Origin of the sequence: Pseudomonas sp. Irchel s3h9, from assembly GCF_900187475.1 — a bacterium.
GTDB classification, from domain to species: domain Bacteria; phylum Pseudomonadota; class Gammaproteobacteria; order Pseudomonadales; family Pseudomonadaceae; genus Aquipseudomonas; species Aquipseudomonas neuropathica.
The window spans coordinates 225,678-283,348 of sequence record NZ_FYDH01000008.1 but is presented as its reverse complement, the minus strand read 5'-3'; the positions used below and the strand labels follow the sequence as shown (position 1 = coordinate 283,348).

At 58.9% G+C, this 57,671-nt stretch carries 45 protein-coding genes (2 of these 45 cut by a window edge); 22 read left to right on the top strand and 23 right to left on the bottom strand.

The genetic code is table 11. The features are described 5' to 3' along the window. Positions 1 to 10,763: the 5' portion of a filamentous hemagglutinin N-terminal domain-containing protein gene (locus CKW26_RS15790; RefSeq protein ID WP_095049289.1), read on the bottom strand. 463 nt of this gene lie to the left of the window's left edge; only the first 10,763 of its 11,226 coding nucleotides appear in the window; the start codon lies at positions 10,761 to 10,763; the stop codon falls past the left edge of the window. Positions 10,764 to 11,208: 445 nt separating this feature from the next. Between CKW26_RS15790 and CKW26_RS15785 the strand changes: the two genes are divergently transcribed. The 3 genes from CKW26_RS15785 to CKW26_RS15775 all read left to right on the top strand — a co-directional run bounded on the left by CKW26_RS15785 (position 11,209) and on the right by CKW26_RS15775 (position 12,943). Next, entirely contained in the window at positions 11,209 to 11,484 is a 276-nt protein-coding gene (locus CKW26_RS15785) for a hypothetical protein (protein WP_038358513.1), read from the top strand. A 262-nt stretch (positions 11,485 to 11,746) separates the two neighbouring features. Next, positions 11,747 to 12,331 carry a papain-like cysteine protease family protein gene (locus CKW26_RS15780; protein WP_095049288.1) on the top strand — a complete coding sequence of 195 codons (585 nt, stop codon included), beginning with the start codon at positions 11,747 to 11,749 and terminating at the stop codon, positions 12,329 to 12,331. 12 nt (positions 12,332 to 12,343) lie between these two features. Next, complete coding sequence (locus CKW26_RS15775; RefSeq protein ID WP_095049287.1) at positions 12,344 to 12,943, top strand: hypothetical protein; 600 nt, start codon at positions 12,344 to 12,346, stop codon at positions 12,941 to 12,943. 54 nt (positions 12,944 to 12,997) lie between these two features. Here the strand turns inward: CKW26_RS15775 and CKW26_RS15770 are convergent, their stop codons facing one another. After that, complete coding sequence (locus tag CKW26_RS15770; RefSeq protein ID WP_038358505.1) at positions 12,998 to 14,338, bottom strand: DEAD/DEAH box helicase; 1,341 nt, start codon at positions 14,336 to 14,338, stop codon at positions 12,998 to 13,000. A 191-nt stretch (positions 14,339 to 14,529) separates the two neighbouring features. On the opposite strand from CKW26_RS15770, the gene CKW26_RS15765 reads away from it, so the two are divergent. Beyond that, positions 14,530 to 15,828 carry a mechanosensitive ion channel family protein gene (locus tag CKW26_RS15765; RefSeq protein ID WP_095049286.1) on the top strand — a complete coding sequence of 433 codons (1,299 nt, stop codon included), beginning with the start codon at positions 14,530 to 14,532 and terminating at the stop codon, positions 15,826 to 15,828. A 91-nt stretch (positions 15,829 to 15,919) separates the two neighbouring features. Here CKW26_RS15765 and CKW26_RS15760 read toward each other — a convergent pair whose 3' ends face one another. The 3 genes from CKW26_RS15760 to CKW26_RS15745 form a co-directional block, all read right to left on the bottom strand. Further along, positions 15,920 to 16,777, bottom strand: a complete 858-nt coding sequence (locus tag CKW26_RS15760) for a carboxylate/amino acid/amine transporter (RefSeq protein WP_095049285.1) — start codon at positions 16,775 to 16,777, stop codon at positions 15,920 to 15,922. 283 nt (positions 16,778 to 17,060) lie between these two features. Further along, a complete protein-coding gene (locus CKW26_RS15750; RefSeq protein ID WP_095049283.1) occupies positions 17,061 to 17,660 on the bottom strand; it encodes an FMN-dependent NADH-azoreductase in 600 nt (199 codons plus the stop codon). Between the two features lie 230 nt (positions 17,661 to 17,890). After that, on the bottom strand, positions 17,891 to 18,205 hold the full coding sequence (locus tag CKW26_RS15745) for a 3-phosphoglycerate kinase (protein ID WP_095049282.1): 315 nt from the start codon (positions 18,203 to 18,205) through the stop codon (positions 17,891 to 17,893). Between the two features lie 49 nt (positions 18,206 to 18,254). Between CKW26_RS15745 and CKW26_RS15740 the strand changes: the two genes are divergently transcribed. From CKW26_RS15740 to aqpZ, 5 genes are all read left to right on the top strand, one after another. Next, a complete protein-coding gene (locus CKW26_RS15740; RefSeq protein ID WP_007914443.1) occupies positions 18,255 to 19,178 on the top strand; it encodes a LysR family transcriptional regulator in 924 nt (307 codons plus the stop codon). Between the two features lie 14 nt (positions 19,179 to 19,192). Beyond that, positions 19,193 to 19,996, top strand: coding sequence for an alpha/beta fold hydrolase (locus tag CKW26_RS15735; protein WP_095049281.1), 804 nt, complete (start codon positions 19,193 to 19,195; stop codon positions 19,994 to 19,996). A gap of 3 nt (positions 19,997 to 19,999) precedes the next feature. After that, entirely contained in the window at positions 20,000 to 20,557 is a 558-nt protein-coding gene (locus CKW26_RS15730) for a peptidylprolyl isomerase (protein ID WP_095049280.1), read from the top strand. An 88-nt stretch (positions 20,558 to 20,645) separates the two neighbouring features. Next, a complete protein-coding gene (locus CKW26_RS15725; RefSeq protein ID WP_093438109.1) occupies positions 20,646 to 22,478 on the top strand; it encodes an ABC transporter ATP-binding protein in 1,833 nt (610 codons plus the stop codon). A gap of 279 nt (positions 22,479 to 22,757) precedes the next feature. After that, complete coding sequence (gene aqpZ / locus CKW26_RS15720) at positions 22,758 to 23,453, top strand: aquaporin Z (protein WP_095049279.1); 696 nt, start codon at positions 22,758 to 22,760, stop codon at positions 23,451 to 23,453. A 51-nt stretch (positions 23,454 to 23,504) separates the two neighbouring features. On the opposite strand, the gene CKW26_RS15715 is transcribed toward aqpZ, so the two are convergent. After that, positions 23,505 to 24,629: a GNAT family N-acetyltransferase gene (locus CKW26_RS15715; protein ID WP_095049278.1), complete on the bottom strand. Its 1,125-nt coding sequence runs from the start codon at positions 24,627 to 24,629 to the stop codon at positions 23,505 to 23,507. A gap of 282 nt (positions 24,630 to 24,911) precedes the next feature. Here CKW26_RS15715 and CKW26_RS15710 point away from each other — a divergent pair, with 282 nt between their 5' ends. Beyond that, the gene (locus CKW26_RS15710) at positions 24,912 to 26,234 is read left to right on the top strand and encodes a putative porin (protein WP_007914428.1); all 1,323 of its coding nucleotides are present in this window, start codon (positions 24,912 to 24,914) and stop codon (positions 26,232 to 26,234) included. Between the two features lie 191 nt (positions 26,235 to 26,425). Here the strand turns inward: CKW26_RS15710 and CKW26_RS15705 are convergent, their stop codons facing one another. The 5 genes from CKW26_RS15705 to aceK all read right to left on the bottom strand — a co-directional run bounded on the left by CKW26_RS15705 (position 26,426) and on the right by aceK (position 34,759). Further along, the gene (locus tag CKW26_RS15705) at positions 26,426 to 26,665 is read right to left on the bottom strand and encodes an anti-sigma factor (RefSeq protein WP_095049277.1); all 240 of its coding nucleotides are present in this window, start codon (positions 26,663 to 26,665) and stop codon (positions 26,426 to 26,428) included. Continuing rightward, the gene (locus CKW26_RS15700) at positions 26,659 to 27,270 is read right to left on the bottom strand and encodes an RNA polymerase sigma factor (protein ID WP_095049276.1); all 612 of its coding nucleotides are present in this window, start codon (positions 27,268 to 27,270) and stop codon (positions 26,659 to 26,661) included. The genes CKW26_RS15705 and CKW26_RS15700 overlap by 7 nt, the downstream gene beginning before the upstream one ends. A 137-nt stretch (positions 27,271 to 27,407) precedes the next feature. Further along, positions 27,408 to 28,529: a beta-ketoacyl-ACP synthase III gene (locus CKW26_RS15695; RefSeq protein WP_095049275.1), complete on the bottom strand. Its 1,122-nt coding sequence runs from the start codon at positions 28,527 to 28,529 to the stop codon at positions 27,408 to 27,410. A gap of 319 nt (positions 28,530 to 28,848) precedes the next feature. Then, positions 28,849 to 32,760 (bottom strand): ATP-dependent RNA helicase HrpA, encoded by a 3,912-nt coding sequence (hrpA, locus tag CKW26_RS15690; protein WP_095049274.1) that lies wholly within the window; start codon positions 32,758 to 32,760, stop codon positions 28,849 to 28,851. Positions 32,761 to 33,037: 277 nt separating this feature from the next. Beyond that, complete coding sequence (gene aceK, locus CKW26_RS15685; protein ID WP_007918081.1) at positions 33,038 to 34,759, bottom strand: bifunctional isocitrate dehydrogenase kinase/phosphatase; 1,722 nt, start codon at positions 34,757 to 34,759, stop codon at positions 33,038 to 33,040. A gap of 398 nt (positions 34,760 to 35,157) precedes the next feature. Here aceK and CKW26_RS15675 point away from each other — a divergent pair, with 398 nt between their 5' ends. Together CKW26_RS15675 and CKW26_RS15670 are read left to right on the top strand one after the other, a co-directional pair. After that, a complete protein-coding gene (locus CKW26_RS15675) occupies positions 35,158 to 36,783 on the top strand; it encodes a methyl-accepting chemotaxis protein (RefSeq protein ID WP_095049272.1) in 1,626 nt (541 codons plus the stop codon). Positions 36,784 to 36,868: 85 nt separating this feature from the next. After that, the gene (locus tag CKW26_RS15670; RefSeq protein ID WP_095049271.1) at positions 36,869 to 37,777 is read left to right on the top strand and encodes a DMT family transporter; all 909 of its coding nucleotides are present in this window, start codon (positions 36,869 to 36,871) and stop codon (positions 37,775 to 37,777) included. Between the two features lie 120 nt (positions 37,778 to 37,897). Here CKW26_RS15670 and CKW26_RS15665 read toward each other — a convergent pair whose 3' ends face one another. After that, positions 37,898 to 38,761: a DMT family transporter gene (locus tag CKW26_RS15665; RefSeq protein WP_095049270.1), complete on the bottom strand. Its 864-nt coding sequence runs from the start codon at positions 38,759 to 38,761 to the stop codon at positions 37,898 to 37,900. A gap of 449 nt (positions 38,762 to 39,210) precedes the next feature. Here CKW26_RS15665 and CKW26_RS15660 point away from each other — a divergent pair, with 449 nt between their 5' ends. Continuing rightward, on the top strand, positions 39,211 to 39,744 hold the full coding sequence (locus tag CKW26_RS15660) for a hypothetical protein (protein WP_095049269.1): 534 nt from the start codon (positions 39,211 to 39,213) through the stop codon (positions 39,742 to 39,744). Positions 39,745 to 40,016: 272 nt separating this feature from the next. On the opposite strand, the gene CKW26_RS15655 is transcribed toward CKW26_RS15660, so the two are convergent. Beyond that, positions 40,017 to 40,955 carry an aspartyl/asparaginyl beta-hydroxylase domain-containing protein gene (locus tag CKW26_RS15655; protein ID WP_095049268.1) on the bottom strand — a complete coding sequence of 313 codons (939 nt, stop codon included), beginning with the start codon at positions 40,953 to 40,955 and terminating at the stop codon, positions 40,017 to 40,019. A 184-nt stretch (positions 40,956 to 41,139) separates the two neighbouring features. Further along, positions 41,140 to 42,114: a cysteine synthase A gene (cysK, locus tag CKW26_RS15650; RefSeq protein WP_095049267.1), complete on the bottom strand. Its 975-nt coding sequence runs from the start codon at positions 42,112 to 42,114 to the stop codon at positions 41,140 to 41,142. 127 nt (positions 42,115 to 42,241) lie between these two features. Here cysK and CKW26_RS15645 point away from each other — a divergent pair, with 127 nt between their 5' ends. Further along, the gene (locus CKW26_RS15645) at positions 42,242 to 43,318 is read left to right on the top strand and encodes a DUF748 domain-containing protein (RefSeq protein WP_095049266.1); all 1,077 of its coding nucleotides are present in this window, start codon (positions 42,242 to 42,244) and stop codon (positions 43,316 to 43,318) included. Here the strand turns inward: CKW26_RS15645 and CKW26_RS15640 are convergent. Then, positions 43,299 to 43,574 carry a DUF2442 domain-containing protein gene (locus tag CKW26_RS15640; protein ID WP_245398029.1) on the bottom strand — a complete coding sequence of 92 codons (276 nt, stop codon included), beginning with the start codon at positions 43,572 to 43,574 and terminating at the stop codon, positions 43,299 to 43,301. The two genes, CKW26_RS15645 and CKW26_RS15640, sit on opposite strands and share 20 nt — an antisense overlap. A 288-nt stretch (positions 43,575 to 43,862) precedes the next feature. On the opposite strand from CKW26_RS15640, the gene CKW26_RS15635 reads away from it, so the two are divergent. Both CKW26_RS15635 and CKW26_RS15630 read left to right on the top strand, forming a co-directional pair. Further along, a complete protein-coding gene (locus CKW26_RS15635; RefSeq protein WP_095049264.1) occupies positions 43,863 to 44,708 on the top strand; it encodes a MoxR family ATPase in 846 nt (281 codons plus the stop codon). 25 nt (positions 44,709 to 44,733) lie between these two features. Continuing rightward, the gene (locus CKW26_RS15630) at positions 44,734 to 45,912 is read left to right on the top strand and encodes a VWA domain-containing protein (RefSeq protein ID WP_007911295.1); all 1,179 of its coding nucleotides are present in this window, start codon (positions 44,734 to 44,736) and stop codon (positions 45,910 to 45,912) included. A gap of 92 nt (positions 45,913 to 46,004) precedes the next feature. On the opposite strand, the gene CKW26_RS15625 is transcribed toward CKW26_RS15630, so the two are convergent. From CKW26_RS15625 to CKW26_RS15610, 4 genes are all read right to left on the bottom strand, one after another. After that, positions 46,005 to 46,928 carry a biotin-dependent carboxyltransferase family protein gene (locus CKW26_RS15625; protein ID WP_095049263.1) on the bottom strand — a complete coding sequence of 308 codons (924 nt, stop codon included), beginning with the start codon at positions 46,926 to 46,928 and terminating at the stop codon, positions 46,005 to 46,007. Continuing rightward, positions 46,925 to 47,629: an allophanate hydrolase subunit 1 gene (locus tag CKW26_RS15620; RefSeq protein WP_095049262.1), complete on the bottom strand. Its 705-nt coding sequence runs from the start codon at positions 47,627 to 47,629 to the stop codon at positions 46,925 to 46,927. Before CKW26_RS15620 ends, CKW26_RS15625 begins: the two co-directional genes overlap by 4 nt. Further along, complete coding sequence (locus CKW26_RS15615) at positions 47,626 to 48,378, bottom strand: 5-oxoprolinase subunit PxpA (protein WP_095049261.1); 753 nt, start codon at positions 48,376 to 48,378, stop codon at positions 47,626 to 47,628. Before CKW26_RS15615 ends, CKW26_RS15620 begins: the two co-directional genes overlap by 4 nt. A 62-nt stretch (positions 48,379 to 48,440) precedes the next feature. Further along, positions 48,441 to 49,727 carry an MFS transporter gene (locus tag CKW26_RS15610; RefSeq protein WP_034153180.1) on the bottom strand — a complete coding sequence of 429 codons (1,287 nt, stop codon included), beginning with the start codon at positions 49,725 to 49,727 and terminating at the stop codon, positions 48,441 to 48,443. Positions 49,728 to 49,886: 159 nt separating this feature from the next. On the opposite strand from CKW26_RS15610, the gene CKW26_RS15605 reads away from it, so the two are divergent. Then, positions 49,887 to 50,798: a LysR family transcriptional regulator gene (locus CKW26_RS15605; protein ID WP_095049260.1), complete on the top strand. Its 912-nt coding sequence runs from the start codon at positions 49,887 to 49,889 to the stop codon at positions 50,796 to 50,798. Positions 50,799 to 50,907: 109 nt separating this feature from the next. Here the strand turns inward: CKW26_RS15605 and CKW26_RS15600 are convergent, their stop codons facing one another. From CKW26_RS15600 to CKW26_RS15590, 3 genes are read right to left on the bottom strand one after another with little or no spacing between them, the layout of a single operon-like run. Beyond that, the gene (locus CKW26_RS15600) at positions 50,908 to 51,450 is read right to left on the bottom strand and encodes a DUF2937 family protein (RefSeq protein WP_095049259.1); all 543 of its coding nucleotides are present in this window, start codon (positions 51,448 to 51,450) and stop codon (positions 50,908 to 50,910) included. A 12-nt stretch (positions 51,451 to 51,462) separates the two neighbouring features. Further along, the gene (locus tag CKW26_RS15595; protein WP_007911322.1) at positions 51,463 to 52,239 is read right to left on the bottom strand and encodes a class II glutamine amidotransferase; all 777 of its coding nucleotides are present in this window, start codon (positions 52,237 to 52,239) and stop codon (positions 51,463 to 51,465) included. 15 nt (positions 52,240 to 52,254) lie between these two features. Further along, positions 52,255 to 52,752, bottom strand: a complete 498-nt coding sequence (locus CKW26_RS15590; protein ID WP_095049258.1) for an MFS transporter — start codon at positions 52,750 to 52,752, stop codon at positions 52,255 to 52,257. Between the two features lie 226 nt (positions 52,753 to 52,978). On the opposite strand from CKW26_RS15590, the gene CKW26_RS15585 reads away from it, so the two are divergent. Together CKW26_RS15585 and CKW26_RS15580 are read left to right on the top strand one after the other, a co-directional pair. Next, positions 52,979 to 55,033 carry a S9 family peptidase gene (locus CKW26_RS15585; protein WP_095049257.1) on the top strand — a complete coding sequence of 685 codons (2,055 nt, stop codon included), beginning with the start codon at positions 52,979 to 52,981 and terminating at the stop codon, positions 55,031 to 55,033. A gap of 200 nt (positions 55,034 to 55,233) precedes the next feature. After that, a complete protein-coding gene (locus CKW26_RS15580; RefSeq protein ID WP_034153174.1) occupies positions 55,234 to 55,707 on the top strand; it encodes a cyclic nucleotide-binding domain-containing protein in 474 nt (157 codons plus the stop codon). Here CKW26_RS15580 and CKW26_RS15575 read toward each other — a convergent pair. Further along, positions 55,704 to 55,988, bottom strand: coding sequence for a hypothetical protein (locus CKW26_RS15575; protein WP_095049256.1), 285 nt, complete (start codon positions 55,986 to 55,988; stop codon positions 55,704 to 55,706). The genes CKW26_RS15580 and CKW26_RS15575 overlap by 4 nt on opposite strands. A gap of 79 nt (positions 55,989 to 56,067) precedes the next feature. Here CKW26_RS15575 and CKW26_RS15570 point away from each other — a divergent pair, with 79 nt between their 5' ends. From CKW26_RS15570 to CKW26_RS15560, 3 genes are all read left to right on the top strand, one after another. Then, positions 56,068 to 56,754, top strand: a complete 687-nt coding sequence (locus CKW26_RS15570) for a spermidine synthase (RefSeq protein WP_095049255.1) — start codon at positions 56,068 to 56,070, stop codon at positions 56,752 to 56,754. Between the two features lie 48 nt (positions 56,755 to 56,802). Further along, on the top strand, positions 56,803 to 57,174 hold the full coding sequence (locus CKW26_RS15565) for a YajD family HNH nuclease (protein ID WP_095049254.1): 372 nt from the start codon (positions 56,803 to 56,805) through the stop codon (positions 57,172 to 57,174). A gap of 180 nt (positions 57,175 to 57,354) precedes the next feature. Continuing rightward, positions 57,355 to 57,671, top strand: the 5' portion of a protein-coding gene (locus CKW26_RS15560; protein WP_007911337.1) for an RNA methyltransferase. The gene runs 154 nt beyond the window's last position; only the first 317 of its 471 coding nucleotides appear in the window; it begins with the start codon at positions 57,355 to 57,357; its stop codon lies beyond the right edge, outside the window.

Sequence of the window (57,671 nt, the reverse complement as noted above, 5' to 3'; positions counted from 1 at the left end):
TGTTGCTCATACACATTGCTCGCACCGAAAAAGTTGGCTCGGTTATCGATCGTGTTCAGATAGGTCACCAGACGATCAGAAGCACCTTGGGTGTTGTAGAGATAGTCAAAGGTCGTTTGCGATGTACGTGCCACGTCTTTGTGCATGACATTCCACGCATCCTGCATGGCAATGTATTTGAGTGCCGAGTTGACCGCCGTGCGGCAGCCATCACTTTGGGGGGCCTTGTCACACATGCTGCGCATTTCCGAATCGAGAAATTCGCTCAGCTTTTCGGCCTTGGCGATGGCAGCGTCTTTCTGTTCCTTCGTCGTGCAGGTTTTGCCATTGAGACAGTTTTCGACTTCCTCGAAGGCTTGGTGAGACAGATAGTTGTAAAGCGTTCCATTGGCGGCCACCGAAGCGGCGATACCCACATCGCTACCGGAAGCGGCAGCGCCCAACACCCCCACTATTTGTGAGACGGCGAGCAGATTGGCCTGCGCCTGAATGTATTCAGGGGTTCCCGGAACATAGTTTTCCGGCAAGAGCTTATCGCCCAGCAAACCGACCAGAAACTCGTTGGCACCACCGGCAAGCGCTCCGGTGCCGAAATCTCCGCCCATGGCTTTGGACACCAGACCGCCGAGTCCGGCGTGCAGGAGAATTTTCTCCAGGCTGCCCTCGGGCAGTTTCAGGTCGCCAATTTCCCCAGCGCCCATGGCTGCGCCGATGCTGGCCAGCGTTCCGGCCGCAGAGCTGACCAGGTTGTCCTTGAAGCTGCCTCCGTAGACGACGGTTTTGATCAACGCATCGGCAGTCACTTTGGTCGCCACGGCCTTGAGCCCCTCCGGCGTCAGAGTGATATTGCCCACATCGAACTTCATTCCCTGAGTAACGCCTGCAGTTGCCGCCGCCACGACGTAGCTTTTCAAGGCATCTTCGGACGTAACGTCCTTGAGCACTTTTCCAAGGTTACCGCGGTTGTCGATCGTGCTGACCGTCGCTTTGGTTGCGGCGGTAATGGCGACTCCCTGCAACATTGCGTTCATGCCGGCCATCATCGGTCCGAGGATGGCCGCCATGGCGATGGCAATGATCAGTTGTGAAGCTGGCCCCAATCCGGAGTTCTGGTATTTGAAAGACTCATGAATCTCCTTGACCTGCCGCCAGTCCACATCGCCACGTTCTTCTGCCTGTTTAAGCCAGGCCATCTGCGGATCGGCCTTGACCATGGCATCAATGGACTCGCTGACCGTTTGCTGATTGACCTGCTTTACATCGATTTTCAGGCCATCGACCGCTTTGATGACGATGTCGCCCTTGGCAAACATCTGCGTCTGACGGAACGTTTCGTCGGTATTGCCCTTACCTTTGGAAGAGTTCCAGAACGCATTATTGTTGGTTTTCGTATGGCTCTCATCGTGCAGATCTTTCACGCCTTCAAAGACAATCTGCCCACCACTGTCCAACAGGATGTCGCCACCGCTGTTGAGTTTCGCGACCTGGAATCGTTGATCGCCGCCACTTACTACAGCCAGGTTTCCACCGGTCGTAATCTCACTGCCAACGTTCGTCACCTGCGTGACTTCGTCATGCTTCAATTTCTTTTTGCCAAAACTGCCTTTGTCTTTTTTGTCGTACAAAGAGTAGTCCGTGTCTTGTGCGGCAAGCACTTGAATATCGTTCTTCGCCACCAGATAGGCTTCATCGCCAGCGGTGATACGACTGGAGATCAGCGCCAAATCATTACCTGCCCGGATCGCGACATCACCACCGGCAGTGATCGTGCTGGCAATCTGTTTAACGTGATCTTCCTGAGTCGTGAGTTTTTTGGTTTTTGAATAGGAGTGACTTTCATCAGCGGCTGAAGCAATCGTCACATCACCCTCTGCAACGAGGGTGAAATTGCGCTTGGCATTCATGTCACTGCCCACGGCGGCAAAGTCACGGCCCGCACTCATCAGGATATCGCGTCCGGCATTGATGCTGGATCCGTACTGTGTGATGGAGCTGCGTTGTTCCTTGCCGCCACTGTCAACGCTCAGCTGTTGGGCCGAAGCGATGGCGATATCTCGACTGGCCTCGATCCGCGTGTCTCCCCCACTGGACATGGCCCCACCGATGCCAAGCACGTCCCGGCCCGAGAAGATGGTCAGATCATTGGCTGCTTCGATACGTGCAGCGCTATCAACGTAGTCACGTTGCTGGATTTGGCCCTTGTTGTTGAAGACCATACTGTTGACCGTGCGCTCGTTGATGACGTCTCCGGTCAGCGTCACCATAGTGACATCGCGTCCGGAAATGACACCGCCTGATTTATTGATGATGTCATGGGTGGCTAGCAGCCCCAGCCGATTCCCCGCCTCAATCAAGCCACTGTTGGTCAGGTCTTGCCCGGCACTGGCCGCCAGATTGTTGGTAGCACGCAACGTTCCTGCGTTGGTCAGGTTCTGGCCAGCGATCAGGTCAACATCATTGCCCTGGATCAGCGCACCGTTCGGCGCCAGGCGGTTATCGGCATGGGCTAGATACAAGACAGGCACGAGCACCTTCTCACCGTTCACTTCGTGCTCTTCGAGCCAGACGATGTCGTGGGTCAGTGCCGCCACTTGCTGGGCGGTCAAGGTCACGCCCATCGACAGGTTGAGTTCATTCTTGCTGGCGATGGCGTTGTTCATCAGGTACTTGAACATGGCTTCGTCGGAGGTCTGGCCGTCGATGAAACGCTGGCCGGTGCGGGCGACCACGGCTTGCTGCACCAGACGTTGTTCAAACAGACCATCGCCCAGACGCTTGGCGCTGTTGTCGGGGTCGTAGCCGAGTTTGTCGAGCAAGTAATCCGAACTCATGAACTGCTTGAGATCGGTCAGCGCCGGGTTGGTCTCGATCAGGTATTTATGTGGGTTGGAACGTACGCTGGTGTCAGGCAAGCCTTGAACACGCGGGACATTGAATGAAGAGTCCCCACGATTGGGCAGCATGACGCCAACGGGGCCATCGCCAGCGGCAGCGTTGACGTTTATGTCAGCAATTTTGTCGTTGAGGTTCAGCGATGGGCGATCGGCTAACGCCAGTTCACGGTTTTTAACCGAAACCGGATCGTTCTTGTCGATCTGGAAATCCGTTGCATGTTTGACTGGCATACCGCCCGCGTGGCCAGCGGGTGCGGCAGTGATGGTGCCAATGGTCCAGTCTTTACCCGCAACAATCGTCTGTTCGCTACCGTCCTTGCGGCTGAGTCGGAACAGGCCGTTATCACCGGTTGGCAAGGTGAAGCCCGGCAGGGCCAGCGGATTGACTTGCTGTTGAGCCAGATCCGGAGGCAGCTGCGGATTCAAGAAAACGACGGTGGGTTTGGCGGAGTTCTTTACCCCGGTGTCGGCCGTGTCTTTTACCGTGCCACCAAAATTGGTGTACGGGTTCAGGTTGCCGTTGTTGATCGTGGTTTTGGCGTTGATCTGGACCGCCTGGCCGGCCTGAACGATAGAGGAGACACTACTTCCGCCATTAGTGAACACTCGGTCGTCGCGCTGCTTGGTGCCCGCCAGAATCTGCGAAGGCACTGCGACTTCAGGTCCAATACCGAACTTGGTATTGACCCTGTTCATGAGTTGCTTGTCCAGCGATTGATAATCCCAGTGAGTCCCTCCCTTGTCGGGTTCGTGCCAGGTATCTATGTAGTCATATTGGTTTTTTGAGTTTCGGTCTGCATAGTTCTGCAGATCGACGCTGACCCAACTGGTTTGTTTATTCGGTAGCCCGCCTAGTTTATAAACGCGCATCCGTGTAAAGCTGCCCGACTGCAACCCGAAGTTATCGAAAGTATCGACGTCGAGTTTGATGTTCCTGCCTGCAGAAATCAGCGACGCAGTATTGGTGAAAGCCCCCACATTGGCAGTCAGATTTCCCGCCACCGAAAGCGATGCTTGCGGCCCTGTGATCGTCGAGGTGGATTCAAAGTTTTCATTGACGTAAAACGTAGTGCCGCTGAAGGTGATGTCGCCGGAGATAAACTTCTCCTCGCCAACTACCCCTTCCGTCTTGTTATTGAAGCTATTGGCCGACAGCGAAAAATCACCATCCACATTGATCGAAGCCGCGAGGTTATTGACACTGTTCGCCCGCCCGCCGTATTGCCCGCCAATCGTCAAATTGCCAATGCTGTAAACGTCACCGGTCTGGTTGGTGAAATCGTTAACCAGCAGACTCATATTGCCGCCGCTGAACACCAGGCCGCGGTTATTCACCAGATTTGCAGTGCTGATCGTCAGATCCTGCGCAGCCCCCAACGTACCGGTGTTGCTCACCGCACCGGCGTTGATCGTCATCGCATAGTTGGACGTCAGTCGTCCGCCGGAATTGTTCAGCAGGCCACCGACGTTAACGGTGGTCAGGCCACCACCTCCAATGCTTGAGGCGCTGGTCAGGCCCAGTTGCGCAGCATTGAGGGTCATATCGCCCAGACTGCTGACACGACCATTACCGCCGTAATTCCCGGACAGCTGGATATCCAGGCTGCCGTCACTGGCGATCAAGCCCTCGTTGCTCCAGTTACCACCACGCCCCACCAGTTGATTGGAAGCGAGCAACTGCCCACTCGCGGTCTGCACGAAATTGCCGACATTCACCGTCAACCGCCCCGCCTGAATCACGCTACTGTTGGTCCAGCTGTCCGCGTTGAGCGTCAGGCCGCCACGGGTCACCAGCGAGCCGCCGGCGTTCATCACGTTGGCGGTGGAGATGCCGAACTCGCCCAGACCGACATGCGTCACCGAACCGCCGGCATTTAGGAAGCTCGGAGCGGCCAGTGTGAAATCGGTGTTGGCGGTTTCCACCAGACCGTTGCGGTTGTCGAACTGGCTGCCGATCTGGAAATCGGTTTTGCCGCTGGTGCCGAGCGCGCGCAGCTTGCCGCCCTGGTTGTCGAGATTGGCCGCGCGAATCGCCAGTGTGCCGGCGCTTTCGATCAGGCCGCTGCGGTTACTCAGGTTGAGATCGGCACCCAGCTCGATGCGGCTGCCGCTGATCTGGCCGTTGTTGTTGCTCATCAAACCGGCGATGGTTTTCACCACGCCTTTGGCATAGATCCCGCCGCCGCTGTTGTCGAGGGTGTTGCCGCCAGCGTTGAGCAGGATGTTGCCGGTGTTGGCGGCGATTCGTCCGCCGTCGCTGTAGATGCCGCCCAGCGCTTGCAGGTCGAGGCGACTGCCTTCGATCTTGCCGCCCTGACCGTTGCGCAACACGCCGTTCAGGCGCGTTTGCAGCAGACCTTTGAGGCTTGAAAGCACCCCGCCACGGCTGTCGAGGCTGGCGGCGGTGAGGGTAAGGTCGCCGTTCTGGGCGATGATCTTGCCGCCCTGGTTGTCGATGGCGCCAGTGCCCGTGATCACGGTCAGCGCGGTCATGCTTTGCACCGCGCCTTTGCCGTTGTTCAGTGCGGCGGCGGTGAGGGTTACACCGGCATCGCGGCTGGAAATCAAGCCATCGTTTTCATTATGCAGCGTGCCGCCAGCGGCGATATCCAGTTGATCTTTGGCCGACAGGGTGCCGCGTTGGCTGTTGTTCAAATCGCCGCTGGTAAACAGGCTCAGCAGGGTCTGGCTAATCAATTGCCCGCCGCGGTTATCAATGCTGGTGGAGCGGTTGATCAAGAATGCGCCGGTACTGCCCAGAGTCCCATTGATATTGCTGAGAGCGCCGAGCAGGTCGAGGGTGACGCTGTCATCACCAACCAGACTGCCGCTGGTGTTGTTCAGTTGCGTGCCAGTGAAATTCAGGGCTTTGGTGGCGCTGATTCTGCCGGAGGTGTTGTCCAGCGTGGCGGCACGGATATCCAGTGCGTCGCCACTTTCGATCAAACCACCTGCGGCGTTGCTGATGTTGCCGCCGCTGATCGTCAACGTCTGCTTGCCGCCGCTCGTGACGATGCCGTTGCTGTTGTCCAGACTGGTAGCCTTGATGCTCACCTCGCCTTTGCCGCCCACGCCCCCATTGCTGTGGTTGATCAACGCGCCACTGAGGTCGATGCTGGTGTTGCCGAGCAGACTGGAGACGGTGCCTTCGCGACTGTTATCGAGCGTGCCGCCTGTAAGGGTGACACTCTTCCAGCCCGAAATCAGTCCACCCTGGTTATTCAGTTCGGCAGCCGTGAGGCTCAACTGATCGTTGCTGATCAGGTTGCCGCCGCGGTTATCGAAACGGTTGCCGGTGAGGCTGAAGCTGTTGACGCTGGAGATTTCGCCCTGCTGGTTATTCAGGTCACGCAGGGTAGCGATGCTCAGCACGCCTTTGCTGTTGATCACGCCGTTCTGGTTATTCAGGTCGCGCAGATGGGCAATGCTCAACACACCTTTGCTGCTGATCACACCGTCCTGGTTGTTCAGGTCCTGCGCGGTGGTGCCCAAGTCCATATTCAAGCCGGAAACGCCGACCAGCGTGCCGCCCTGATTGTTCAGACCGGTGCTGTTGAGGGTCAGTTGTTGCGCGGCGCGAATGCTGCCTTTGTTGGTGTTTTTCAGCAGGCCATCGACAGTCACCTCGATATCGCTGTCACTGAGCAACACGCCGCCATCGCTGTTATCCAGACTCGCCGCGCGAACCTGCAACGCCGCAGCGGCAATCGTGCCTTTGATCGAGGTCAGCGCCTTGTCGAGGGTCACGGTGAGTTTATGGTTGCTCAGCAGTTGGCCGCCGCTGTTGTCCAGCGATGTGGCGATCAGTTCAAAAGCCTTGTCGCTGGAAATCTCGCCGCCACGGTTGTTCACGTCGGAGAGGTTTTTCAGTAGTAACTGGTCCGGCGCGTTGATCACGCCGCCCTGGTTATTCAGCGCGCTGCCGTTCAGATCGACACTGACGGTGCCGCCGCTGAACAGTTTGCCGCCCTGCTGGTCGAGGCCTTGGATATTGGCGGTCAGCGTCTTGCCCGCGCCGAGGCTGCCTGCGGTGTTGGTCACCTGACCGGCATTGATCTCAACGTGGTCGGCCGCGTAAATATTCGCTTGGCTGTTGTTGAACTCGCCAGTGCTGATGTTGAGGTTGGCCTTGCTGCTGATCACCCCTTTTTGCTGGTTATCCAGCGCGCTGCTGTTGAGGGTCAGATCACCATCGGTCAGCAGGCTACCACCCTGATTGCTGACGGCGCCGCGCGTATCGACGGTGAGCGCTTTGGCGCTGGAGACCGTGCCGGCGTCGTTGTTGAGGCTAGCGGCGTTGATCGCCAAGGCGCCTTCGCTGACGACGCTGCCCTGTGCGTTGTTCAGCTCCCCGGAGAGGTTGATCACGAGGTCTTTCTGGCTGGTCAGGCGACCACTGTTTTCCAGTGTCTTACCGGTCAGTGTCAGCCCTGTGTCACCGGACAGCAGGCCTTTATTGCGGTTGATGACGTCGTTGACGGTCAGAGCCAGATTGCCTCCCGCGAGCATGTAGCCGCTGTCGCTGTTATCGAGCCAGGCGCCGATCAGACTGACATCGCTCTTGCTCGACAACTCGCCGCTGCGGTTGTCGACGCGAGCGACGTTGAGGTTCAGCGCTTTTGTTGAGCCGATCAGACCTTCCTGACGGTTATCCAGACTGGCGGCGGTAATCTTCAGGCCGTTGTCGGCGATGACCACGCCGTTCTGGTTATCGAACATGCCAGTCACGCTGAAATCGACATCACCGCGTACGCGAATGTCACCGCTGCTGTTGTTCAAACTGTCGCTGCGACTGTCGAGGTTGGCGGAAGCAATCAGACCTTTGACGTTGCTCAACGCGCGCTCGATGACCAGAGTGAGCTTTTCATTGCTCAGCAACTTGCCGCCGTCGTTGTTCAAGCTTTGCGCGTTAACGCTCCAGGCCTTGGCAGCTGAGATTTCACCGGCGCTGTTGTTGACGTCCTTGAGGTTTTTCAGCAGCAACTGGCCCGGCGTATGGATATTGCCGCGCTGGTTATTGAGCAGACCGTTGTTCATGTCCAGGGTCAGGTCGCCGTTGCTGAACAGCTCTCCGCCATCCTGCTCCAGCGAGGTCAGCGACGCCTCGAGTTTCTGCTGACTGCCGAGGCTGCCGCCGGAGTTGTCCAGGTGCGCGGCGGTCAATAATAGTGAGCCATCGGTGGCGATACTGCCGCCCTGGCGGTTCTTCAACTCACCGGTAGTCAGGGTCGAATCAGCCTTGGCGCTGATGATGCCGTTGTCGCTGTTATCCAGACTGCCACTTTTAAAGGTAAGGCCTTTCTGCGAAACGATCAGGCCGCCCTGACTCAGCACGGCACCGCTGGCGGTCAGTGCCATCGCTTCAAGGCTCGATAGTTTGCCCAGACGGTTGTCGAGGCTGCCGGCGCTGAGGGTCATCTGCCCTTCGCTACTGATCAGGCCTTGCTGGTTGTCCATGGTCTCGTCGAAGGTCAGCCCGAGCGTGTTCTGGCTGACGATGCGCCCGCCGACGTTGCTCAGGCCGATGCCGCTGAGGGTGCTCACGCCTTTGCTGAAAATCAGGCCGTTGCTGGCATTGATGATCTGCGCGACTTTCAGCGCCAGTGTGGTGTCGGAAAGCACCTTGCCGCCGTCGCTGTTGTCCAGACGCGAACCGTTGATGTGCAAATCCAGTTGGCTGGAGAGTGTGCTGGCACGGTTGTCGATCTGCTCGACGTTGACGGTCAAAGTCTTGAGCGAACCGACCAGACTGTCCTGATGGCTATTGAGGGTTTTGCCGGTCAGCAGCAGATTGCCTTCGGCGACCAGTTCGCCGTGTTCTTGATTGAGGGTGTCGACGTTGGCGTCGATATCACCTTTGGCGGAAATTCGTCCGCCATCGTTGGTCACGGCTTTGGCTTTGAGGCTCAACAGACCGGTCGAAGTCAGCAGGCCGCCATTGCTGTTATCGAGTGTGTTGCCGTCGAAGCTCAGCGCCGTCTTGCTTTCGAGGCGGCCCTTGTCGCGGTTGTCCAGGTTGTCGATCAGCAGTTTGGCGGCCTGGTCGGCGCGAATCGTCCCGCCGCGGTTGTCGGTGTTGGCGCTGCTGACGGTCAGGGTGTCGAGGCTGGAAATCTTGCCGGCGCGGTTATCCAGGCGCGTGGCCTGCACGTCCATGGCGCCGTTGGCCTGGATCAGGCCCTTGTTCTGGTTGTTCAGTTGCTCGCTGATCCGCGTGGTCAGCGTGCCTTCGCTGGTCAATTGGCCTTGCTGGCTGTTGTCGAGCTGTTGAGCTTTTACCAGCAAGGCCTGTTTGGCGCCGATCTTGCCGGTGCGGTTGTTGATTGCGCCTAGGGCGCTGATGTCGAGCAGACGGCCGGCGCTCATCAGGCCGGCAACATTGTCCAGCGAGGTGACGTTGAGAACCGCGTCGGTCTGGCTGCTGAGTTCGCCGCTGTTGTTGATCAACTGGCCGATGTTGGCGGTGAGGCTGGCGTTGCTGGTGATCACACCCTGACTGTTCAGCACCTGAGCGGCGTTGAGGTTCAGGGTGGTGTTGCTCTGCACTTTGCCGGCGTTGCGATTGTCCAGCGTGCCGGCGCTGATCGCAGCGGTTTGGCCGCTGAGCGTACCGCCCTGGTTGTTCAGGGTTTGCGCGATGTTGATGGTCAGATTGCGGCTGGCGGTGAGGCTTTTGCCGGTGTTGTCGAGGTTCTGCGCAGTGAGGCTCAGATCGCCGCTGGCATTGCGGCTGCCGTCGGCGTTGACGCCGGCTTCGATGGCGCCGGCGTTGGTCAGTTGCCCGCCGGCGCTGAGGGTGAGGCTGTCGCGGGCCGCGAGGGTCTGGCGGTTGGTCAGGTTGCCCTGAGTTTGCACGTTGGCGCTGGTGCCGGCGTAAACCGGTCCGCGTGCATCAAGGCTGGCCGCCTTGACGTTGACCGCGCCGGTGGCCGAGGTGTCGGCCAGACTCAGTTGGCCGTTGGCGTCGAGCTGGATATCGCCGCCGCTGGCAATCAGTTTGCCGTCGAGTTTCACCCCGACCCCGGCCTCGGTGCCGACCAGTTTGATCGCGCCGGCGTACATGCCGCCGAGCGCCGAGGAGTCGATGGCCAGTTGCGGCTTGGTGCTGCCGTCATCGGCGCGGGCGGTGGCATTCAGGGTTTGTGCGTTGACATCGTTGCGACCGGCGACAATCGTCAGGTTCTGCGCCTGAATCTCGGCGTTGATCTTCGCGCTGCGGGTGATGATTTCGAAGCGGTCGACATTGGTCGCGTTGAGTCCCGCGCCTTCAATAGCGACGCTGCCCTGATCAACTTGAAAGCGATCCAGCCGACCGTTGTCGAGCACTGGTTTGCCGGTGGTCAAAGTCACACGCGGTGAGTTGATGAAACCGCACCCGTTGCACGTGATGCCGTAAGGGTTGGCGACAATCACCCGCGCCGACTGCCCCGCCACTTCGGTGTAGCCGCGTAACTGGCTTGGATTACCGCTGATGACTTCGTTGAGAATCGCCTGCGCCGAACCGCTGTTTTTCAGGTTCGGGTTATCAATGATGTGCCCGCCCAACTGGGTGAGATTGTTCTGCGTCGAGCCGTTGTTGAGGATCAGCCCCTGCGCGCCGACGTTGTAGTCGTGGAACTGGTTATGCGACAGCCCGCTGGCATTGGGCGTGGCGATATTGATGATCGGCACGCCGTTGCCGGCGCGATCCAGCGAGGTGTTCGGGTTGGCCACGACAATGCCGTCGGCCTGCGCCCACATCGGTTGCCAGAACATCACGTTCGCCAACAGGAACGCCAGGCCGCGCTTGGGCATGCCAAGGAATAAATCGCGTTTTTTCACGGCAGCGGCAGGCTGACAAGCAAGGAAGGCGTAATGGCGAACGTCCATGTTTAAAGTCTCTTTGCAACGGGCAAGTTGATCGGGGCAATCGACAGGCAAAGCAGTCCCTACCCGGAAAAAAAACAGGCTGCCGGGAGAGTGAAAGAAACAAATGGGGATAAATGCGCGTTTCGGTCAGAACGTCCAAAACGATGCGAAAACAATCGCAGTGCAGACTGCGAAAAGTCGGTTCGATCCCTCGAAAGCGCACATTGATATCAATGTGATGGCGCGATGGTAGATTGCCATCATTCTGGCGTCAATAAGTCGTAACAAGGCTTTTTGGGCAACCGCTCTAGAACGCGGCTTTTCGGGACATAATCGAAATTTTGCCGAAAATAGCGACTTATCGGTCACACAAATCGACACGCATCACGTGCATTGCACTGAACTTTTCCAGGCCAGCAGCCCTCAACCGATCAACTCGCCTTGACCGGAACTGAGGCCGCCCTCCATGAAAATCCTTAACACATTATTGATCGCCACCACCCTTGCCTGCGCCCTGCCCGTCTGGGCCTGCACGCCGGAAGAAGCCACCGCCAAACGCGAACAACTGGCCAAGGAAGTCGCCAAGCTCACCGAACAGAATCCGGCCAAGGCCAAGGAGATCAACGCCGAGTTGCAGAAGATGGATCTGGGCACGGCCAGTGCCGATCTGCCGGATAAATGTCAGTTGATAGATCAGCGGTTGAAAGAGTTGGGCACGGCGGAGAAAAAAGCGGAAAGCTAAAAGCCAGATTAAAAGATCGCAGCCTGCGGCAGCTCCTACATCGATCCCTGTAGGAACGGCCGAAGGCTGCGATCTTTTGATCCTGAAAATGCATTTATGCATTTATTTATTTGCATTAACGCATATCCACATCTACGGTTACATCGAGCAACGAGATCGGAACCCGCCATCGGAGATGGCAACCCTTGCACACCGATCGCTCGGCAACACCGCTACACCCACACAAGCTGGACGCTTGTTTTCACTCATGGAGGATTGAAAAATGTTAACCACAGCAGCAACACAATTCACCGGCGAATCACTGCCAAGGTGCCTGGCCAGTCACCTGCTCGACCCACAACTGGTCGAAGTCGAGGCCGCTGAACAAATCAGCGCCCTCGCCGCCGGCAGCCTTAACTTCAACATGCAGAAACAGACCCAGACCAACTGGTGCTGGGCGGCCGTTTCCGCCTCGGTCGGTAACTATTACGGCACCGGCAACTGGACGCAGTGCGGCGTGGCCAGCACTCAGCTCGACCGCAACTGCTGCAATCAGCCGGGGCCGTGCAACGTCTACGGCTATCTGGATTCCGCTCTGCAAACCACTCGCAGCTACAACGGCATGAATCAGGGCTCGCTACAGATGTCGGCCATCCAGAACCAGATCAGCATGGGCCGCCCGGTCGGCCTGCGCTGCGCCTGGTACGGCGGCGGTGCGCACTTCCTGACGATCTACGGCACCAACGGCGATTACGTATTGGTTGCGGACTCGATCTACGGCTATTCGACCCGCGCACTGAACGCGTTCCCCCGCGCCTACAACGGCGGCGGCAATTGGACTCACACTTACTTCACCGTGAAAAACTAGGAGGGCGACATCATGCAACTGACTTATCCAAAGGCGCCTTCCAACGGCGTACAGACCTTGCGCCCGGCGCTGCAAGCGGCACTGCAAACCCAAGGCTTTGGCGCCAATCGCCAGTTCGCCAACGCAGCACCTGCAAAAATCAGCCTCAGCGAAGCCTATCGTGGCTACTCGTTGAACCTGGAAGACCTGAGCAGCGGCAAAGGCCTGAAGGATGCCCGCCTCGGCGACTGGCATTACCTGGTGTTTGCCGACGGCGTGACGATTGCCGATGCGCAATTGGCCGAGGTGCGCGGGCATGTCGAGTTCGCCTCGCTGAATCACGGCGATCACGCCGCCGCGACGGTAGGTGCGCTGAAACTGGCGGAACAAGCGCCGCAATTGCAGGGTAAAAACGTTGAGCTGCGCGTGCTGTTTGTCTCGGCGCTGCATGTTGTGGCGATCTGGCTGCACGCCGACGGTGATGACGTGCTGATCCCGATCGAGCCGACGCCGAAGGAGCTGGCGGTCACGCGGTTGTACAGCGAGGCAGCCTTGCTCGCCGCATTGAAACCGGCGGCAGATCAAGCCAAACGGCGCTTTGATGCCGACACCAGTGGCCAGCTCGGCAACTGATGTACAAAAAAAACCCGGACACTGTCCGGGTTTTTTATGCTCGCTTGAAACGCCTTACTCAGCCGCAGGCTCTGCTGGCTTGCGACGCTTGAGCGGTGCCATGCCATCGCTGCTCACCAACGAGTCCGGCTTCGGACGGTTGACGCTCTTGCGCTTGGTCGGCGTCTTGGCGGCGGTTTTCTTCTTGTCGCCCTTGGCGTCGGTCTTTTTCTTCTTCACGCCAACGGCTTTGCCCGAGGCCTTGACCTTTTTCGGTCCGCCGTAGGTGCCTTTGACTTCCTTGATGGTGCGGCGCTCGAAGCTCTGCTTCAGGTAGCGCTCGATGCTCGACATCAGGTTCCAGTCGCCGTGGCAGATCAGCGAGATCGCCAGACCGTCGTTGCCGGCACGGCCAGTACGGCCGATGCGGTGCACGTATTCGTCGCCGCTGCGAGGCATGTCGAAGTTGATCACCAGATCCAGGCCATCAACGTCCAGACCACGGGCCGCGACGTCGGTAGCGACCAGAATCTTCACGCCGCCCTGCTTCAGACGGTCGATCGCCAGTTTGCGATCCTTCTGGTCTTTCTCGCCGTGCAGCACGAACGCTTTGTATTCCTGAGCCACGAGACGGCCGTAGATACGGTCGGCCATGGCGCGGGTGTTGGTGAAGACGATGGCCTTCTGATAGGTCTCGTTGGCCAGCAACCAGTTCACAATCTGCTCTTTGTGCTGATTGTGGTCAGCGGTGATGATTTGCTGGCGAGTGGTCGAGTTCAGTTGGCTGACCGCATTGAGCTGCAAGTGCTCAGGGTTGTTCAGCACCTTGCCGATCATCTCGCGCAGGCCGGAACCGCCGGTGGTGGCGGAGAACAGCATGGTCTGCTGACGGTTAGGACATTCGTCGACCAGACGCTGTACGTCTTCGGCGAAGCCCATGTCGAGCATGCGGTCGGCTTCGTCGAGCACCAGCACTTCGACTTCTTTGAGGTCGAGGTTGCCGGCGTTGAGTTGCTCGATCATCCGGCCCGGGGTACCGATGAGGATGTCTGGCACTTTGCGCAGCATCGCGGCCTGGACCTTGAAGTCCTCACCGCCAGTGATCAGGCCGGACTTGATGAAAGTGAACTGCGAAAAGCGTTCAACTTCCTTCAAGGTCTGCTGAGCCAGTTCACGGGTCGGCAGCAGGATCAGCGTCTTGATGCTGACGCGGACCTTGGCCGGGCCGATCAGGCGATTGAGGATTGGCAGAACGAAAGCGGCAGTTTTGCCGCTACCGGTTTGCGCCGTCACCCGCAGATCACGCCCTTGGAGCGCCAGCGGGATGGCCGCGGCTTGCACAGGCGTTGGCTCGACAAATTTCAGCTCGGCCACAGCTTTAAGCAGGCGTTCGTGCAGGGCGAATTGGGAAAACACGGGTGCTACCTCGAAGATATGCAAAAAAACAGCTGCATAGGTTACCGGTTTCGAGCGCTCAGGCCGAGTTTCTTTATACAAACGGACGTAATCAGTGGCTTTTTTGTTGCTCGATTTGTCTTGAACGGTAATACACGGCGTCTTAAATGCTCTAATCGCCCATCGCGTCTTACAGAAGAATCGTTGCTCATATGGATTTCAAACAGCTCTGGCTCAACGCCCAGGACCTCTGGGGCACCCTCGAACAGCATCCACTTTTGCAGGCCGGCCTAGCGCTGATGCTGCTGTTGGTCATCGCGCTAGTACTCGGACGAGTGGCGCGTTACCTGATCCTGCACGCCAGCCGCATGCTCGGCCGCCAGCCGGCGCTGCACTGGATCAATGATTTTCGCCACAACAAGGTGTTTCAGCGCCTGGCGCAAATGACGCCGTCGCTGGTCATCCAGTTCGGCCTGCATCTGGTGCCGGAACTGAGCAAAACCGCGATGACCTTTCTTGGGAACGTGGCGTTGTCGTTCACCATTCTGTTCCTGCTGCTCTCGGTCAGCGCTCTACTCAATGCCCTGCTCGACATCTATGCACGCACCGAACATGCGCGTACGCGCTCGATCAAAGGCTACGTGCAGCTGGCAAAAATGGTTTTGTACGTGTTCGGCGCGATCATCATCGTCGCCACACTGATCGACCGTTCGCCGCTGTTGCTGCTGTCCGGTCTGGGCGCAATGTCGGCGGTGATTCTGTTGGTCTACAAGGACACCCTGCTGTCGTTTGTCGCCAGTGTGCAGTTGACCAGCAACGACATGTTGCGGGTCGGCGACTGGATCGAGATGCCGCAAGTCGGCGCCGATGGCGATGTGGTCGACATCACCCTGCACACGGTCAAGGTGCAGAATTTTGATAAAACCATCGTCTCGATTCCGACCTGGCGGCTGATGTCGGAGTCATTCAAGAACTGGCGCGGCATGCAGCAATCGGGCGGGCGGCGGATCAAGCGCAGCCTGTTCATCGATGCCAGCGGCGTGCGTTTCATCCGTGACGACGAAGAAGAAAAGCTCTCCCAGGTGCACCTGCTCACCGATTACATGAGCCGCAAAAAAGCTGAACTCAAGGCGTGGAACGAAGCGCAGGGCAATGTCGCGGCGATGTCGGCTAACCGTCGGCGCATGACCAATATCGGCACGTTCCGCGCATATGCACTGGCGTACCTGAAGAGTCATCCGGAGATTCAGCCGAACATGACCTGCATGGTGCGGCAGATGCAGACCACGGCGCAGGGTATTCCGCTGGAGATTTACTGCTTCACCCGCACCACGGTGTGGGCCGATTACGAGCGGATTCAGGGGGATATTTTTGATTATCTGTTGGCGGTGCTGCCGGAGTTCGGGTTGAGCCTGTATCAGCAACCGAGTGGCGGGGATTTGCGCTCTGGCCTGCTGCCGGCGGTGCTCGGCGCGGCCAGCATTCCCGAGCCGCAAAAACACCTGATGTAACACACGATTCCCGTGTAGGAGCTGCCGCAGGCTGCGATCTTTTGACCTTAAAGATCAAAAGATCGCAGCCTGCGGCAGCTCCTACATGGGTTCATGCAGTGCGGCGGATGCCCAGTCGGCTGATCCATACGGCGGCAAGGATGACGCTGCCACCGAGGAACAATCTTCCAAGTTCCTCATGCTGATTCCAGATCAGCAGATTCAGCAGCAACCCCACCGGCACATGCAGATTGTTCATAACCGCCAGCGTGCCGCCGTTGACCATGCACGCACCCTTGTTCCACCAGTACATGCCCAGCGCGGTCGAGACCAGGCCGAGGAACAGCAACACGCCCCATTGCAGCGGCGCTTCCGGGAGGAAGTTGGCTTTGCCGAACATCAGGAATGCCGGCAGCACCACCGCCAGCGCGCCGAGATAGAAGAAGCCGAAACGCCGATAGTGCGGTAGATCGCTCGGGTGTTTCGCCACCAGATGCTTGTACATCACCTGCCCCGCCGCGTAGGTGAAGTTGGCCAGTTGCAGCAGCAGGAAGCCCATGAAGAAGTCCGGACTGACGCTGTCGAAACGAATCACCGCCGCCCCGCCCACCGCCACTAACGCGGCGATCAGCGCCCACGGGTTGAAGCGTCGGTTCAGCGCATCCTCGATCAACGTCACGTGCAGCGGCGTGAGGATGGTGAACAGCAACACCTCCGGCACCGTCAGCACGCGGAAGCTCAGATAGAGGCAGACGTAAGTTACGCCAAACTGCAAGGCGCCGATCATCAGCATGCCGCGCATGAACGAAGGTTCCACCGAACGCCAGCGGGTCAACGGAATGAACACCAGCCCCGCCAGCACTACGCGCACCAGCACCGCGAAGTAACTGTCGACATGACCGGCCAGATATTCGCCGATCAGACTGAAGGAAAACGCCTGGATCAGCGTGACAAAAAGTAGATAGCCCATGCTCGCCCCTAATTTGAATGGCGGCGACGATAGCGGTTTTCTGGTCTCACTGCGAATAGCCCGAAACACAACATTCCCCTGTGGGAGCGAGCAGGCTCGCTCCCACCAGGAGTTTTGCGTCGAAAAAAATACAGGCAAAAAAAAGCCCGATCTCGCTAATGCGTTCAATCGGGCTACAGCACTCAGGAGCAACAAGTGCAAAGGGAGGTTCGATGCGCGTAGAGCCTTGAAGGGGTTGCGCCAGGTCACTTAAACAATCGGGGATTATCTGGCGATTAACCTATCAAGCAACCTGAGACAGTTTGGCGTTGGCCTGATTCAGGCCCTTTTCCTGGAAGTCGCCACCGAGGTTCATGCCCTCTGCATGAATGAAGGTCACGTCGTTGATGCCGATGAAACCCATGACCTGGCGCAGGTACGGTTCCTGATGGTCGGCCGGACCGCCGGCGTAGATGCCGCCGCGAGCGGTGAGCACGTAAGCACGCTTGCCGCTGAGCAGGCCTTGCGGGCCGGTTTCGGTGTACTTGAAGGTCACGCCGGCACGCAGCACGTGGTCGAGCCAGGCCTTAAGGGTGCTCGGGATGGCGAAGTTGTACATCGGCGCGGCCATCACCAGTACGTCGGCGGCGAGCAACTCATCAGTCAATTCGTTGGAACGATCCAGCGACGCTTGCTCGTTGGCGTTGCGCTGCTCGGCAGGCTTCATCCAGCCACCTAGCAGGTTGCTGTCCAGGTGTGGCACCGGGTTCACGGCGAGGTCACGCACAGTGATCTGATCGTTGGGATGCGCTGCTTTCCACTGACTGATGAAAGTCTGGGTCAGTTGACGGGAAACCGAGTCTTGCTGGCGGGCGCTGCTTTCGATGATCAGAACGCGGGACATGGTGTGTAGCCTCCATCCGAGAATGTTGTAGGTCGATGGAATGAAGGTTAAACAGAGTCGAATCGATGAAAAAGCGCAAATAATTGCTGCAAAGCATCGAATAATTCGTTTAGATGCTGACACACACCTTGTAGGAGTGAGCCTGCTCGCGATAGCGGTGTGTCAGTTAACACACATGTATCTGACACACCGCTATCGCGAGCAGGCTCACTCCTACAAGGGATCGACCGTTATTTCGGGGTGCAGGTCAGTTTGATGCGCAGCTTGATGATCTCGCGGGTGAACTTGGCCGTGGCGTTTTTATGTTTGCCGGCCGGTACCTCGATCGTGCGGGTGCGTGGTGCTTCCGGGCCATTGCTGAACACCGCTTTGCACGCCGCGTCGACATCACCGTAGTTCGCCACCCGAATCGAGCCGATGTCGTTATCGGTATCGAAGGTCTCGTAATCGATCTTCATGCCGTTGAGATCCTTCTGCACATCGATCGGGTAAGCAAAAGCAGTCAGCGGCAGCAGCGCCAGCAGCACACAACAGAATTTTTTCATTCGGCAGTCTCCATGAGGGACGGCCAGCTTAGGACAAGAGGAGCTATTGATGAAAGCGCCCCGCGTGACCCTGGATCAATGGCGAACATTGCAGGCCGTGGTCGACCACGGCGGATTTGCCCAGGCCGCCGAGGCCTTGCACCGTTCGCAATCGTCGGTGAGTTACACCGTCGCCCGCATGCAGGACCAACTCGGCGTGCCGTTGCTGCGCATCGACGGGCGCAAAGCCGTGCTCACCGAAGCCGGCGGCGTGTTGCTGCGCCGCTCGCGGCAACTGGTGAAACAGGCCAGTCAACTGGAAGACCTCGCCCATCACATGGAGCAAGGTTGGGAAGCCGAGGTGCGGCTGGTAGTCGATGCGGCCTACCCGAGCGCACGCATCGTTCGCGCGCTGACCGCGTTCATGCCGCAGAGTCGCGGCTGCCGCGTACGTCTGCGTGAAGAAGTATTGTCGGGTGTCGAAGAAGTGCTGCTCGAAGGCGTGGCCGATCTGGCCATCACCGGCCTGAGCATTCCCGGTTACCTCGGCGCGGAATTGAGTGACGTCGAGTTTGTCGCCGTCGCCCACCCCGATCACCCGCTGCACCGGCTCAACCGTGAGCTGAGCTTTCAGGATCTGGAAACCCAGATGCAGGTGGTGATCCGCGACTCCGGCCGCCAGCAACCACGGGACGTTGGCTGGCTCGGCGCCGAACAGCGCTGGACCGTTGGCAGCCTCGCCACGGCGGCGACGTTCGTCAGCAGCGGACTCGGTTTTGCCTGGCTGCCTCGCCACATGATTGAACGAGAGCTGAAGGATGGCTCGCTCAAGCTGCTACCGTTGGACAGGGGCGGCAACCGCAACTCCAGCTTCTATCTGTATTCGAACAAGGACAAACCCCTGGGCCCGGCCACGCAAATCCTCATCGAACTGCTGCGTACCTTCGACACTTTGCCGCTGGACGCACCGTTCGCCGCCCCTGAACAAGCCTGACACGGAGTTCACCGATGGCCTGGTTCGAACATGAAGGTTGCAACCTGCACTACGAGGAATATGGCCACGGCGCGCCGTTGCTACTGGTTCACGGGCTCGGTTCGAGCACACTGGACTGGGAAATGCAGATCCCGGCCCTGGCCGCGCACTACCGCGTGATCGTCCCGGACATCCGCGGCCACGGGCGTTCGGACAAACCGCGCGAGCGCTACAGCATCGCCGGTTTCAGTGCCGATATGCTGGCGCTGATCGAGCACTTGAACCTCGGCCCGGTGCACTACGTCGGGCTGTCGATGGGCGGCATGATCGGCTTCCAGTTCGGCGTCGATCATCCTGACCAGCTCAAGAGCCTGACCATCGTCAACAGCGCACCCGAAGTCAAAATCCGCAGCCGCGACGACTACTGGCAGTGGTTCAAACGCTGGAGCCTGATGCGCGTACTCAGCCTCGCGACCATCGGCAAAGCCCTCGGCGGTAAACTTTTTCCGAAACCGGAACAGGCGGATCTGCGACAGAAAATGGCCGAACGCTGGGCAAAAAACGACAAACGTGCTTATCTCGCCAGCTTCGATGCGATTGTTGGCTGGGGTGTTCAGGAACGACTTTCCCGAGTGTCCTGTCCAACGCTCGTCATCAGCGCCGACCGTGACTACACACCGGTGGCACTGAAAGAAACCTATGTAAAACTGCTGCCGAATGCGCGGCTGGTGGTGATCGCCGATTCGCGCCACGCCACCCCGCTCGATCAACCCGAACGTTTCAATCAAACGCTGCTGGAGTTCCTCGCCGCAGCCGATATTCAATCTCAGGATCACTGACCCATGTTGAAAAAACTCGCCCTCGCCGCTGGTACTGTGCTGTTTGCCGCCAACCTGATGGCTGCCACGCCGGCCAAAGCACCGCACGTGCTGCTGGACACCACCAACGGCCAGATCGAAATCGAGCTGGATCCGGTCAAGGCACCGATCAGCACCAAGAACTTTCTCGATTACGTGAACAGCGGCTTCTACAACAACACGATTTTCCACCGTGTGATCCCGGGCTTTATGGTCCAGGGCGGCGGTTTCACTCAACAGATGCAGCAGAAAGAAACCAAGGCTCCAATCAAGAACGAACACAAAAACGGTCTGGCTAACGTTCGTGGCACCTTGTCCATGGCTCGCACTTCCGTACCTGATTCGGCGACCAGCCAGTTCTTCATCAACGTCAAGGACAACGACTTCCTCGACCAGGGCGACGGCTACGCAGTATTCGGCAAAGTGGTCAAAGGCATGGACGTTGTCGACATCATCGTCAACTCGCCGACCACCACCAAAAGCGGCATGAAAGACGTACCTGCCGACCCTGTATTCATCAAGTCGGCCAAAGTCATCGACTAAGCTGTACAGGGCGTATCGAGCGGCGCTGGCCTGATCCCGCGCCGCTCACACCGATAAAAGGAGAGCCCGTGCTCCGGGCGGTTATCTGATGCTCTATCGCCGTTTCGAACAACTGATCGACGTGTTCCGCGACGCCCCCACGGCATCCCCGCCGGATCGCGTGCTGCCCTTCTACACCTATTACCTGAAGCAGGTCTGGCCGAGTTTTGCCGCCCTGCTCACCGTCGGACTGTTCGGCGCCTTGATCGAAGTGGCGTTGTTCAGCTACCTCAGTCGCATCATTGACCTCGCCCAAGGTGCACCGAATCCGAATTTCTTTCAGGAGCATGGCCTGGAATTGGCCTGGATGGCCGTGGTCGCGCTGATCTTGCGCCCGGTCTTTGTCGGCTTGCACGACCTTCTGGTGCACCAGACCCTGAGCCCGAGCATGACCAGCATGATCCGCTGGCAGAACCACAGCTACGTGCTCAAGCAGAGCCTTAACTTTTTCCAGAATGACTTCGCTGGTCGTATCGCCCAACGCATCATGCAGACGGGCAACTCGCTACGTGACTCTGCGGTGCAAGCAGTGGATGCGTTGTGGCATGTGCTGATCTACGCGATCAGCTCGCTGGTGCTGTTCGCCGAGGCGGACTGGCGCCTGATGATTCCGTTGCTGACGTGGATCGCCGCTTACATTGGCGCGCTCTGTTACTTCGTGCCGCGGGTCAAGGAACGCTCGGTGGTGTCCTCCGATGCACGCTCCAAACTGATGGGGCGGATCGTCGATGGTTACACCAATATCGCCACCCTGAAGCTGTTCGCCCATACCAATTACGAGCAGCAATACGCCCGCGAAGCAATCGAAGAACAAACCGAAAAAGCCCAACTGGCGGGCCGCGTTGTGACCAGCATGGACATCGCCATTACCACCATGAACGGCCTGTTGATCGTCGGCACCACAGGCCTGGCCTTGTGGCTGTGGACGCAATCGCTGATCACTGTCGGGGCGATTGCCCTGGCAACCGGTCTGGTGATTCGCATCGTCAACATGTCCGGCTGGATCATGTGGGTGGTCACCGGCATTTTCGAAAACATCGGCATGGTCCAGGACGGCTTACAGACCATCTCGCAACCGGTCAGCGTCACCGATCACGAGCAGGCCAAACCGCTGGAAGTGGCCCGTGGCGAAGTGCGTTTCGAGCACGTGGATTTTCACTACGGCAAGAAGCGCGGGATCATCGGCGATCTCAATCTGAACATCAAACCGGGTGAGAAAATCGGTTTGATCGGGCCGTCCGGCGCCGGCAAATCGACGCTGGTCAATCTATTGCTGCGCCTGTACGACGTCGAGGGTGGGCGGATTTTGATTGATGGCCAGAACATCGCCGAAGTCGGTCAGGAAAGCCTGCGTGCACGGATCGGCATGATCACCCAGGACACCTCGCTGCTGCACCGTTCGATCCGCGACAACTTGCTGTACGGCAAACCGGATGCGACCGACGCAGAACTGTGGGACGCGGTGCACAAGGCGCGCGCCGATGAGTTCATTCCGCTGTTGTCGGACGCTGAAGGTCGCACGGGTTTCGATGCGCATGTCGGTGAGCGTGGGGTGAAATTGTCCGGTGGTCAGCGTCAACGCATTGCGATTGCGCGGGTGCTGCTCAAGGACGCGCCGATTTTGATCATGGACGAAGCGACCTCGGCGCTGGATTCGGAAGTCGAGGCGGCGATTCAGGAAAGCCTGGAAACGTTGATGCAGGGCAAAACCGTGATCGCGATTGCGCACCGACTCTCGACCATTGCCCGTATGGATCGCCTGGTGGTGCTGGAGAACGGCAAGATTGCCGAGAGCGGCACCCATGCCGAGCTGTTGGCCCATCGCGGTTTGTATGCACGACTTTGGGCGCACCAGACCGGAGGGTTTGTCGGCATCGATTGACCTTCCCATGATTGTTCCCACGCTCTGCGTGGGAATGCAGCCCGTGACGCTCCGCGTCACTGGACGCAGAGCGTCCCTTGAGGCGTTCCCACGCAGAGCGTGGGAACGATCACCGCCACAGCCCGCCAACCACGGGCGCTGGCGGTTTTTTGTGGCCGCTGGAAATCCGCAGAAAGCCTGCTGTACTCAGCCAAGGTTTCGGCACGAAACCTGTCGTAAATCTGCAGGGATGCACAACTCGATGCAGTCTCGATAGCAGGGCTATCAAGGACGCCTCTCATGTCTCTGTTCAAACGTTCAGTCACTGAGTTGTTGGGTACGTTCTGGTTAGTATTGGGTGGTTGCGGCAGCGCGGTGATCGCCGCGTCTTCACCGTTGGGAATCGGGGTGCTGGGGGTGGCCCTGGCGTTTGGTCTGACGGTGCTGACCATGGCATTCGCCATCGGTCACATCAGCGGATGTCACCTAAACCCGGCCGTGTCGGTCGGTCTGTTCGTCGGCGGTCGGTTTCCGGCCAAAGAGTTGCCCACCTACATCATCGCGCAGGTGCTCGGCGCGATTCTCGCGGCGGCGCTGATTGCGCACATTGCCAGCGGCAAGGAGGGTTTCGATATCGCCGCCGGCCTCGCATCCAATGGTTATGGCGAGCATTCGCCGGGGAAGTATTCCATGGCGGCGGGGTTTGTGACCGAGCTGGTGATGACGGCGATGTTCGTGATCATCATTCTGGGCGCGACCGATAGACGCGCACCACCGGGGCTGGCACCGATCGCCATCGGCCTGGGCCTGACGCTGATTCACCTGATCTCGATTCCCGTCACCAACACCTCGGTGAACCCGGCTCGTAGCACCGGGCCGGCATTGATGGTCGGCGGCTGGGCGATTGCGCAGTTGTGGATGTTCTGGGTCGCGCCGTTGATTGGCGCGGTGGTCGGTGGCGGGATCTATCGCTGGTTGGGCAAAGAGGAAACCTGAGGTGTGCCTGAGATCCCCTTGTAGGAGCTGCCGAAGGCTCCTACAGGGGATCTATGTCTGGCGGTAGGGCAAGGCTGTTTTCGCTTCTTCGGCATACGCGAGGATGCCGGCGCGTTCCTGATGCAGGAAATCCTTCACCGCCGCGTTCAGACCTGGGTGCCGCAGGTAATGCCACGAATGGGTGATCACCGGTTCAAACCCGCGAATCAACTTGTGCTCGCCCTGAGCGCCAGCATCGAAACGCTGATAACCCTGCGCGATCGCATAATCCATGCCCTGGTAAAAACACGTCTCAAAGTGCAGCCGATCAAACTCCGCCAGACAGCCCCAATAGCGTCCGTAGAAACTGTCGCCCCCCACCAGACTGAAGGCCATCGCCACCGGCCGTGAGCCTTGTTTGGCCAGTACCACGCGGATCGCCTCGGGCATACGCTCGGCTAGCAGACTGAAAAACTCCCGCGTCAGATACGGCGTCTGGCGCCGCACCGCATAGGTGTTGGCGTAACAGGCATAGACAAAATCCCACTGCGCCTCCTCCAGCTCGCGCCCCTCCCGCCATTCAAATTCAAAACCCTGCCCCGCCACTTGCTCGCGCTCCTTGCGCATCTGTTTGCGCTTGCGCGAACTGAGTACGTCGAGGAAATCCTGAAAGTCGCGATACCCGCGATTCTGCCAGTGATACTGACAGCCAATGCGTTGCAGCCAACCCGGTTGTTCGGCCATCGCCGCGTCGGTAAACGGGTCAGTGAAATTGATGTGCGCGCTGGAAAGCCCTTCGATTTCCAGGTAACCGGGCAGGCTCTTGAGCAGCTCGAAACCGTCTTCGACATTGGCCGCCAACAAGCGCGGGCCGCTCACCGGGCTGAATGGCACAGCCGTCAAAAGCTTGGGGTAGTAATCGATACCGGCGCGGGCGCAGGCGTCGGCCCAGCCGTGATCGAACACGTACTCGCCGTAGGAATGCCACTTGCGATAACTGGGCAGTGCGGCGATCAGTCGATCATCTTCAATATGCAGCAAATGCTCAGGTTGCCAGCCGGTATGAGGGCCAACGCTGCCACTGTCTTCCAGTGCACTGAGAAAAGCGTGGCGCAGAAATGGCTGGCTTTCAGGCACCAGCGCATCCCAGGTTGCCGGAGCGATTTGCGACAGGTTTTGCAGGCATTGCAACGGCATCGACAGCTCTCCACAACAGGACTTCAGCGCCCGGCGAGTATCGCCGATTGCGCGCCATTGCACACCCGCAATCGGCCGACAGCGCTCTAGATCAATAGTTCAGGCCAAATCGATATCGTCATCAACCTGCCATCACTGTGCCACTGCTCTGTCATAAACCATCGCGATACTGGCGCCTGTTTTTAGAGCGCCGGGTTCTACCCGGACACTGTTTTCCGACGTTCGAATCGTCGGTTGTGCCCCGGATGGTTGTGCCATCCCCTCTCATCTTCGGAGATTGCTATGCGTCTTGCTTCCACGAAAACTGCGGCGGCCCTGTGCGGTGGCTTGTTGCTGGCCATGAGTGTTCCGGCCAGTGCTGCAGTCGACGCCAAACTGCTCGACATGCTCAAGGCTAACGGTTCCATTTCCCAGGCGCAGTACATCGAACTGCAAACTGAACTGGCCAAGGATCAGAAGGCTCAGCAAATCGCGCAGCAGGCGCAGCAAGAGACCAACGAACAAGTCGCCGCTGTTGCGAAGAAAACCAACGAACAAAGCGTCTTCGACCAGAAACTGGCCTGGGCGGCCAAGACCCAGTTCAAGGGCGATGTGCGTATCCGCCAGGAAACCATCAAGATCGATGGCGAACCGAACAACGGCGGCCGCGACAAGGACCGTCAGCGCATCCGTGCACGTCTGGGTGCCTACACCGAGATCAACCCGCAAGTCGACACCGGCATCCGTATCGCCACCGGCGGCGGCGACGATGCCCGTTCGACCAACCAGGACCAGGACAACTACTTCGACAAGAAGCAGATCTGGCTGGATCTGGGCTACATCGACTACCACCCTGACCAGATCAAGAACCTGCACATCATCGGCGGCAAGATGCTCCAGCCGTGGGTCAGCATGGGCGACGTGATCTGGGATAGCGACATCAATCCGGAAGGTCTGGCCGTTACCTACAAATACCCGTTGGGCAGCAGCGCCGAACTGTTCGGCAGCCTGGGTAACTACAACCTCAAGGACAACGTCGACGGCGATGGCGTGCAATTCCGTCACGACCTGCGTCTGACCGCCGGCCAATTGGGTAGCCGCTTCAACATCACCGACAACTTGAAAGTGACTCTGGGCGGTAGTGTCTACGCCTACCAGAACGACGAAGACAGCCGCTGCACCGGCACGTCCACACCGTGCGCCCTGGCAGTCAATGGCAACTCGGCCAACAACGAATTCCGTCTGTATGAAGGGTTCAGCCAGGTCGACATCGGCGGTCTGCCAATGCCACTGTCGTTCTACGGTCAGTACGTGAAGAACAACGATGCCGTGACCGATCAGGACACTGCGTGGCTGTTGGGTGCCAAGTCGAAAGTCTTCGGCCTGAACCTCGATTACAACTACCGCGACGTGCAGCGCAACGCTGTGGTCGGCGCCTTTACCGACTCCGACTTCGCCAACGGCACCACTGGTTCGCGCGGTCACAAGTTCAAGGTCGGTTACGACATCGACAAGAACTTCGCCATCGGTGCCACGTACTTCCTGACCAAGGCTGACTTCGCCAGCCGTACCCAGCGTGACGCTGACGCCAACACCTTGCAGCTGGACGCGGAAGCCAAGTTCTAAAACGCTTCACCCTATAGCCCTGTGCGGGCGGGACGATCCCCATCATCCGTTCGTTTCACCCGCACTGGGTTATTTCTGCAGGATGCAAAAACCCCATGTAGGAGCTGCCGAAGGCTCGGGCCGCGATCGGACGATCTTTTGATCTTGAAAACAAGATCAAAAGATCGCAGCCTCGTTTCACTCGACAGCTCCTACAGGGGGTTATCTTTTCGTCGTTGCTCGGCCAGGCGTTCGGCCAGTTCTTCGACGCCTTCCAGCGGTGGTTCCGGCATCGCCTTCAAGGTCGCTTGCATCAAACGCATCTGGCGAATGAAACGCCGACAGTTCGGGCAGAACATCAGATGATGACGCACCATCAGCTTTTCGCGAAAGCTCAATTGGCCATCGAGATAATCGCTGGAGCGCGCCACTTGTTCCTTACAGGTCAGCATTCTCCGGTCTCCTCAAAATGCTCCACGGTCGCGAAGACTTTCAGCCGCGCACGATGCAGCAGCACACGGACATTGGAGAGCGAGATCTCCAGAAGATTACAGATCTCCTCCAGCTCCAGCCCCTGGCGTTCGCGCAACAACAAAACGCTGCTTTGCAGTTTCGACAGGTTCAGCAGGGTGTGCTCCAGACAGTCACGCAATTCACCTTCGGTCAGCAAGGCCTCCGGGGTGTCCTGATGCCAGGCGAACGGGGCAACTAGCCAATGGCCGTCACCGGGAGAAAAGCGGTCATCGTCGATCGTGCCATGGGGTGAGGGCAGATCATCCATCAACACTTCCCGGCGATTTTGTTTATAACGGCTTTTGGCCGAGTTGGCCGTGATGGTCAGCAGCCAGGTCTTGAGACTGGAGCGACCTTCGAAACTGGCGATGTGGCGCACCACCGATAGCCAGGCATCCTGCACCACTTCTTCGACATGACGCTGGCCGACAATCGCATACGCCACGGCGCGCATAGCGCTCTGATACGTCGTCACCAGTTCCTTGAAAGCCTTTTGCTCACCCGCCAGCAGGCGCGCAAGCAGTTGGGTGTCGTCAGCCGCCATCCAAAAATCTCCTTGTGCCGATTCCGAAAATGATAGCGGCAGGTCTTCACCTGCCGCCATTTCCGAAAAATTACAGCGTTTGAGCCGATTCGGATGTAGGAAAGGTCGGCGCGATTAGGAGGAAATTAAACCGATTTTCAACGCTTGCGCAGAATCACGCTACCGATCGAATAGCCTGCACCGAACGAACTCAACACCGCCAGCGAACCGGCAGCCAGATCATCCTGATACTTGTGGAAAGCAATCACCGAACCCGCCGAGCTGGTGTTGGCGTAGGTGTCGAGAATCACCGGGGCTTCTTCTTCAGTGGCTTCGCGACCCAGCAACTTGCGCACGATCAGGTGGTTCATGCTCAAGTTGGCCTGGTGCAGCCAGAAGCGCTTCACGTCGCCGACGTTAAGCTGGTTCTCTTGCAGATGTTCGCCGATCAGCTCGGCAACCATCGGGCAGACATCCTTGAACACCTTGCGGCCTTCCTGCACGAACAGTTTGTCGCGGGCACCAATGCCCTCTTCCGCCGCGCGGTTGAGGAAACCGAAATTGTTGCGGATGTTGTTGGAGAACTTGGTCAGCAGCTTGGTGCTGACCACGTCGAACTGGTGTTTGGACGTCGCGGTCTCAGCGCGCTCGATGATCACTGCAGTCGCGGCATCGCCAAAGATGAAGTGGCTGTCGCGGTCACGGAAGTTCAGGTGACCGGTGCAGACTTCCGGGTTGACCATCAGGATCGCCCGGGCCTGGCCCAGCTGCACGCTGTTGGCAGCAGCCTGGATGCCGAAAGTCGCCGAGGAACAGGCCACGTTCATGTCGAAACCGAAACCCTGAATGCCCAGAGCTTCCTGGACTTCGATGGCGATGGCCGGGTAGGCGCGCTGCAGGTTGGAACAGGCAACGATGACGCCGTCGATGTCGGCAGCAGTTTTGCCGGCACGTTGCAGGGCCTGTTCGGCAGCGCCGATAGCCATCTGGCAAAGCACCGACCATTCGTCGTTGGAACGCTCCGGCAGACGCGGGGCCATGCGTTGCGGATCGAGGATGCCGTCCTTGTCCATGACAAAGCGGCTCTTGATGCCTGAAGCTTTTTCGATGAACGCGGCGCTGGATTCGGTCAGGGCCTGGACCTCGCCGCTGGCAATGGCCTCGGCGTTGTCGGCGTTGAACTGGGCGACGTAGGTATTGAAAGACTGCACCAGCTCTTCATTGGAGATGCTGTTGGCCGGGGTGTACAGGCCGGTGCCGCTGATGACGACGTTATGCATGGTCGTTTCTCTAATCTGTTCAGGCAGAAAGTGCTGGAACCGTCGTACCAACACACAAAGGGTCTATTCCCATCCGGGGGACGCAAACCTGGCATCGCTTTATTCCGTCGCGCGAACCGGCCGAAGGCTCTGGGTCGCGAAACCGGCGTTTATGGTCGCGAAGTTTGCCATAAACGCGGGGTTTTGGCGCCTTTCTCAAGATCAACACGGATGATCGTTCCCACGCTCCTGCGTGGGAATGCAGCCCGTGACGCTCCGCGTCACTGGACGCGGAGCGTCCCCAGAGGCATTCCCACGCAGAGCGTGGGAACGATCAGCGTTACGGTTCGACCTGGCTCCACTGCTTGTTCAGGCGTTTGTCGGAGATCGGAACTTTCGTCCCCAACTGCTGGGCGAACAGCGACACCCGGTATTCCTCCAGCCACCAGCGATACAGCTCAAGCTGCGGATCGCGTTTGCCTTCCTGGGCATGTTTCGCCGCGCGGGTCTGGTATTGCGCCCAGAGGCCGGCGAGTTCGCCGCTCCAGACCCGATCCTTCTGCACCTGCGCGCCGAGCTTTTCGAAACGCTGCTCGACCGCTTTCAGGTAACGCGGCAACTCCTTAAGCCACTGCATCGGCGTTTCGCGGACAAACCCCGGATACACCAGATTGTTGATTTGCTGCTTGATGTCATTGAGCGCCACGGCCTGGGCCAGATCGATCTTGCCCTTGAAGCGCTTTTGCAGGCCGTGCCAGAGCTTGAGAATCTCCAGGGTCAACCGGGCCACGCGCTCGGCGTGCTCGGTCCAGTTGCCGCGTTTACGCTCGGCCAGTGCCGCCAAACCAGCGCCGTCGCGGGGCAACGGGTCTTCGCCTTCGAGAATGCAGCTGTCGAGGCTCGCCAGCAGAATGTCTTCGACCAGCGCATCAACCCGGCCCAACTCGCGATAGAGCAAGCCCAGCTCAGTCTGCCCCGGCAACTTGCCACGCAGGAACTTGGCCGGTTCCGCAAGTTGCTGCATCAACAACCGCTGCAAGGCGCGACGATGCTGGAATTCGGCTTCGGCCGGGGTCGAGAAGCGCCCCTCCTTGACCGTGCCGCCCTCTTCAACCAGCGCCGGATATACCGTCATCGACAGCCCGGCGATCTTCTGTTGAGTCTTTTCTGCTACCGGGGCGAAGACCTTGGCCTCCACCGGTTGCTGACTTTTCGCACTCTGCGGCACCGCCAGCGCGGCCTGACTGGCTTCGGCAAACCGTGCGGTCAGCTCGGCCAGATCGCGACCTTCGCCGAGGAATTTGCCTTGGCCGTCGACAATTTCCAGGTTCATCCGCAGATGCCCCTCGACGCCTTGCTCGGCTTCGGCCCACGCCTCGTCGCTGACCCGCGCGCCAGTCATGCGCAGCAGTTCGCGACCGAGCGCTTGCGGCAACGAACCCTCGGCAAAGGTCATGCGTTGCAGCGCAGCTTTGATGAAGTCCGGCACCGGCACGAAGTTCTTGCGCAGGGCCTTCGGCAGGTTGCGCACAAGGGCGATGCACTTGGCCTCGATCAGCCCCGGCACCAGCCATTCCAGGCGTTCCGGTGGCAGCATCGGCAACAGCGGGGCCGGCACGCGCAGAGTCACGCCGTCGCGCGGATGATTGGGCTCGAAGTGATAAGTCAGCGCCAGTTCCAGATCGCCGATGTGCAGCGTGTCCGGGTAATCCCGCGCGGTGACTTCACTGGCTTCGCGGGCCAGCACGTCTTCTTCGCGCATGATCAACAACTGCGGATTCTTCTGGCTGTTGATGCGGTACCAACTGTCGAAGGTCGCGGTCTGGTGAATCTCCGCCGGCAGCCGCGCGTCGTAGAACGCGTACAGGGTTTCTTCATCCGCGAGAATGTCGCGACGACGGGCTTTTGCTTCCAGTTCGTCGAGCTGTTCAAGCAACTGTTGGTTGGCGGTCAGGCACTTGGCTTTCGATTGAATCTCGCCACGCACCAGACCTTCACGGATAAACAATTCGCGAGAAACCACCGGATCCACCGGGCCGTAATGCACCGGCCGGCGGCCGACCACGATCAGCCCGAACAGAGTGATCTGCTCGTAGGCCACGACCTGGCCGCGCTTCTTTTCCCAATGCGGTTCGAAGTGGTTTTTCTTGATCAGGTGCCCGGCCAACGGCTCGATCCAGTCGGCGTCGATCTTGGCGACCATGCGTGCATAAAGCTTGGTGGTTTCCACCAGCTCAGCGGTCATCAGCCATTGCGGTCGCTTCTTGCCGATGCCCGACGACGGGTGAATCCAGAAACGTCGCTGACGCGCGCCGAGGTAATCCCCATCCTCGGTTTTCTGACCGATCTGGCTGAGCAAGCCGACCAGCACCGCTTTGTGCAGTTTCGGGTAATCCGCCGGCTCTTTGTTGAGGCTCAGCTGCATGTCGCGGCAGATCAGGCTCAACTGCCGATGCGAGTCGCGCCACTCGCGCAGACGCAGATAGTTGAGGAAGTTTTTGCGGCACCAGTTGCGCAGCGGGCTCGCGGTCAATGCTTGGCGCTGCTCTTCGAAACCGCGCCACAGATTCACCAGTCCGGCGAAGTCAGAATCAACGTCTTTCCATTGCGCGTGGGCTTGATCAGCGGCTTGTTGACGCTCCGGGGGACGCTCGCGCGGGTCCTGAATCGACATTGCACTGGCGACGATCAGCACTTCCTGCAAACTGCCGAGCTTGGCTGCTTCAAGCAGCATACGGCCCATGCGCGGATCGACCGGCAAACGCGCCAACTGTCGACCGAGCGGCGTCAGCTGACTGTTGCGGTCAACCGCCGAGAGTTCTTGCAGCAGGTTGAAACCGTCGCTGATCGCCTTGCCATCCGGCGGCTCGATAAACGGGAACGCGGTGATCTCGCCGAGACGCAGATGCAGCATCTGCAGAATCACGGCGGCGAGGTTGGTGCGCAGAATCTCTGGATCGGTGAATTCCGGGCGCCCGTTAAAATCTTCTTCGCTGTACAGCCGAATACAAATGCCCGGCTCAACCCGGCCGCAGCGACCTTTACGCTGGTTGGCGCTGGCCTGGGAAATCGCCTCGATCGGCAGACGCTGGACCTTGGCGCGATAGCTGTAGCGGCTGATGCGCGCGGTGCCGCTGTCGATCACGTAACGAATGCCCGGCACAGTCAACGAGGTCTCGGCGACGTTGGTCGCCAGCACCACGCGACGGCCCGGGTGCGACTGGAAAATCCGCTGCTGCTCGGCGGGCGACAAGCGCGCGTACAACGGCAGGATTTCAGTGTGTTTGATCTGCGCCTTGCGCAGCATGTCGGCAGCGTCGCGAATCTCGCGCTCGCCGGGCAGGAACACCAGCACGTCACCGGGGCTGCGACGCTCGCTGCGCTCGTAAGCGGCGATTTCATCAAGGGTCGCGAGAATCGCCTGATCCACCGTCAGGTCGTCTTCGACGCGGTTGCCCTCTTCGTCCTGCTCCAGGGTCAGCGGGCGATACCAGGTGTCCACCGGGAAGGTGCGGCCGGAGACTTCGACAATTGGCGCATCGTCGAAGTGCTTGGAGAAGCGCTCCAGATCGATGGTCGCCGAGGTGATGATGACTTTCAGGTCCGGGCGACGCGGCAGCAGGGTTTTCAGGTAGCCGAGCAGGAAGTCGATGTTGAGGCTGCGTTCGTGGGCTTCGTCGACGATGATCGTGTCGTAGCGTTCGAGGTAGCGATCGTTCTGGGTTTCCGCCAGCAGAATACCGTCGGTCATCAGCTTGATCAGGGTGTTGGAATCGCTTTGATCCTCGAAACGCACCTGATAGCCGACCAGCGCACCGAGCGGCGTAGCGAGTTCTTCGGCGACCCGGCTGGCGACGCTGCGCGCAGCGATTCGACGCGGTTGGGTGTGGCCGATCAGACCATGCTGGCCGCGACCGATTTCCAGACAGATTTTTGGCAACTGGGTGGTTTTACCCGAGCCGGTTTCGCCGGCGATGATCAGCACTTGATGCTTTTCCAGCGCCTTCTTGATCTCGTCGCGCTTGGCCGCAATCGGCAAACTGTCGTCGTAACGAATCACCGGCAGGCTAGCGCGGCGGGCCAGCACCTGATCACAGGACGCCTGCATGCGCGTCACCCACTGGGCCAGTTTGGCCTCGTCGGGTTTCTTGCGCAGCTCAAGCAACTGCCGCCGCAGCCGGTGACGGTCGGCGAGCATGGCGTGATCGAGGTTCTTCAGCAGTTTGTCGATGGAGGGCGATTCGTCGGTCATCGGGTAGGCAATTCGGTCGTCTATTTATGCAGGGGGCGGATTGTCGCAGATTTGGCGGATTTGTGGCGTGTCTGGGGGATTGCAGCCCTCACCCTAGCCCTCTCCCAAAGGGAGAGGGGACCGATTGGGGGATATTCCAGAGGCCCATCGACCTGAAAGAAATTTACCGAATCCATAATCGCCAAGGCCTTTCAGGTAGGCGTTCGACTTGAGGCACCTCGGCAGGCCCCCTCTCGCTCCGGGAGAGGGCTGGGGTGAGGGTGTTTTTTTAAAAGAGCTACTCGTTGTCGAGGCCTTTGCGCCGATACGGGAAAACATCAATGACTTTCCCGGCCCGAATCGCCTCCTGCAAACTCTTCCAGTAATCAGCGTTGTACAACTCGCCATGCAACTGGTCGAACAACTTGCGCTGCCCCGAATCAGCAAACAGAAACGGCGGAAATTCCTCGGGAAACACATCCAGCGGCCCGATCGAATACCACGGCTCCGAAGCCATTTCGTCTTCCGGCGTACGCGGCGCAGGGATGTGGCGGAAGTTGGCCTCCGTCAGAAAACAGATTTCGTCGTAGTCATAAAACACCACACGCCCATGCCGGGTGACGCCAAAGTTCTTCAGCAGCATGTCACCGGGAAAGATATTCGCCGCCGCCAGTTGCTTGATCGCCAGGCCGTAATCCTCCAGCGCCTCACGCACCTGCGCATCGTTGGCGTTTTCCAGATAGAGGTTGAGCGGGGTCATCCGCCGCTCGGTCCAGCAGTGACGGATCAACACCGTGTCGCCCTCGACCGACACCGTCGACGGCGCCACCTCCAGCAGCTCCTCCAGGCACGCCGGATCAAACTTGCTCAACGGAAAACGGAAATCGGCGAACTCCTGGGTATCGGCCATGCGCCCTACCCGGTCGACGCTTTTCACCAGTCGGTACTTCTCGATCACCGTGGCGCGGTCGACGTTTTTCGACGGCGAAAAACGGTCTTTGATGATCTTGAACACGGTGTTGAAGCCCGGCAGCGTAAACACGCTCATGACCATGCCGCGCACGCCCGGCGCCATGATGAACTGATCATCGGTGTTGGCCAGGTGATTGATCAGCGCGCGGTAAAACTCGGACTTGCCGTGCTTGTAGAAGCCGATTGAGGTGTACAACTCGGCAATGTGCTTGCCCGGCAGAATGCGTCGCAGGAAGCCGATGAACTCCGCCGGCACCGGTACATCGACCATGAAATACGAACGGGTGAACGAGAAGATGATCGATACATCAGCTTCGTCGGTGATCAACGCGTCGATCTGAATCCCGCGCCCTTCCCGGTGCAGCAGCGGAATCACCAGCGGCCACTGTTCGTCGCGGGTGTAGATGCGGCCGACCAGATACGCGCCCTTGTTACGGTACAGCACCGAGGAAAACAGCTCGACGCTGAGTTCCGGGTCCTTGCACACCCAGTCCGGCAGGTTCTCGCGCAGTTGCGCTTCGAGGCGGCGTAGGTCACCCGGCAGATCGGCGTAATCCTCGCTGAAACGGTAATCGGCAAAAATACTCGCGAGCATCCCCGACAACTGCCCCTGCGGTTTGTAGGTGCGGGTTTGCGCGGCGCGGGCTCGGCGCAGGCTCGGGCGGGTGGTGTGAATGAACATGCAGCCGTCGCTGATCAGGTCGTGGCTGAACAGCCCGCAGAAAATCGAGTTGTACCAGGTCTCGGACAACTCATCATCGAAGCGCAGGTCGATGACGCTGATGTAGGCACTTTTCACCAGCGGCCAGCAGCTGACGTTCATCAGCGTTTCATCATCGAAGTATTCGCGCAGGCGAGCGATGGTTTCGCCGACCTTTTCTTCGTAGAGATTGATCCGTGCCGCCGACGCCGTTTGCGTCTCCTGCCAGCGCGCCTGCTCGAAACGCTCCCGGGCGCCGTCGGTGATTCGCCGGAAATGCTCGCGGTAATCGTCAAAGCCATCGAGGATCATGCGGGCGATATCGGTGGCGGGCCATTGCTGCGGCATAGATAAGACCTCTGCGTGCATGGGAAATCTGTGCTGAGCTTAGCCACGCAAGCGTGTGCGCGTGAAGTGCAATTTCGGCCAATTCTGCGTCGGGGTTGTACAACGGCACAGTTTTCAGCAAAGTTTTTTTAATCGACCGTTCGGTCAGTTAATCGCCTGAGCGGTTCTTCTTGTCGCCCCGCGCCAGCCCGCGAATTCGCTGGGTTTCGGCTCCAATACTGACCAGACGCGTCTAGCTCGTTGCTTTGCTGCGCATGCGTTTACCGACAGCGACGCTTCCAGATTGGTCTTACCAAAATAGTGGCGCTTTGATATACAGCCCGCCATTACCCCCTTCATAACAAGATCCTCGCTGACGAGGACGACCTCCCCCCCCTCAAAGATCAAGGAGCACACTGATGTCTATCCGGAATCTGCGCATAGGTTTGCGCGCCAGTTTGAGCTTTGCCGTTTTGGCCGGTCTGCTGGTGGTGGTCGGCCTGTTCGGGCTGGGCCAGATGAAAACCCTGCGCGAGAGTGCAGCAGTGATTGAAGAATCATGGATGCCAAGCATCGAGAACATCCATGTCGCGGCGGCGAACATCGCCAGCATTCGCCTCGAATCGTTGCGCCTGATCACCAGCACCCAACCTGCCGTGCGCGACAGAAGCAAAGGCATCATCAAAGCGCAGCGCGAAGAATTGCTCAAACGCCTCGCCGATCACAAAACCCTGCTCTCCAGCGAAGAAGAACGAGTGATGCTCGACGGCTTGAATGCCAACACGGCCAAGTACATGAACATCCTCGAACAGATCATCGGCCAGATCGACGCCGGGCAAAGTGAACAGGCCTACACGCGGCTTAACAATGAACTGGCGCCACAGGGAACGCTGCTCGACAAGGCCCTGGAGCAGATGATCTCGTTCAATCAGCAAGGCGCCAATACCGCCGCCGCTGCCGCCGCAACGATATATCTACGGGCATTGTGGATCGTCGCGACCATCATCGTGGTTGCCCTGATTGCCACGCTGCTATTGGCCTGGCAGTTGACGCGTAGTATTACCACCCCGATCAATCAGGCGCTGAATGTCGCAAGGCGCATTGCTGCCGGTAATCTCAGCGGACAGATCGTCAGCACTGGTAAAGATGAGGCTGCAGATCTGCTCGACGCCTTGGCCGAGATGCAGGGCAATCTGCGCTCGACTATTCGCGGCATCAGCGAATCGGCACAGCAACTGGCTTCCGCGGCCGAGGAAATGAGTTCGGTGATGGAGCAAAGCACTCGCGGCCTGCAACAGCAGAACGATCAGATCGAACAAGCCGCCACCGCAGTCACGGAGATGAGCACCGCGGTGGACGAAGTCGCGGCCAACGCGGTGTCCAGCGCCGAGGCGTCCGCCGCGTCGAACGAGGACAGCAAGCACGGCCATGTGCAGGTCAGCGAAACCATCAGTTCGATTCAGGAACTGGTCGATGCGGTACTCGGTGCTTCCGAACAAGCCGAAGGCCTGGCCACGCAGGCACAGGACATCAGCAAAGTGCTGGAAGTGATTCGCGGGATTGCCGGACAGACCAACCTGCTGGCGCTCAATGCGGCGATCGAAGCGGCCCGCGCCGGTGAAGCCGGGCGCGGCTTTGCGGTGGTCGCCGATGAAGTGCGTTCGCTGGCACAACGCACGCAGAACTCCACTGAGGAAATCGAGCTGATGATCAGCAGCATCCAGCAAGGCACAGGCGCTACCGTGGGCGCATTGCAAAGCAGCGCCGAGCAGGCGGGTCAGACGCTGCGCCGGGCCAACAGCGCAGGTCAGGCGCTGGAGAAAATCACCGCGTCGATCTCGCAGATCAACCAGCGCAATCTGGTGATCGCCAGTGCAGCCGAGCAACAGGCCTTGGTCGCTCGCGAAGTCGATCAGAATCTGGTGACCATCCGCGACCTCTCGACCCAGACCGCCGCTGGCGCCACCCAGACCTCGGCCGCAAGCCAGGAGCTGTCGCGTCTGGCCGTCGACTTGAACGGCCTGGTCACACGCTTTGTGATCTGAACGAACAGTTGCATGCCCGATTAGCGGTTGCCTTCGGCAGGGCGCTCGGCAACACTCTCGTCCCGATCAAGGAAGGAGACCCGCCGTGAGCCCTGTCGATATTTTCCGTATGTTGTCGCTGGCGGCCATCTGGGGCGCGAGTTTTCTGTTCATGCGCATTATTGCACCGGTGGTCGGCACGATCCCGACCGGATTCTTTCGCGTGTCGATTGCGGCCGTCGGCCTGCTGGTGATCCTTGGGCTGATGCGCGTGCGCTGGGACTTCAAAGGCAAACTGAAAACCGTGATGCTGCTGGGCGTGATCAACTCGGGGATTCCGGCGACGCTGTATTCGGTCGCGGCCCAGGTGTTACCGGCCGGTTATTCGGCGATCTTCAACGCCACCACGCCGCTCATGGGCGTGCTGATTGGCGGGTTGTTCTTCAGTGAAAAACTCACCGCAGCCAAACTAGGCGGGGTGTTCCTCGGCTTGTTCGGCGTTGGCGTGCTGACCCGCGCCGGTCCCGTGGCGTTCGATCTGCAATTGTTGATGGGCGCCCTCGCCTGTTTGCTGGCGACCACTTGTTATGGTTTTGCCGGTTTCCTCGCACGGCGCTGGCTGGATCAGGCCGGTGGTCTGGACAGTCGCCTGTCGGCGCTGGGCAGCATGCTCGGTGCGACGTTGTTTCTGTTGCCGTTGTTTGGATATAGCGTGATCACCGCACCGCCGGCCAGTTGGGGCGGCTGGAATGTCTGGCTGTCGCTGTTGGGCCTGGGTCTTGGCTGCACGGCGTTTGCCTACATCATTTATTTCCGCCTGCTCAGTTCGATCGGGCCGGTGAAGTCGATGACCGTGACCTTCATGATTCCGCCATTCGGCGTGCTGTGGGGGGCGTTGCTGCTGGATGAGCCGTTGTCGATGGCGCATATCTACGGCGGGGTGTTGATTGCGTTGGCGTTGTGGCTGGTGTTGAAGCCGGCGGTGGTGAAACCGGCTGAGGCGCCGGCCCGATAAATTTGTGCGGTGCCGAAAAGGCCATCGCGAGCAGGCTCACTCCTACAATTGGAATGCGTTCCTCTGTAGGAGTGAGCCTGCTTGCGATCGGCGGCCTAAAAGCCGCCACCTGACGATCTGTTAGCTGGTTTTACGGAACACAAACGCCAGACCGACAATGATCAACAGCATCCCCAGCACACTCAACGCCGCCAGGCGATTGCCGAAAATCAGATAGTCCATCACTGCCGTCACCGCCGGCACCAGGTAGAACAGACTGGTGACATTGACCAGATTGCCCCGCGCGATCAACCGATACAGCAACAGCGTCGCCAGCACCGACACCACCAGCCCCATCCACAACACCGGCACGATAAAACCTGTGCTGTGCTCAAAGTGGAACGGCTGGAACGGCACGAAAATCCCGCATAACAACAGACCGGCCAAGTACTGCACCGGCAGCGTACCGAGAGGATTGTCGGTGATGCGTTTCTGCATGATCGAGCCCAGCGTCATGCTCGCCAGCGCCAGCAGACCAAACAGCATCCCCGCCCAGGACATCCCGGCCAAACCGATGCCTTGGTAAACCACCATGATCAGCCCCGCCAACCCCAAGGCCAGACCAAACATCCGGCTCGCCGAGCGCTGCCGCTCCATCAACACCACGGTGAGAATCGGCTGCACACCCATGATGGTCGCCATCACCCCAGGGGTGACTTTGGTGTTGAGCGCCAGCAGATAGAAAATCTGATACGCCCCCAACAACACCACACCCGTGGCAACCGCAAACAGCATTGGTTTGCCGCCCTTGGGCAACTTGAGCTTGAGCAGCGGCGCCAACAACAAGAGGCCGCACAAGGCAATCGCGAAACGAATTAGCAGAAAGGCAAATGGTGACGCGTGGGCCAGCCCCCATTTGGAGAAGATCGCGCCGCTGCTCCACAGCAGAACGAACAGGCTCGTGGACGCGGCCGCGAGCGCGGATTTTTTCGACAGGACAAACATGATTACCACCTGTAGTCAGGCAAGAAGCCAACTCAGCCGAAGCTGAAATTCAGTAGGTTTTTCTGGCGGGCGCAGGGGTCAGCAGAAACTGCAGATCAGCCCGAAACGCCAACGCCCGGCGGTGATACGACTGCGCACACCGGCGTGCTACTGACAGGTGGGGGATAATGACTGATCTGCTTGGGCTGCTGATTCCCGCACGGCACGACGCCAGCGTTGACCGCTGAATCGACTACCGCGTTGCTGAGGGATGCAGGCATTGGCGCAGATCTTTTTTGAAGGGTTGGAAGGTGAGGCATACGACTCACGTGCGCCGACTATAACCAGCGTGGGACATGGATTGCAATGATTTGGGCAAAGGGCCGGCAGGGACAGTTGGCCGCGAGGTGAATAGGCTGGATTGCAATCGAGACACCCAAACATGGGGGACAAGGAATGCACAGGATCACATGCCAAGAGAACGGACGTATTTGCGCTACCAGGTTTACAAATCACAGGCTCGAAAACAGGCTGCTGTTACTTTCGCAAAACTGCACAAAGACTTGTTGCTGCAAGGGATAGTGGATGTTGATCACTCCAGAGTTCGTTTCGAAGCAATCGATGCTCAAGCGCTGAGTGCCTATGAAGCGTGGTTTGATCCTCATATTTCTTGGCAAGATGTTGTCAGGTGGAAGGCCAAAGAACCACTGAGCTTCGATTTGGCAATCTGGTTTGATCAGGAGTTATGCGGACTTTGCTTTGCAAACCCTAATCAGAGCCGGTTGCGAGTGAAAATTGTGCGTCTGGAAGGAAAGCCCGATAACGATCACCCTCTCAAAAGCCGAGTTGCGACATTTGCCTTGACTGCCGTGACTCACTTCGCGCGAATCATCGGCAGTACCCAAATTGAAATTCAGGAACCTCTCCCTGGAGTGATATCCCTGTACCGGCAACTGGGTTTCGAATTCGATTCGGAGGGCAGGCTTGTGAAGCTAATTTGGTAAGACTAGTATCGGACAACTGCTCATTTAATGATCAATGCCGGAGGCACCATGAAGGCTGCCGTTGAAAAAAAGGCGCCAGGCGCCAGATCGATAAAAGCTGATAGAAAACGCTCTTCCGCAAAGTTATCTGAACGGGAGTTGCACCGAATCAGAGAAGCATTGGTGAATCCAGCCGCGGAAGAGCCAGGAGGCGTCCTCGCTGGCGCCTCATTCACCTTCTCTTCATAAAAAAACCGCTCACAAGGAGCGGTTTTTTATTGCCTGATCCAGCCTTAACCAAACAGCCAATAACCCAACAACGTCAACACCACCACCGCCAGCACCGGCCGCATCACGCGGTAGGCTTTCGGATGACGGCGTTTCCACTGTTTGACCACGCCACTGAACTTGTCGCTGAAGTTCTTGCTCCAGGCGTAGGCCTGGTTGATCCCGCCGACGCGTTCATCATCAAGGTTCTGCGGTGCAGTGGCACGGCCGAGCCAGGCGCTGATGGAGCGGTTGATGCGGGTCATGAGGCGGTTACTCAGCGGACGCTCGACGTCGCAGAACAGGATGACGCGGGTCTGGTCGGTTTCATTCTTGACCCAATGCACGTAGGTCTCGTCGAACATTACGTCTTCACCGTCACGCCAGGCATAAACCTGACCATCAACAAAGATCCGGCAATCGTCGGAGTTCGGCGTCGACAAGCCGAGGTGATAACGCAGCGAGCCGGCGAACGGATCGCGGTGCGGGTTCAAGTGGCTGCCACCCGGCAACAGCGCAAACATCGCGCCTTTGACGTTGGGAATCGCACTGACCAGCGCCACGGTTTTCGGGCACAGGGTTTCGGCCGATGGCAGCGGTTTGTCGTACCACTTGAGGTAGAAACGCTTCCAGCCCTTCTTGAAGAACGAGCCGAAACCGGCGTCGTTGTTCTTTTCTGCCGCGCGAATATAACCCTCGTCGAACAGGTGCATGGCCTCGTCGCGAATGGTTTCCCAATTGTCGCGCAGCACGTCCAGCTCCGGAAATTTGCTGCGGTCCAGGTACGGCTTGGACGGCACGCCGGAGAACAGGTACATCAGGGCGTTGTACGGAGCAAACAGCGCCGAGTGGTTGACGAACTGGCGCAGAACCGGCAAACGCGCCTTGCCGCGCAAATGCACATAGAGGATGCTGCCCACAAACAGCAGCAGCACCGACACCTTGGCGGCTAACGAAAAGCTCATCAACGACTCCTTGAATAAAGACAACGCTGCGCAACGCCCTTTACCCGGCATGGCAGCCGGCCATGATAAACACTACCGGCGCCGGGCAAAACCCGCCTTACACAAGAATCAGTGTTAAGCATTGCGCAACAAAGCATTTATTAGCATAACGATCCTGAACCCCGGCTGATCTGAATCAACTGGATTACTGCTGAGTCTCCTGCTCAGTGAACAGATCGCTGAACAGCATGCTCGACAGATAACGCTCACCGGAGTCCGGCAGAATCACGACGATAGTCTTGCCCTGCATCTCCGGCGTCTCTGCCAGTCTCACCGCTACCGCCATTGCGGCACCGCAGGAGATGCCGCATAGAATCCCCTCTTCCTGCATCAAGCGCAGCGCCATGGCCTTGGACTCTTCGTCGGTGACCTGCTCGACCCGGTCGACCATCGACAGATCCAGGTTCTTCGGCACAAAACCGGCACCGATCCCCTGAATCTTGTGCGGGCTCGGTTTGATTTCTTCACCCGCCAGCGCCTGGGTGATCACCGGCGACGACATCGGCTCCACGGCCACCGACAGAATTGGTTTGCCTTGGGTATTCTTGATATACCGCGAAACGCCGGTGATGGTTCCGCCGGTACCGACGCCCGCTACCAGTACATCGACGGCGCCGTCGGTGTCGTTCCAGATTTCCGGACCGGTAGTCTTTTCGTGAATGGCGGGGTTGGCCGGATTATCGAACTGCGATGGCATGAAGTACTTGTCAGCATCGCTGGCAACGATTTCGGCCGCCTTCTCGATTGCGCCTTTCATGCCCTTGGCCGGCTCGGTCAACACCAGTTCGGCGCCCAGAGCCTTGAGGACTTTACGGCGTTCGATGCTCATCGAGGCAGGCATGGTCAGCATCAACTTGTACCCACGGGCCGCGGCAACAAAGGCCAGACCGATCCCCGTGTTGCCCGATGTCGGCTCGACAATGGTCATGCCAGGCTTGAGTTTGCCGCTGCTTTCGGCGTCCCAGATCATGTTGGCGCCAATCCGGCACTTGACCGAGTAACCGGGGTTGCGCCCCTCGATCTTGGCCAGAATGGTCACGCCACGCGGCGCTATGCGGTTGATCTGCACCAGCGGCGTATTACCGATGGAATGGGCGTTGTCAGCAAAAATACGGCTCATGGCTGGGTCCTTATGCAGCATTGAATTCAGCCTTCAAAGGTATGCCTGTTGCCCATCACAGTCCAGTCGGGTCGAACGTCTGCGCGACGTAACAGTCAATCGCTTACATCGTCAGGGAATTGCCGTCATGAAGCGTCGCTACAGTTGGCCACTAGGGATTTTCGCCGTCGTCGTTGTGCTGCTGATCGCGCTGCACATCGCCCTGCCCTACATGGTGCGCGACTACCTGAACGGCAAACTGGCGGACATGGGTGACTATCGGGGCCAGATCACTGATGTCGATCTGGCCCTATGGCGCGGTGCCTACAAGATCAATGGGCTGAAGATCGTCAAGGTCGACGGCAAGGTACCGGTGCCGTTCGTCAATGCACCGCTGATCGATCTGGCGGTCAGCTGGCATTCGCTGTGGTACGACCATGCTGTTGTAGCGCAGGTCAAATTCGTCAAACCTGAAGTCAACTTCGTCGATGGCGGTGCCAATAAGCAGAACTCTCAAACCGGTCAAGGCACTGACTGGCGCGCGCAACTGGGCAAATTGCTGCCGATCACCCTCGACGAGGTCCAGATTCATGAGGGCAAAATCACCTTCCGCAATTTCAACTCCAAACCACCGGTCAACATGAACGCCACCAACGTCGAGGCCAGCATTTACAACCTGACCAACGTGGTCGACAAGCAAGGCAAACGTGACGCCCGTTTCGAGGGCAAAGCGCTTTTGCTCGGGCATGCCCCACTGGAAACCACTGCCACCTTCGACCCGCTGAGCAATTTCGAAGACTTCCAGTTCCGCCTGCGAGCCAAAGACATCGAACTCAAAAGCATGAACGACTTCGCCTCGGCTTACGGTAAGTTCGACTTCAACGCCGGCCACGGTGACGTGGTGATCGAAGCCCAAGCCAAAAAGGCGCAAGTCAACGGCTACATCAAACCGCTGCTGCGTGACGTCGAAGTGTTCAACTGGCAGCAAGATGTGGAAAACAAGAACAAGAGCATCTTCCGCTCAGTCTGGGAGGCACTGGTGGGCGGCTCGGAAACCGTGCTGAAGAACCAGGCGAAAAACCAGTTCGCCACCAAGGTCGAACTCAGCGGTAACGTGCATCAGCAAAACATCAGCGCGTTCGAAGCGTTTTTGCAGATTTTGCGCAATGGATTCGTACAGGCATTCAATGCCCGCTATGAACGGCCTAAGCCGGATGCGGGTTAGAGTTCATTTCTGGAAAAGCATCCAGATATAGAGTATCGGCGCCAATCTGAATGTCCGGGGCCGGCCATTCAACGGTCCAACCTTTATCGCCCAAGATGGCAGTCGCAAAGACTTGGGGATCAAGCAAGGGCTGCAACTGCTTACACGTTTGAATATCTCGACTCAAATCGAGTGTCAGCGCTCGACCATCAACAAAGTCCAGTGCAAGCCGGCAATCAGAGAGTGCAGTAACTGCGGCCAAGCGTGGTCGTTTCATGGATAGCATCAATTCAGCGCCTCCAGGCATATGGGGACTGCTTCGCAGCCCAGCGGGAGCAAGCTCCCTCGCCACAGATTCAGTGGACATCCTGAAGGCTATCGTCAAATCAACTAGGCCTGAATACTGGCCATCAGCCGAGACTGAGTCAACATGTGACGCCCCATTCAGAGACTGAATAAGCCGTCTGCGTTCACAGTCGACCGGGCTGCGCGTTATAGTCGGGCATCCGATTATTTCGCCCCCGCCCTGCCCGTCAGGTCGGCGTTACCGTTCGAGGATTAGCAGATGAAGTTCGAAGGCACCCAGGCCTACGTCGCCACCGATGACCTGAAGCTGGCGGTCAACGCCGCCATCACCCTGGAGCGGCCGCTGCTGGTCAAGGGCGAGCCGGGCACCGGCAAGACCATGCTCGCCGAGCAACTGGCCGAATCGTTCGGCGTCAAGTTGATCACCTGGCACATCAAGTCCACCACCAAGGCCCATCAGGGTCTCTACGAATACGATGCGGTCAGCCGTCTGCGCGACTCGCAATTGGGCAACGAAAAAGTCCACGACGTGCGCAATTACCTGAAGAAGGGCAAGCTCTGGGAGGCTTTCGAGTCCGAGGAGCGGGTCATTTTGCTGATCGACGAAATCGACAAGGCCGACATCGAGTTCCCCAACGACCTGCTGCAAGAACTCGACAAGATGGAGTTCTACGTTTACGAAATCGACGAGACCATCAAGGCGAAAAAACGGCCGATCATCATCATTACCTCCAACAATGAGAAAGAGCTGCCGGACGCCTTCCTGCGCCGCTGCTTCTTCCATTACATTGCCTTTCCCGACCGCACCACCCTGCAAAAAATCGTCGACGTGCACTACCCGGACATCAAGAAGGATCTGGTCAGCGAAGCGCTGGACGTGTTCTTCGACGTGCGCAAGGTGCCGGGCCTGAAGAAGAAGCCGTCGACCTCGGAGCTGGTGGACTGGCTGAAACTGCTGATGGCCGACAACATCGGCGAAGCGGTGTTGCGCGAGCGCGATCCAACCAAGGCGATTCCGCCGCTGGCCGGTGCTTTGGTGAAGAATGAACAGGACGTGCAATTGCTTGAGCGCCTGGCGTTCATGAGCCGTCGCGGCTCTCGCTAAGCACTTGTAAGCAGGGGCCATCGTTATGCTGCTCAACCTCTTCAATGAAATGCGTGCAGCCAAGGTGCCGGTGTCGGTGCGTGAGCTGCTCGACCTGATCAACGCGCTGAAACAGCGCGTGACCTTCGCCGACATGGACGAGTTCTATTACTTGTCGCGGGCGATTCTGGTGAAGGACGAACGCCATTTCGATAAGTTCGACCGTGCGTTCGGCGCCTACTTCAATGGCCTGGAAAAGCTCGACGATCACTTGCAGGCATTGATTCCCGAAGACTGGCTGCGTAAGGAGTTCGAGCGCTCATTAAGCGACGAAGAACGCGCGCAGATCCAGTCCCTCGGCGGCCTCGACAAACTGATCGAAGAGTTCAAGAAGCGTCTGGAAGAACAGAAGGAACGCCACGCCGGCGGCAACAAATGGATTGGCACTGGCGGCACTAGCCCGTTCGGCTCCGGTGGCTTCAACCCGGAAGGCATTCGGGTCGGCGATGCTGGCAAGCGCCAGGGCAAAGCCGTGAAAGTCTGGGATCAGCGCGAGTACAAGAACCTCGATGATTCGGTGGAATTGGGCACGCGCAACATCAAAGTCGCCCTGCGCCGACTGCGCAAATTCGCTCGTCAGGGCGCGGCGGAAGAGCTGGATATTGACGGCACCATCGACCACACCGCCAAGGACGCCGGTCTGCTGAATATTCAGATGCGCCCGGAACGGCGCAACACGGTGAAGTTGTTGTTGCTGTTCGACATCGGCGGCTCGATGGACGCGCACGTGAAGATCTGCGAGGAACTGTTCTCGGCCTGCAAGACCGAGTTCAAGCATCTGGAGTATTTCTACTTCCACAACTTCGTTTATGAATCGGTGTGGAAGAACAATATGCGCCGCACCTCGGAGCGCACTTCGACCCAGGACCTGCTGCACAAGTACGGCGCCGACTACAAAGTGATCTTCATCGGTGACGCCGCCATGGCGCCGTATGAAATTACCCAGGCCGGCGGCAGTGTCGAGCACTGGAACGAAGAGCCGGGTTACGTGTGGATGCAGCGCTTCATGGAGAAGTACAAGAAGCTCATCTGGATCAATCCGTACCCGAAAGACACCTGGGGCTATACCTCGTCGACCAATATCGTACGGGATCTGATCGAGGATCAGATGTATCCGTTGACGTTGCGCGGGCTTGAGGAAGGGATGCGGTTTCTTTCCAAATAACCTGCTTTGTCTGGACGGACGCTATCGCGAGCAGGCTCACTCCTACATTTGGAATGCGTTCCCCTGTAGGAGTGAGCCTGCTCGCGATGCTTCTAGCTATCTTTGAAGCGCTGCAGATAATTGATGTGCTCACGGTGCGCGACGTCTTGCACCACCGGCCGCAACCGTATCTGCGCCCCCGGCAGACACTGCGCCAACCGCGCTAACGCCAACGGCGTCAACGCGCCCAGCCGTGGATACCCGCCAATCGTCTGCCGATCATTGAGCAACACAATCGGCTGGCCATCCGGCGGCACTTGCACCGCGCCCAAGGGAATCCCCTCGGAAATCATCGGCTGGCCCTGATATTCCAACGCCTTGCCCAGCAAACGAATGCCCATGCGATCGGCGCGACTGTCGAGCGTCCAGGCACTGTTGAACACATCAAACAGACTCTGCCCGCTGAACTGGCCGATCTGCGCGCCGAGCACCAGATCCAGCGGTGCAGTCGATTTCAGATCCGGCCGCAACGCCAATGGCACTTCGCGAACCAATCGCGCTTCCCCGTGATAACTCAGCGTCGAACCCTTGGCCAACGGCAAGCCCATGCCATCGAGTCCGCCGAGTTCTTCGCGCACCACCGTCGCACTACTGCCCAAGACCTTCGGAGCGTCGAAACCGCCGGGCGCCGCCAGATACGCCCGGGCACCATGCAGCGGTTGCGTGAACAGCAACTTCTGTCCTTTACCCAACTTGAAACTGCGCCACGGCGCCAGCGGTTGACCCTCAATCTGCGCGCCAAGATCAGCTCCGGCCAGCGCCAGCAAGCAATCGTCTTCAGCGACTACGGCAAAGCCGCCAAGCGTGATTTCGATCACCGGCACATCCAGTCCATTGCCGAGCAGCCAGTTGGCCCAACTCATCGAACACCAGTCTGCCGCGCCGCCCTGGGTCACGCCCAGATGCCGTACGCCGAAACGGCCCGCGTCCTGCAACAGGCACAGCGGTGTACTCGCTTCAATCCTCAGTCGGCTCATGCCAGCGCCTCCAGTGGTGTGTCATCGCCGCCCAGATTGATGAACTCGGCATGACTGACCGCCTCGAATCGCACGGTGTCGCCCGGTTGCATCAGGCTGTAGCCATCACGTGTGCGATCGAACAGTTTCGCCGGGGTGCGGCCGATCAGGTTCCAGCCACCGGGCGAGACCACGGGATACGCAGCGGTTTGGCGCTCGGCAATGCCGACACTGCCCGCAGCGACTTTCTTGCGCGGCGTGTTAAGACGTGGCGCCGCCAGAACCTCTTCGACCAGCCCCATAAAGGCGAACCCCGGTGCGAAACCCAGGGCGAATACCTGATATTCACGTCCGCTGTGACGACGGATCACCTCCTCCACTGCCAGCCCACTACGCTCGGCGAGCAGGCTCAATTCTGGCCCGACGCTGAGGTCATACCAGACCGGCAACACATGACATTGACCGCCAGTTCGCGCATTCGGCGACAGGTCGATCAACGCCTCGGCAATCAATTCCCGCGCCTGACTCGGGCTCAGTGCAGTCAGATCGTAATGCACCATCAACGTCGTATAGGACGGCACCAGATCGATCAGTTGCGCGCCGAATGCCCCGCGCAAACACTCACTGGCAGCGAGCATCCACGGCATGTTGGCTTCGGCGATCTCATCAAACAGACGCAGCATCAGGCAATCCAGTGCCACCACTTCAATCCTTGGGTTCATGAGGCACGCTGCTGACTCAAGGCCTCGCGAATGCGCTGCACGGCAGCCACCGAACCGGCATTGTCGCCGTGTACGCAGAGGGTGTTGGCGTGCAGACGCAAGGCGCTGCCGTCGCTGGCGGTGAGGTTGTCGCCACGGGCAATGGTCAGGGCTTGTTCAATGATTTTTTCCGGGTCGTGATGCACCGCGCCCGGTAATTGTCGTGAAACCAGTTTGCCGGCACTGTCGTAAGCGCGGTCGGCGAAAGCTTCGAACCACAGGATCACGCCATACTCATCGCCGATCTGCTGCGCGGCGGCGTTGTCGCGGGTGGCCATCAGCATCAGCGGCAGGCTGCGGTCGTAAGCGGCCACCGCCTGAATCACCGCACGCAATTGTGCCGGGTTGGCCATCATGTCGTTGTACATCGCGCCATGGGGTTTGACGTAACTGACGCGCCCACCCTGGGCTTTGCAAATGCCGTCGAGAGCGCCGATCTGGTAATGCAGGATGTCTTGCAGCTCTTGCGCGGAGTACGCCATGGAGCGGCGACCGAAACCGACCAGATCCTGATAGGCCGGGTGTGCGCCGATCTGCACGCCGTGGCTCAACGCCAGGCTGACGGTCTTGCGCATGATGCTCGGATCGCCGGCGTGGAAACCACAGGCCACGTTGGCGCAATCGATGAAGGGCATGATTTCGGCGTCCAGACCCATGGTCCAACTGCCGAAGCTCTCGCCTATGTCGCAATTCAATAGCAGGCGGCTCACGGTGAACACTCCTGTAGGTGCTTGTCTTTTTATCTGTAGGACTTTGCTTTGCAGGTTATCAGTTACTGCGCATCGAGTTGCTTGCCACGGGTTTCCGGCAGACTCAGTGCCGCGATAATCACCACGCCGTAGGACACCGCCGCAAAGGCGCCAATGCCTACGCTCAACGGAACTTTCTGGCTAAGCAGACCAATCAGCAGCGGAAACAATGCCGCCAGCGCCCGACCGATGTTGTAGCAAAAGCCCTGCCCCGAACCACGAATTCGCGTAGGAAACAGTTCAGTCAGAAACGCGCCCATGCCGCTGAAAATCCCCGAGGCAAAGAAGCCCAGCGGGAAGCCCAGCCACAGCATCACGCCGTTGCTCACCGGCAGTTGCGTATAGAGCAGAACGATGGTGAACGAACCGACAGCGAAGAGGATGAAGTTCTTTTTCCGCCCCAGCAGGTCAGTCAGATAGGCGCTGATCACATAGCCGACGTAGGAACCGACAATCACCATCGCCAGATAACCCCCCGTGCCCAGCACGCTCAAGCCGCGTTCGTTTTTCAGGAAGGTCGGCAGCCAGGAAGTGATCGCGTAATAGCCGCCCAGCGCGCCGGTGGTCAGCAGTGAAGCGCGAAACGTGGTGAAGAGCATGCCGGGGGCGAAGATCTCGTAGAACTTCGACTGAGTCTCCGGCGTTTGTTGGGCCTTGGCCTCGCGATAGATCTCCGGATCCTTGACCAGACGACGGACGAAAATCACGAAAATCGCCGGCACGATGCCGAGGATGAACAAGGCGCGCCAGGCGTCTTCCGGCGGCAACACCGAGAACAGCAGCGCATATAAAATCGCCGTCAGCCCCCAGCCCAGCGCCCAACCGGATTGCACCATGCCCACCGCTTTGCCACGGTCCTTGGCGCGGATCACCTCGCCGATCAGCACCGCGCCGGCGGTCCATTCGCCGCCGAAACCGAAGCCCATCAACGTGCGTGCGATCAACAGTTGTTCGTAGTTTTGCGCGAAGCCGCAGAGAAAGGTGAAGAAGGCGAACCACAGCACGGTGAGTTGCAAGGTGCGTACACGGCCGATGCGGTCAGAGAGAATCCCCGCAACCCAACCGCCGATGGCCGAAGCGATCAATGTGCTGGTGTGAATCAGTCCTGCTTCGCCGGTGGTGATGCCCCACATCGCGATCAGTGTCGGCACGACGAAGCTGAGCATCTGCGTGTCCATGCCGTCCAGACCGTAGCCGATCTTGCAGCTCCAGAACGTGCGACGCTCCTGCTGGTTGATGTTGCGATACCAGTCGAACGGCCCCGGACGCGCCGTTGCCTTGGGGACTTCTAGGGTGTCGGGAGCACGCATGGCTTATCTCCGCAGGTTTTTTATTGGTCTTGTTCGTAGCCCCGACGACGCCTATCGTGGGGACCGGATGCGTCGATTTTTCGTCGCGCGGCCCTGCTGCGTCCAACGAATAAAAACCCGCCTTAGCCATAAGAAAAATTTGTCACCCGAGCCTTGCCCATGAACCTGAAGTTTCTCGAGACCTTTGTCTGGGTCGCCCGACTGAAGAGTTTTCGCCTGACCGCCGACAAGCTGTTCACCACCCAGGCGTCGATTTCCAGCCGCATCGCGGTACTGGAAGGTGAGCTGGGGGTGAAGCTGTTTTTGCGCGATTCACGCGGTGTCAGCCTGACGCCCGAAGGCTTGAAAGTGCTGGAATATGCCGAGCAGATGCTCGACACGATGTCGGCGCTCAAGCAATCGATCGAGACTCGCTCAAGCAAGGTCGGCCGCGTGCGCATCGGCGTGATGGACACGGTAATCCACACCTGGCTCAGCCCGTTGGTCGCGCAGATGACTGATCTGTACCCTCGGGTGGAAATCGAGCTGGTGGCGGATACTTCGCTGAACCTCTGCGATCAGCTGCAAAAAGGCTTTCTCGACATCGTTCTGCAAACCGATCTGATCCGCCATGAAAGCGTGCGCAGTCTGGAGCTGGCCAGCCATCCGCTAGGCTGGATTGTCGCCAGTAATTCGATCTACAACCGCGACTACGCCGACCTTGCCGAACTGGCGCAGGAACGGATCATCACCTACTCGAAAAACTCCCGGCCGCATCAGGACCTGCTGGCGTTGATGCAGGCCAATGGCGTACTGGCGCCACGTTTGAATTGCGTGAATTCGGTGTCGGCGATTACCCGGTTATTGCGTGATGGATTTGGGATTGGTGTGCTGCCGCCGGTTCTGGTGGCCGAAGAGTTGGCGCGGGGGGAATTGACCTTGCTGACCATTGATCAACGGCCACCGAATTTGCAGGTGGTGGTGTCGTGGCGCATGGGGGTTGAGTGGGTCGAGGAGATTGTGACGTTGTGTCAGCAGGTGCTGGAGGGATATGCGATCAAGGTGGGCAAGGACTACATCGCTTTAAGTTGATCGTTCCTACGCTCCGCGTGGGAATGCAGCCCGGGACGCTCCGCGTCCCTCGAAAGCCGAACGCAGAGCGTCCGTTGAGGCATTCCCACGCAGAGCGTGGGAACGATCATCAGAGGCCGCGCACGTCGCGGTCTTCGATCGGTCGGCTCTGGCGCAAGCGCCGGCCACCGAGCACCACCCAGTCAATCAGACGGAACACGCATTCAATCCCGAACGACAGCAACAGCGCGCCGCTCATGCCCCAGATCATTGCTTCCGGGGTCAGCAGGATCTGGTAGCTGTAGCCATTCCAGGTTTCCTTGCGAATGTCCGGGTCGGCGGCCAGCACCACTTGCAGGAAGCGGATGTACCACGGGCCTTGCATCGCCTGGAACTGCTTGTCCAGCGCAATCTGGCGGCTGAGCAAGGTGCTCAGGCTGTCGGCATCGCTACGAAACACCGGGTCTTCGCTGGCGCGGTAATGCGCCACCAGCGCCTGCATATCGCCCTTGAAAAACTGCTCGGCGGTGCCCTGAAAACCGCGCAGGCCGGTCTGCGCCTCGATCAGGTGCGCCTCCACGCGTTTCGCGTAATCGTTGATGAAGCCTGGCACCTGGACACCGATCAACAGGCCCGCCGCAAACAACACCAGCCGTACATAACTGAGCAACATGGGGTGCAATCCTTATTCGGTCTTGCCCTGACTGACGCATTCGCCGCGTCGCCACAGGCTCCATTGGCCCGGTTCGTAGCGGGTCCAGGTTTCGTTTTCGGTCAAAGGCTCGGTGGCGATCACCGTGACCACGTCGTTGGGCGTGGTTTCCGCCTGGAAATCGACGATCACGTCGACATCTTTCAGACGCGCCGGGCCGAACGGGGCGCGGCGAGTGATCTGTGCGAGTTTGGTCGAGCAATAGCAGAACAGCCAGTCGCCATCGCTGAGCAGGCAGTTGAACACGCCTTTGCTGCGGTATTCGGCGCACGCGGCGACCAGATCCGGCAGCAGCTCTTCTATATCGACCGGTTCCGGGAATGCTGCACGCACGCGGTTGAGCAAATCGCAGAAAGCCGCCTCGCTGTCGGTATCGCCGACCGGGCGATAGAAGCTTTTGATCGGGGTGAAATCGGCGAGCTGGCCGTTGTGCGCAAAGCACCAGTTGCGTCCCCACAGTTCGCGGACGAACGGGTGGGTGTTGGACAAGCAGACCTTGCCGACGTTGGCCTGGCGGATGTGGCCGATGACCACTTCGCTTTTGATCGGATAACGCTGCACCAGATTGGCGACTTCCGACTCGCAACTCGCCGCCGGGTCCTGAAACAGACGCAAGCCACGGCCTTCATAAAAGGCGATGCCCCAGCCGTCGCGGTGCGGACCGGTGCGACCGCCGCGCTGCATCAGGCCGGTGAAGCTGAACACGATATCGGTCGGCACGTTGGCACTCATGCCCAGTAATTCACACATGTGCGGACTCTCGGGTTACAGGCGCGGCTCGACCCGCATACGCTGCGGATTGTTTGGCAGAGGGGGACGGCCATAGCGGTCATCGCCGGCGCCGCCAAACGGCTGATCGTCGTCGCGGTCATCAGCGCGAGCGGCGGCCTTGGCGGCTTCTGCCTGTTCACGACGCGCACGGGAAGCACGCTCGATCGGGAAGCGGATCGCCACGAAAATCAGATAGATGCCAAAGGCGATCATGCCGTACATGAACAGATCGGAGACTGCACGCCAGGCGTTGTTGCCGACCTTGAAGGCCAGATCCAGCGCAGTAATGGCGATGGACGGCGCAACTTTGGCTTTCACCGGATCAATGATGGTCGGGCTGAACAACAACACGGCCATCAAGACGCGCAGCGGTTCGCGCAACCAGCGCCACATCCAGGTGGTCAGGCGCATCCATACCAACAGGCAGCCCACAGCAGCAAAGGCGTAGAGGCCCCAGGCGATCAGATAGTCGTTCTCGGTCATGGTGTCCATGGCAAGGCAGGCAAAGAGGCGCTTATAGTAACGACTTTTCGCCCGTCAGGCTTGTCCCAATAGACATGCGACCTGTAGGAGTGAGCCTGCTCGCGATGACGGACAGCCTGACAACATTGATGTTGAATGTGCCGGCCTTATCGCGAGCAGGCTCACTCCTATAGGGTCTGCGGCGGTTTCAAACGCTGCGAAAACCCTTATTCCGTACATTGTCCGAGAGCCTTTCATGTCCGAATCCGCCAACGCCATCAGTGCCCCGATCGCCCACAAGGCGCCCGGTGCCGACCCGTATGCCTGGCTGCAGGAGCGCGACACCGACGCGGTGCTCGATTACCTCAAAGCCGAAAACGCCTTCCAGGAAGCGCAAACCGCCGATCAGGCCGAATTGCGTGAAAGCCTGTTCGAAGAGATCAAGGGCCGGATTCTGGAAACCGACCTGTCCCTACCCTCGCCTTGGGGTCCGTACCTGTATTACACGCGCACCACGGCGGGCGACGAGTACGCCCGGCACTACCGCTGCCCACGCCCGGCGGACGACAGTCTGACCCTCGATGAAAGTCGCGAACAACTGCTGCTCGACCCGAATGTACTGGCCAACGGTGGTTTTTTCTCGCTGGGCGCGTTCAGCATCAGCCCGGATCACCAGCGTCTGGCCTACAGCGTCGACGCTTCGGGCGATGAGATTTACACGTTGTTTGTCAAGGAACTGGCCAACGACAAAGTCAGCGAACTGGAATTCGAAGACTGCGACGGCAGCATGACCTGGGCTAATGACAGCCTGACCCTGTTTTTCGGCGTACTCGACGACACCCATCGTCCACACAAGCTGTTCCGTTACCGCCTCGACGGCACCGCTGCCGAAGAAGTTTTCCACGAGCCGGACGGGCGTTTCTTCCTGCACTGCTACCGTTCCAGTTCCGAGCAGCAACTGCTGTTGTCGCTGGGCAGCAAGACCACCAGCGAAGTCTGGGCGCTGGACGCCCACCAGCCGCACCTGCCGTTCACTTGCCTGGCGCCGCGGGTCGAGGATCATGAATATGATGTCGATCACGGCCTGCTCGATGGCGTGTGGACGTGGTTTATCCGCACCAACCGTGACGGCATCAACTATGCCTTGTATCAGGCACCGGACACCGGCACCGCGCCGACCGAAGCCGACTGGCAGAACCTGATCCCCCACAGCGATACGGTGATGCTCGATGGCGTCAGTCTGAACACCGAGGCGATGACCCTGAGCTTGCGCGAGGGCGGACTGCCGATTATCGAAGTTCACCCACACGGTCTGGCGCCGTATCGCGTGCAATTGCCGGACGCGGCCTACAGTCTCTATGTGCAAAACAGCCTGGAGTTCGAGAGCGACCGCATTCGCCTGCGCTACGAGGCGTTGAACCGTCCGGCGCAAGTTCGCCAACTGATCCTCGCCAGCGGCGAACAAGCGGTGTTGAAAGAAACCCCGGTGCTCGGCCCGTTCGACGCCGATGCCTACGTCAGCCAGCGCTTGTGGGCGACTGCGCCGGACGGTACGCAAGTGCCGATCAGCCTGGTGATGAAGCGCGAAATGGTTGGCAAAGCCGTGCCGCTGTATCTCTATGGTTACGGCGCTTACGGTTCGAGCCTTGATCCGTGGTTCTCCCACGCCCGCCTGAGCCTTCTGGATCGTGGCATGGCCTTCGCCATTGCGCATGTGCGTGGCGGCGGTGAGCTGGGCGAAGCCTGGTATCGCGCCGGCAAGCAGGAACACAAGCACAACACCTTCAGCGACTTCATTGCCTGCGCCGAATTTCTGGTCCTCAACGGCATTACCACGGCCGATAAACTGGCGATCAGCGGCGGCAGCGCCGGTGGTCTGCTGATTGGTGCGGTGTTGAACCAGCGGCCGGATCTGTTCGGCGTTGCGATTGCTGAAGTGCCGTTCGTCGACGTGCTCAACACCATGCTCGATCCCGATCTGCCGCTGACCGTCACCGAGTACGACGAGTGGGGCAATCCCGAAGAGCCGGAGGTTTACGAGCGGATCAAGGCTTATGCACCGTACGAAAACGTCAGCCCACAGAATTATCCAGCGATGCTGGTGATCGCCGGTTACAACGACAGCCGCGTGCAGTACTGGGAAGCGGCCAAGTGGGTGGCGAAACTGCGCGCATCCAAAACCGACGACAACGTGCTGCTGCTCAAGACTGAATTGGGCGCCGGACATGGCGGGATGAGCGGGCGTTATCAGGGATTACGTGACGTAGCGCTCGAATACGCATTTGTTTTCAAGGTTTTGGGTCTGGCCTGAGGAACTCCGTTGGTCACTTGGGTCTTAATTGCAGACCCAAGAGGCCGATACCCCACACATCCCTGTAGGAGCTGCCGAAGGCTGCGATCTTTTGATTTGGATTTTTTCAAAGGCAAGATCAAAAGATCGCAGCCTTCGGCAGCTCCTACATGGGGACCGTGTGAAGCCTGAAACAGTGAAAACAAAAAGACCGTGACGACATGTCAGAACCAACCTTCCTGAACAACGAAATCCGCGACTGGCTGATGGACTGCGGCCTGTTCGATCAATTGCAGTTGGCCGACTTTGCGGCCGCTTCCGGCTACTTCAGCATCAGTACCGTGGCTGAAGGCGAAGCGATTTTCCGCGAGGGCGATGCCGGCAGTTTCATGTGCATCCTCCACACCGGCCAGGTGGCCGTGCAGAAAACCGGGCCCGATGGCCAGGTCATCACCATGGCTACCCTGCGCAGTGGTCGGGCGTTCGGCGAGATGGCCGTGCTCGATGGCGAACGGCGCTCGGCAACGTGCGTGGCGGCGACGAACTGTCAGCTATTGAACCTCGGCAAAGACTCGCTGGAAAAAATGCTCAACGACGCGCCGAAGATCGCCGCGAAAATCATCCGCGCCCTCGCCGTCTCTCTGTCGAAACGCCTGCGCATGGCCGACGGCCAACTGGCGGCGCAACAGGTTTAACCGCCGGGGGATTTCGCCTTGGTGCCACTCGGCTCGATGCCCGGCACCGATTGATCCTTGCTCGGCGGACTGGGCATTTCAATCGGCACCAGCGGCGGGCTGCCACTGCCAGCGCCAGACTTGGGAATATTGATCGGTGTGATCTGCGGATACGGTGTCGGTGTAGCGGTGCCGGGCGAGCCGGGTTGCGGCGCCGGGCTGACTGGAACGACCTGCTGCGCCTGCACTGCAGTAATCGAGAGCGCGGCCAGGGCAATGACCGTTAGAATGGTGCGCTTCATCAAGGGCTCCGTTTGGCCTTAGTCTGCGCTCAGGCTACTCCCAACGGGCCTGCTTGCCTTCCCCCTTGTAGAGATTTCCATGAAACGTTTCGTTCTGCTCGACACCACCCCGATCCCTGAAAGCGGCGGTGCCCTGTGCCTGTTCGAGTATGGCGAGGATTTTGTCATCAAGATCCAGGGCGGCGACGGCGGACAATTGATGAACACGCGCATGCACGGTTCCGAAGATGCGCTGGCCGAAATTCCGTGCCGCAAGGTCGCTGGCCGGGCGAATTCGCGGGTGCTGATCGGCGGTCTGGGCATGGGGTTCACCCTCGCCTCCGCGCTCAAGCATCTGGGCAAGACTGCCGAAGTGGTGGTCGCTGAACTGGTGCCCGGCGTGGTCGAATGGAACCGTGGCCCGCTCGGCGAAAAGTCCGGACGTCCGTTGCTCGATCCGCGCACGGTGATCCGTCAGGACGACGTAGCCAAGGTGCTGCAAAGTGAGCCGAACGGTTTCGACGCGATTATGCTCGACGTCGACAACGGCCCCGAAGGCCTGACGCAGAAGGCCAATAGCTGGCTGTACTCCGCCGCTGGTCTGAATGCCTGCGCCAAAGCATTGCGACCGAAAGGTGTGCTGGCGGTGTGGTCGGCCAGCGCCGATCGGCTGTTTTCCGACAAATTGAAGAAGGCCGGTTTCAAGGCCGAAGAAGTCCAGGTCTTCGCCCACGGCAACAAGGGCACGCGCCACACGATCTGGATTGCCGAGAAGCTCAAGGGCTGAGCTAAACTCTGCGCATAACCGTCATCAGTCTTTTACAAAGGTGAACCCATGAGTTCGTCCACTCCAACCAATACGTCGAAGCTGGATCGCATCCTCGCCGACAACCAGCGCGACAAGGAAATGGGCTACCGCGACAAGGCCCTGAAGATGTACCCGCACGTCTGCGGCCGCTGCACCCGTGAGTTTTCCGGCAAGCGCCTGAGCGAACTGACCGTGCACCACCGCGACCACAACCACGACAACAACCCGCAGGACGGCTCGAACTGGGAATTGTTGTGCCTGTATTGCCACGACAACGAACACTCGCGCTATACCGATCAGCAGTATTTCAGCGAAGGCTCGCTGAGCACGCCGAAGATCGCCAAGGCAACGCATAACCCGTTTGCCGCGCTGGCCGGGCTGATGAAGAAAGAAGAATAAGCCAGTCATGATCGTTCCCACGCTCTGCGTGGGAATGCAGCCCGGGACGCTCCGCGTCCCTTGCAAAGCCGAACGCAGAGCGTCCGAAGAGACGTTCCCACGCAGAGCGTGGGAACGAGCGGTGCCGCCCTCTCCCAATCCCCGTATAATCGCGCTCTTTTTCCCGAAGGCACCCCGCTCGTGGCAGACAAACGGTACAGCTGCATTGGTTTGTATAACCCCAAATCACCGGAAAACGTCGGTTCGGTGATGCGCGCCGCAGGCTGCTATGGCGTGGCCTCGGTGTTCTACACCGGCAAACGTTATGAACGCGCCGCCGACTTCGTCACTGACACCAAGCGCGTGCACTACGACATTCCGCTGATCGGCATCGATGACCTGAAAAAGATCCTCCCGCTCAACTGCGTGCCCGTCGCCGTGGAACTGGTCGAAGGCGCCCGCCCGCTGCCGGAATACACCCACCCGGATCGCGCCCTTTATATCTTCGGCCCCGAAGA

Coding starts and splice junctions, on each gene's coding strand:
- CKW26_RS15785 (WP_038358513.1), top strand. CDS start 11,209: ATGAAAATCCTTAACACATTATTGATCGCCACCACCCTTGCCTGCGCC.
- CKW26_RS15780 (WP_095049288.1), top strand. CDS start 11,747: ATGTTAACCACAGCAGCAACACAATTCACCGGCGAATCACTGCCAAGG.
- CKW26_RS15775 (WP_095049287.1), top strand. CDS start 12,344: ATGCAACTGACTTATCCAAAGGCGCCTTCCAACGGCGTACAGACCTTG.
- CKW26_RS15765 (WP_095049286.1), top strand. CDS start 14,530: ATGGATTTCAAACAGCTCTGGCTCAACGCCCAGGACCTCTGGGGCACC.
- CKW26_RS15760 (WP_095049285.1), bottom strand. CDS start 16,777: ATGGGCTATCTACTTTTTGTCACGCTGATCCAGGCGTTTTCCTTCAGT.
- CKW26_RS15750 (WP_095049283.1), bottom strand. CDS start 17,660: ATGTCCCGCGTTCTGATCATCGAAAGCAGCGCCCGCCAGCAAGACTCG.
- CKW26_RS15745 (WP_095049282.1), bottom strand. CDS start 18,205: ATGAAAAAATTCTGTTGTGTGCTGCTGGCGCTGCTGCCGCTGACTGCT.
- CKW26_RS15740 (WP_007914443.1), top strand. CDS start 18,255: ATGAAAGCGCCCCGCGTGACCCTGGATCAATGGCGAACATTGCAGGCC.
- CKW26_RS15735 (WP_095049281.1), top strand. CDS start 19,193: ATGGCCTGGTTCGAACATGAAGGTTGCAACCTGCACTACGAGGAATAT.
- CKW26_RS15730 (WP_095049280.1), top strand. CDS start 20,000: ATGTTGAAAAAACTCGCCCTCGCCGCTGGTACTGTGCTGTTTGCCGCC.
- CKW26_RS15725 (WP_093438109.1), top strand. CDS start 20,646: ATGCTCTATCGCCGTTTCGAACAACTGATCGACGTGTTCCGCGACGCC.
- aqpZ (WP_095049279.1), top strand. CDS start 22,758: ATGTCTCTGTTCAAACGTTCAGTCACTGAGTTGTTGGGTACGTTCTGG.
- CKW26_RS15715 (WP_095049278.1), bottom strand. CDS start 24,629: ATGCCGTTGCAATGCCTGCAAAACCTGTCGCAAATCGCTCCGGCAACC.
- CKW26_RS15710 (WP_007914428.1), top strand. CDS start 24,912: ATGCGTCTTGCTTCCACGAAAACTGCGGCGGCCCTGTGCGGTGGCTTG.
- CKW26_RS15705 (WP_095049277.1), bottom strand. CDS start 26,665: ATGCTGACCTGTAAGGAACAAGTGGCGCGCTCCAGCGATTATCTCGAT.
- CKW26_RS15700 (WP_095049276.1), bottom strand. CDS start 27,270: ATGGCGGCTGACGACACCCAACTGCTTGCGCGCCTGCTGGCGGGTGAG.
- CKW26_RS15695 (WP_095049275.1), bottom strand. CDS start 28,529: ATGCATAACGTCGTCATCAGCGGCACCGGCCTGTACACCCCGGCCAAC.
- hrpA (WP_095049274.1), bottom strand. CDS start 32,760: ATGACCGACGAATCGCCCTCCATCGACAAACTGCTGAAGAACCTCGAT.
- aceK (WP_007918081.1), bottom strand. CDS start 34,759: ATGCCGCAGCAATGGCCCGCCACCGATATCGCCCGCATGATCCTCGAT.
- CKW26_RS15675 (WP_095049272.1), top strand. CDS start 35,158: ATGTCTATCCGGAATCTGCGCATAGGTTTGCGCGCCAGTTTGAGCTTT.
- CKW26_RS15665 (WP_095049270.1), bottom strand. CDS start 38,761: ATGTTTGTCCTGTCGAAAAAATCCGCGCTCGCGGCCGCGTCCACGAGC.
- CKW26_RS15660 (WP_095049269.1), top strand. CDS start 39,211: ATGCCAAGAGAACGGACGTATTTGCGCTACCAGGTTTACAAATCACAG.
- CKW26_RS15655 (WP_095049268.1), bottom strand. CDS start 40,955: ATGAGCTTTTCGTTAGCCGCCAAGGTGTCGGTGCTGCTGCTGTTTGTG.
- cysK (WP_095049267.1), bottom strand. CDS start 42,114: ATGAGCCGTATTTTTGCTGACAACGCCCATTCCATCGGTAATACGCCG.
- CKW26_RS15645 (WP_095049266.1), top strand. CDS start 42,242: ATGAAGCGTCGCTACAGTTGGCCACTAGGGATTTTCGCCGTCGTCGTT.
- CKW26_RS15640 (WP_245398029.1), bottom strand. CDS start 43,574: ATGAAACGACCACGCTTGGCCGCAGTTACTGCACTCTCTGATTGCCGG.
- CKW26_RS15635 (WP_095049264.1), top strand. CDS start 43,863: ATGAAGTTCGAAGGCACCCAGGCCTACGTCGCCACCGATGACCTGAAG.
- CKW26_RS15630 (WP_007911295.1), top strand. CDS start 44,734: ATGCTGCTCAACCTCTTCAATGAAATGCGTGCAGCCAAGGTGCCGGTG.
- CKW26_RS15625 (WP_095049263.1), bottom strand. CDS start 46,928: ATGAGCCGACTGAGGATTGAAGCGAGTACACCGCTGTGCCTGTTGCAG.
- CKW26_RS15620 (WP_095049262.1), bottom strand. CDS start 47,629: ATGAACCCAAGGATTGAAGTGGTGGCACTGGATTGCCTGATGCTGCGT.
- CKW26_RS15610 (WP_034153180.1), bottom strand. CDS start 49,727: ATGCGTGCTCCCGACACCCTAGAAGTCCCCAAGGCAACGGCGCGTCCG.
- CKW26_RS15605 (WP_095049260.1), top strand. CDS start 49,887: ATGAACCTGAAGTTTCTCGAGACCTTTGTCTGGGTCGCCCGACTGAAG.
- CKW26_RS15600 (WP_095049259.1), bottom strand. CDS start 51,450: ATGTTGCTCAGTTATGTACGGCTGGTGTTGTTTGCGGCGGGCCTGTTG.
- CKW26_RS15595 (WP_007911322.1), bottom strand. CDS start 52,239: ATGTGTGAATTACTGGGCATGAGTGCCAACGTGCCGACCGATATCGTG.
- CKW26_RS15590 (WP_095049258.1), bottom strand. CDS start 52,752: ATGGACACCATGACCGAGAACGACTATCTGATCGCCTGGGGCCTCTAC.
- CKW26_RS15585 (WP_095049257.1), top strand. CDS start 52,979: ATGTCCGAATCCGCCAACGCCATCAGTGCCCCGATCGCCCACAAGGCG.
- CKW26_RS15580 (WP_034153174.1), top strand. CDS start 55,234: ATGTCAGAACCAACCTTCCTGAACAACGAAATCCGCGACTGGCTGATG.
- CKW26_RS15575 (WP_095049256.1), bottom strand. CDS start 55,988: ATGAAGCGCACCATTCTAACGGTCATTGCCCTGGCCGCGCTCTCGATT.
- CKW26_RS15570 (WP_095049255.1), top strand. CDS start 56,068: ATGAAACGTTTCGTTCTGCTCGACACCACCCCGATCCCTGAAAGCGGC.
- CKW26_RS15565 (WP_095049254.1), top strand. CDS start 56,803: ATGAGTTCGTCCACTCCAACCAATACGTCGAAGCTGGATCGCATCCTC.